53 protein-coding genes (2 of these 53 cut by a window edge) are annotated in these 57,671 nt (G+C 34.3%); 21 read left to right on the top strand and 32 right to left on the bottom strand.

Annotation, left to right across the window (positions count from 1 at the left end; all coding sequences use genetic code 11):
- Window positions 1-340 carry the 3' portion of a nicotinamide riboside transporter PnuC gene (pnuC, locus tag EG358_RS13390; RefSeq protein WP_076559909.1) on the top strand. 257 nt of this gene lie to the left of the window's left edge, so the window shows 340 of its 597 coding nt (coding positions 258-597); its start codon lies off the left edge, out of view; its stop codon occupies window positions 338-340.
- Between the two features lie 502 nt (window positions 341-842).
- On the top strand, window positions 843-1,853 hold the full coding sequence (locus tag EG358_RS13385) for an acyl-CoA dehydrogenase family protein (protein WP_076559911.1): 1,011 nt from the start codon (window positions 843-845) through the stop codon (window positions 1,851-1,853).
- A gap of 631 nt (window positions 1,854-2,484) precedes the next feature.
- Here EG358_RS13385 and EG358_RS13380 read toward each other — a convergent pair.
- Window positions 2,485-2,865, bottom strand: coding sequence for a hypothetical protein (locus tag EG358_RS13380; protein WP_076559913.1), 381 nt, complete (start codon window positions 2,863-2,865; stop codon window positions 2,485-2,487).
- A gap of 253 nt (window positions 2,866-3,118) precedes the next feature.
- Here EG358_RS13380 and EG358_RS13375 point away from each other — a divergent pair, with 253 nt between their 5' ends.
- The 6 genes from EG358_RS13375 to EG358_RS13345 all read left to right on the top strand — a co-directional run bounded on the left by EG358_RS13375 (window position 3,119) and on the right by EG358_RS13345 (window position 7,062).
- Window positions 3,119-3,334 (top strand): hypothetical protein, encoded by a 216-nt coding sequence (locus EG358_RS13375; RefSeq protein WP_076559915.1) that lies wholly within the window; start codon window positions 3,119-3,121, stop codon window positions 3,332-3,334.
- Window positions 3,335-4,099: 765 nt separating this feature from the next.
- Window positions 4,100-4,432 carry a single-stranded DNA-binding protein gene (locus tag EG358_RS13365; protein ID WP_076559919.1) on the top strand — a complete coding sequence of 111 codons (333 nt, stop codon included), beginning with the start codon at window positions 4,100-4,102 and terminating at the stop codon, window positions 4,430-4,432.
- Window positions 4,433-4,606: 174 nt separating this feature from the next.
- Window positions 4,607-5,068, top strand: a complete 462-nt coding sequence (locus EG358_RS13360; RefSeq protein ID WP_228421325.1) for an HRDC domain-containing protein — start codon at window positions 4,607-4,609, stop codon at window positions 5,066-5,068.
- 144 nt (window positions 5,069-5,212) lie between these two features.
- The gene (gene hisS / locus EG358_RS13355; protein WP_076559923.1) at window positions 5,213-6,583 is read left to right on the top strand and encodes a histidine--tRNA ligase; all 1,371 of its coding nucleotides are present in this window, start codon (window positions 5,213-5,215) and stop codon (window positions 6,581-6,583) included.
- Between the two features lie 12 nt (window positions 6,584-6,595).
- Window positions 6,596-6,874, top strand: coding sequence for a DUF1835 domain-containing protein (locus EG358_RS13350; RefSeq protein WP_076559925.1), 279 nt, complete (start codon window positions 6,596-6,598; stop codon window positions 6,872-6,874).
- Complete coding sequence (locus EG358_RS13345; protein WP_164462482.1) at window positions 6,871-7,062, top strand: hypothetical protein; 192 nt, start codon at window positions 6,871-6,873, stop codon at window positions 7,060-7,062. Before EG358_RS13350 ends, EG358_RS13345 begins: the two co-directional genes overlap by 4 nt.
- 86 nt (window positions 7,063-7,148) lie before the next feature.
- Here EG358_RS13345 and EG358_RS13340 read toward each other — a convergent pair whose 3' ends face one another.
- The 4 genes from EG358_RS13340 to EG358_RS13325 form a co-directional block, all read right to left on the bottom strand.
- On the bottom strand, window positions 7,149-7,649 hold the full coding sequence (locus EG358_RS13340) for a thermonuclease family protein (RefSeq protein ID WP_076559928.1): 501 nt from the start codon (window positions 7,647-7,649) through the stop codon (window positions 7,149-7,151).
- A 142-nt stretch (window positions 7,650-7,791) separates the two neighbouring features.
- On the bottom strand, window positions 7,792-9,390 hold the full coding sequence (locus tag EG358_RS13335) for a hypothetical protein (protein ID WP_076559930.1): 1,599 nt from the start codon (window positions 9,388-9,390) through the stop codon (window positions 7,792-7,794).
- Window positions 9,391-10,365, bottom strand: a complete 975-nt coding sequence (locus EG358_RS13330) for a hypothetical protein (RefSeq protein ID WP_123890111.1) — start codon at window positions 10,363-10,365, stop codon at window positions 9,391-9,393.
- Between the two features lie 6 nt (window positions 10,366-10,371).
- Entirely contained in the window at window positions 10,372-11,394 is a 1,023-nt protein-coding gene (locus tag EG358_RS13325; protein WP_076559934.1) for a hypothetical protein, read from the bottom strand.
- 160 nt (window positions 11,395-11,554) lie between these two features.
- On the opposite strand from EG358_RS13325, the gene EG358_RS13320 reads away from it, so the two are divergent.
- Window positions 11,555-12,352, top strand: a complete 798-nt coding sequence (locus EG358_RS13320) for a class I SAM-dependent methyltransferase (RefSeq protein ID WP_076560012.1) — start codon at window positions 11,555-11,557, stop codon at window positions 12,350-12,352.
- Between the two features lie 53 nt (window positions 12,353-12,405).
- On the opposite strand, the gene EG358_RS13315 is transcribed toward EG358_RS13320, so the two are convergent.
- From EG358_RS13315 to EG358_RS13305, 3 genes are all read right to left on the bottom strand, one after another.
- Window positions 12,406-12,648 carry a YtxH domain-containing protein gene (locus EG358_RS13315; RefSeq protein ID WP_076559936.1) on the bottom strand — a complete coding sequence of 81 codons (243 nt, stop codon included), beginning with the start codon at window positions 12,646-12,648 and terminating at the stop codon, window positions 12,406-12,408.
- 98 nt (window positions 12,649-12,746) lie between these two features.
- Complete coding sequence (locus EG358_RS13310) at window positions 12,747-13,589, bottom strand: isoaspartyl peptidase/L-asparaginase (protein ID WP_076559937.1); 843 nt, start codon at window positions 13,587-13,589, stop codon at window positions 12,747-12,749.
- A gap of 106 nt (window positions 13,590-13,695) precedes the next feature.
- Complete coding sequence (locus EG358_RS13305) at window positions 13,696-14,580, bottom strand: cyanophycinase (protein WP_076559940.1); 885 nt, start codon at window positions 14,578-14,580, stop codon at window positions 13,696-13,698.
- Between the two features lie 198 nt (window positions 14,581-14,778).
- On the opposite strand from EG358_RS13305, the gene cphA reads away from it, so the two are divergent.
- Window positions 14,779-17,406: a cyanophycin synthetase gene (gene cphA, locus EG358_RS13300; RefSeq protein WP_076559942.1), complete on the top strand. Its 2,628-nt coding sequence runs from the start codon at window positions 14,779-14,781 to the stop codon at window positions 17,404-17,406.
- A gap of 55 nt (window positions 17,407-17,461) precedes the next feature.
- Here cphA and EG358_RS13295 read toward each other — a convergent pair whose 3' ends face one another.
- The 9 genes from EG358_RS13295 to EG358_RS13255 all read right to left on the bottom strand — a co-directional run bounded on the left by EG358_RS13295 (window position 17,462) and on the right by EG358_RS13255 (window position 27,165).
- Window positions 17,462-18,223: a hypothetical protein gene (locus tag EG358_RS13295; protein ID WP_076559944.1), complete on the bottom strand. Its 762-nt coding sequence runs from the start codon at window positions 18,221-18,223 to the stop codon at window positions 17,462-17,464.
- 18 nt (window positions 18,224-18,241) lie between these two features.
- Window positions 18,242-19,426 (bottom strand): hypothetical protein, encoded by a 1,185-nt coding sequence (locus EG358_RS13290; protein ID WP_076559946.1) that lies wholly within the window; start codon window positions 19,424-19,426, stop codon window positions 18,242-18,244.
- 73 nt (window positions 19,427-19,499) lie between these two features.
- Window positions 19,500-20,333, bottom strand: a complete 834-nt coding sequence (locus tag EG358_RS13285) for a type 1 glutamine amidotransferase (RefSeq protein ID WP_076559948.1) — start codon at window positions 20,331-20,333, stop codon at window positions 19,500-19,502.
- Between the two features lie 29 nt (window positions 20,334-20,362).
- Window positions 20,363-21,484, bottom strand: a complete 1,122-nt coding sequence (locus tag EG358_RS13280; protein WP_076559950.1) for a carboxylate-amine ligase — start codon at window positions 21,482-21,484, stop codon at window positions 20,363-20,365.
- A gap of 26 nt (window positions 21,485-21,510) precedes the next feature.
- Window positions 21,511-22,464, bottom strand: coding sequence for an ATP-grasp domain-containing protein (locus EG358_RS13275; RefSeq protein WP_076559952.1), 954 nt, complete (start codon window positions 22,462-22,464; stop codon window positions 21,511-21,513).
- 42 nt (window positions 22,465-22,506) lie between these two features.
- Window positions 22,507-23,217, bottom strand: coding sequence for an alpha/beta hydrolase-fold protein (locus EG358_RS13270; protein ID WP_076559954.1), 711 nt, complete (start codon window positions 23,215-23,217; stop codon window positions 22,507-22,509).
- Window positions 23,218-23,272: 55 nt separating this feature from the next.
- Window positions 23,273-24,484: an ATP-grasp domain-containing protein gene (locus EG358_RS13265; protein WP_076559956.1), complete on the bottom strand. Its 1,212-nt coding sequence runs from the start codon at window positions 24,482-24,484 to the stop codon at window positions 23,273-23,275.
- A 140-nt stretch (window positions 24,485-24,624) separates the two neighbouring features.
- The gene (locus tag EG358_RS13260) at window positions 24,625-26,040 is read right to left on the bottom strand and encodes a M17 family metallopeptidase (RefSeq protein WP_076559958.1); all 1,416 of its coding nucleotides are present in this window, start codon (window positions 26,038-26,040) and stop codon (window positions 24,625-24,627) included.
- A 3-nt stretch (window positions 26,041-26,043) separates the two neighbouring features.
- The gene (locus tag EG358_RS13255; RefSeq protein WP_076559960.1) at window positions 26,044-27,165 is read right to left on the bottom strand and encodes an alpha/beta hydrolase; all 1,122 of its coding nucleotides are present in this window, start codon (window positions 27,163-27,165) and stop codon (window positions 26,044-26,046) included.
- A gap of 169 nt (window positions 27,166-27,334) precedes the next feature.
- On the opposite strand from EG358_RS13255, the gene glgB reads away from it, so the two are divergent.
- The 7 genes from glgB to apaG all read left to right on the top strand — a co-directional run bounded on the left by glgB (window position 27,335) and on the right by apaG (window position 37,979).
- The gene (gene glgB / locus EG358_RS13250) at window positions 27,335-29,284 is read left to right on the top strand and encodes a 1,4-alpha-glucan branching protein GlgB (RefSeq protein WP_174565091.1); all 1,950 of its coding nucleotides are present in this window, start codon (window positions 27,335-27,337) and stop codon (window positions 29,282-29,284) included.
- Window positions 29,281-30,687, top strand: coding sequence for a glycogen synthase (locus EG358_RS13245; protein ID WP_076559964.1), 1,407 nt, complete (start codon window positions 29,281-29,283; stop codon window positions 30,685-30,687). Before glgB ends, EG358_RS13245 begins: the two co-directional genes overlap by 4 nt.
- A 17-nt stretch (window positions 30,688-30,704) precedes the next feature.
- A complete protein-coding gene (locus EG358_RS13240) occupies window positions 30,705-31,973 on the top strand; it encodes a glucose-1-phosphate adenylyltransferase (RefSeq protein WP_076559966.1) in 1,269 nt (422 codons plus the stop codon).
- Between the two features lie 189 nt (window positions 31,974-32,162).
- Complete coding sequence (locus EG358_RS13235; RefSeq protein ID WP_076559968.1) at window positions 32,163-33,203, top strand: SRPBCC domain-containing protein; 1,041 nt, start codon at window positions 32,163-32,165, stop codon at window positions 33,201-33,203.
- A 123-nt stretch (window positions 33,204-33,326) separates the two neighbouring features.
- Entirely contained in the window at window positions 33,327-36,140 is a 2,814-nt protein-coding gene (locus EG358_RS13230; RefSeq protein ID WP_076559970.1) for a 2-oxoglutarate dehydrogenase E1 component, read from the top strand.
- Window positions 36,141-36,261: 121 nt separating this feature from the next.
- The gene (odhB, locus tag EG358_RS13225) at window positions 36,262-37,509 is read left to right on the top strand and encodes a 2-oxoglutarate dehydrogenase complex dihydrolipoyllysine-residue succinyltransferase (protein ID WP_076559972.1); all 1,248 of its coding nucleotides are present in this window, start codon (window positions 36,262-36,264) and stop codon (window positions 37,507-37,509) included.
- Window positions 37,510-37,592: 83 nt separating this feature from the next.
- The gene (gene apaG, locus EG358_RS13220; RefSeq protein ID WP_076559974.1) at window positions 37,593-37,979 is read left to right on the top strand and encodes a Co2+/Mg2+ efflux protein ApaG; all 387 of its coding nucleotides are present in this window, start codon (window positions 37,593-37,595) and stop codon (window positions 37,977-37,979) included.
- 63 nt (window positions 37,980-38,042) lie between these two features.
- Here apaG and EG358_RS13215 read toward each other — a convergent pair whose 3' ends face one another.
- Genes EG358_RS13215 through EG358_RS13205 form a run of 3 tightly spaced genes read right to left on the bottom strand, consistent with a single transcriptional unit; the run spans window position 38,043 to window position 40,490 of the window.
- Window positions 38,043-38,597, bottom strand: a complete 555-nt coding sequence (locus EG358_RS13215) for a 3'-5' exonuclease (protein WP_076559976.1) — start codon at window positions 38,595-38,597, stop codon at window positions 38,043-38,045.
- A gap of 30 nt (window positions 38,598-38,627) precedes the next feature.
- Window positions 38,628-39,611, bottom strand: coding sequence for a glycosyltransferase family 2 protein (locus EG358_RS13210; RefSeq protein WP_076559978.1), 984 nt, complete (start codon window positions 39,609-39,611; stop codon window positions 38,628-38,630).
- Window positions 39,612-40,490 (bottom strand): lysophospholipid acyltransferase family protein, encoded by an 879-nt coding sequence (locus tag EG358_RS13205; protein ID WP_076559980.1) that lies wholly within the window; start codon window positions 40,488-40,490, stop codon window positions 39,612-39,614. It lies immediately after the preceding gene.
- Window positions 40,491-40,567: 77 nt separating this feature from the next.
- Here EG358_RS13205 and EG358_RS13200 point away from each other — a divergent pair, with 77 nt between their 5' ends.
- Window positions 40,568-41,143, top strand: coding sequence for a thioredoxin family protein (locus tag EG358_RS13200; protein WP_076559982.1), 576 nt, complete (start codon window positions 40,568-40,570; stop codon window positions 41,141-41,143).
- A gap of 36 nt (window positions 41,144-41,179) precedes the next feature.
- Here the strand turns inward: EG358_RS13200 and EG358_RS13195 are convergent, their stop codons facing one another.
- From EG358_RS13195 to EG358_RS13180, 4 genes are all read right to left on the bottom strand, one after another.
- On the bottom strand, window positions 41,180-42,541 hold the full coding sequence (locus EG358_RS13195; protein WP_076559984.1) for an aldehyde dehydrogenase: 1,362 nt from the start codon (window positions 42,539-42,541) through the stop codon (window positions 41,180-41,182).
- Between the two features lie 43 nt (window positions 42,542-42,584).
- A complete protein-coding gene (locus EG358_RS13190; protein ID WP_076559986.1) occupies window positions 42,585-44,147 on the bottom strand; it encodes an MFS transporter in 1,563 nt (520 codons plus the stop codon).
- Window positions 44,148-44,349: 202 nt separating this feature from the next.
- A complete protein-coding gene (locus EG358_RS13185) occupies window positions 44,350-45,396 on the bottom strand; it encodes an HlyD family secretion protein (RefSeq protein WP_076559988.1) in 1,047 nt (348 codons plus the stop codon).
- Between the two features lie 5 nt (window positions 45,397-45,401).
- The gene (locus EG358_RS13180) at window positions 45,402-46,739 is read right to left on the bottom strand and encodes a TolC family protein (protein WP_228421327.1); all 1,338 of its coding nucleotides are present in this window, start codon (window positions 46,737-46,739) and stop codon (window positions 45,402-45,404) included.
- Window positions 46,740-46,875: 136 nt separating this feature from the next.
- On the opposite strand from EG358_RS13180, the gene EG358_RS13175 reads away from it, so the two are divergent.
- Entirely contained in the window at window positions 46,876-47,679 is an 804-nt protein-coding gene (locus EG358_RS13175) for a helix-turn-helix domain-containing protein (protein WP_076560014.1), read from the top strand.
- Between the two features lie 356 nt (window positions 47,680-48,035).
- Here EG358_RS13175 and EG358_RS13170 read toward each other — a convergent pair whose 3' ends face one another.
- The 8 genes from EG358_RS13170 to EG358_RS13135 form a co-directional block, all read right to left on the bottom strand.
- Window positions 48,036-49,025 carry an IS110 family RNA-guided transposase gene (locus tag EG358_RS13170; RefSeq protein WP_076563147.1) on the bottom strand — a complete coding sequence of 330 codons (990 nt, stop codon included), beginning with the start codon at window positions 49,023-49,025 and terminating at the stop codon, window positions 48,036-48,038.
- Between the two features lie 398 nt (window positions 49,026-49,423).
- Complete coding sequence (gene rplI / locus EG358_RS13165) at window positions 49,424-49,945, bottom strand: 50S ribosomal protein L9 (protein WP_076558799.1); 522 nt, start codon at window positions 49,943-49,945, stop codon at window positions 49,424-49,426.
- A 181-nt stretch (window positions 49,946-50,126) separates the two neighbouring features.
- A complete protein-coding gene (gene rpsR / locus EG358_RS13160) occupies window positions 50,127-50,429 on the bottom strand; it encodes a 30S ribosomal protein S18 (RefSeq protein ID WP_034757623.1) in 303 nt (100 codons plus the stop codon).
- A 35-nt stretch (window positions 50,430-50,464) separates the two neighbouring features.
- Window positions 50,465-50,806 carry a 30S ribosomal protein S6 gene (gene rpsF, locus EG358_RS13155; protein WP_076558797.1) on the bottom strand — a complete coding sequence of 114 codons (342 nt, stop codon included), beginning with the start codon at window positions 50,804-50,806 and terminating at the stop codon, window positions 50,465-50,467.
- 140 nt (window positions 50,807-50,946) lie between these two features.
- A complete protein-coding gene (locus EG358_RS13150) occupies window positions 50,947-52,278 on the bottom strand; it encodes a T9SS-dependent choice-of-anchor J family protein (protein ID WP_076558795.1) in 1,332 nt (443 codons plus the stop codon).
- 92 nt (window positions 52,279-52,370) lie between these two features.
- Complete coding sequence (locus EG358_RS13145) at window positions 52,371-53,720, bottom strand: chloride channel protein (protein WP_076558793.1); 1,350 nt, start codon at window positions 53,718-53,720, stop codon at window positions 52,371-52,373.
- 223 nt (window positions 53,721-53,943) lie between these two features.
- Window positions 53,944-55,263: a dihydrolipoamide acetyltransferase family protein gene (locus EG358_RS13140; RefSeq protein ID WP_076558791.1), complete on the bottom strand. Its 1,320-nt coding sequence runs from the start codon at window positions 55,261-55,263 to the stop codon at window positions 53,944-53,946.
- Window positions 55,264-55,326: 63 nt separating this feature from the next.
- Complete coding sequence (locus EG358_RS13135; RefSeq protein ID WP_076558789.1) at window positions 55,327-56,154, bottom strand: SAM hydrolase/SAM-dependent halogenase family protein; 828 nt, start codon at window positions 56,152-56,154, stop codon at window positions 55,327-55,329.
- A gap of 125 nt (window positions 56,155-56,279) precedes the next feature.
- Between EG358_RS13135 and EG358_RS13130 the strand changes: the two genes are divergently transcribed.
- Both EG358_RS13130 and EG358_RS13125 read left to right on the top strand, forming a co-directional pair.
- On the top strand, window positions 56,280-57,236 hold the full coding sequence (locus tag EG358_RS13130; protein WP_076558787.1) for a PhoH family protein: 957 nt from the start codon (window positions 56,280-56,282) through the stop codon (window positions 57,234-57,236).
- A gap of 102 nt (window positions 57,237-57,338) precedes the next feature.
- Window positions 57,339-57,671, top strand: partial view of a porin family protein gene (locus EG358_RS13125; RefSeq protein WP_076558785.1) — the start only. The gene runs 342 nt beyond the window's last position; 333 of the gene's 675 nt are visible here — the first part of the coding sequence; the start codon lies at window positions 57,339-57,341; the stop codon falls past the right edge of the window.

The raw sequence follows: 57,671 nt of genomic DNA, 5'->3' as shown, positions 1-57,671 counted from the left end.
TTCCGAAACCACCAAAAATGAAAAATTAATTACTGCAGGAATCGTACTTGGAACATTTGCTGTTTTCTGTTTTTTCCTGACGAATTTTACAGATTCTGATGTTCCAATTTTGGATTCTTTAGTCAGTGCTTTTGCATGGGCAGGAATGTGGTTGATGGCTCGGAGAAAAATTGAAAACTGGGTTTTACTTAATATCAGTAACATCATTGCAATTCCGTTGTTGATTCATAAAGGTCTTTATTTGTATGCAGTTTTGACGGCTTTCTTGTTTATTGTTGCAATTTCCGGTTATTTGGAATGGCGAAAAATCATTAAAACTAAATCGGTTGCAGCGACTTAATCTGATGTTGTGGATTAAAACGCAAAGATTTTAATTTTTGAGATTAATATTTTAAGGAGCAAAGATGGCGACAAGTCGCTGATGAAGCTTGAAAACATATGCTTTGAATCAATTTTATTGATTATTCTTTGCCTCTTAAATAATAAACGGACAGAAGTAAAGCTTTGCGTTGAAAAAGTAAGAATTATAAGATTCCACTTTAATGAAGTTAATTGTAGCTAAAAGGTATGTTACAGTAAATCGGTTGCAGCGACTTAATCTGATGTTGTGGATTAAAACGCAAAGATTTTAATTTTTGAGATTAATATTTTAAGGAGCAAAGATGGCGACAAGTCGCTGATGAAGCTTGAAAACATATGCTTTGAATCAATTTTATTGATTATTCTTTGTCCCTTAAATTATAACAACAGAAATAAAACTTTGCGTTGAAATAATAAGGATTATAAAGTGCCATTTTGATTTAAAAATAATCTTTTTAATTATTCAGAAATAGATAAAAGGTATGTTTACACCTAAAGAAATAAGAATGAAAATGCATGGAGCTTTTGAAGTTCCGCAATTAATTATTGATCAGATTCATGAGGAAAGATTGCTTCAGATCTGGGTTCCGAAAGTGTATGGCGGATTGGGATTACGCTTAAATCAAGGTTTGAAACTCCTTTTTGATTGGTCAAAAATAGATGGAAGTTTAGGCTGGATGTTGACATTATGTTCGGGCGCCAACTTTTTCTCAAGAAATTTAAAACCCAATATTGCGAAAGAACTTTTTTCTAATCCCAAAACCTGTTTTGGAGGAAGTGGAATGATTGGTGGAACTGCAGAAAAGCAAACTGATGGAACTTTTCTGATTAACGGACTTTGGCATTTTGCAACTGGAGCGCCACATTTAAGTCATTTTACTTTAAATGCGAGATTGACGGAAAATGGAAATCCTTTGCTTGATGAATCAGGAAATGAATTGATCAGATCTTTTGTTATTTCTAAAAATCAGGCTGAGATAATTCCAAACTGGAAATCGATGGGAATGAAAGCAACCGGAACGTATTCTTTTAAAGTTGAAAATATAAAAGTCACGGAAGATTACAGTTTTATTTACGATGAATTTTTTACTGGTGATGCGATTGATAAAATCCCATTCAGAATTTTTGCAGATTTAACTTTATTGGTCAATTATCTTGGGATGGCTTCTCATTTTTCTGAAGAAGCAATTAAAATACGACCATATTTAGACTTAAAATTTTTCAATGAAAAAATAAACAAAGCGATGGTAAAAGTGATTGAGTTTGCTGACGAAGTTGAAGGTTTACTGAATGAGTCTAAAGCAATAACTCCGGAAAAACAATCAGAAATTCATGATTATTCTTCAGATTTGGTAGACAATTTATCGCATCAGATTTTGCAGATTTATATTCAGTTAGGAATTAAAGCAAGTCATATTGATTCTGCGGTTTATCAGGTTTTCTGTGATTATTTTACGGCAACGCAGCATTCTAATTTTAGGAGGGAGTTTTAATGATTACAATGGAAGAATATTAGTTCACAATGCTCCCATATTCATTTGCATTTCAAAAATATAACTTTACAAGGCGAGAATGTAGTTTAGCAATACAAGAATATAACTTTACATCGTGCCAATATTGTTTAACATTACAAGAATATAATTTTACATCGTGGCAATATTGTTTCAGAATGGAAGAATGTAAAAACATTTAACTTGAATATTCAATTACTATCTGAGAATATTGAATAACCTCAGTTCGGGATAAGAGATTTTGATAATATTTTTTAAATTATTAAACGCAAAGATTTTATAATTAAACTTTCTATTTTAGAAAGCAAAGGCAAATAAATTTGCTTCGCAAAGCTTGAGCAAATGTATTAAAAATCAACTTGTTAATTCTTCTTTGCTTACTTTATAAATGGATAAAATTCACCTTTTGAATTAAATATATAATGGACTCAAAGTTAATAATTTACTATTGTTGCTTAACCCGAAGTCAGGTTAAATAAGGATTGTGTTATTTTAAAAGCCTGTTTAAAGTTGTGTAAAAACTCTTTTTAATTTTGCTATATCAGAACAATCTTCAGATTCTTTTAAGTATCAGCTTTTATTGCGACAAAGTTTATCTTTACCAAGATTTTAATTAATGAAGAAAGTTTAATTTTTCGTTAAATAACTTAAATTTTAAAATTTCAGATTGCCCAGGAATTTCTACAATAACCCAATAATAATTGCTTTCTTTATTTATTATTTCATAAAAATATTTATCTCCTTTTTTACTAAAGTTCTTTCTTGTGTTGTTATTACTTTCAATAAATTCTAATTCGAATTTGTTTTTACCTAGCCATGTATAAAGTAATTTTGAGCTCGTTCCATCTTCAAAAATTTCTGTCCAATATTTTTTGTCTGTATTTACCAACGTTTTTTCTCCAGAATATTCAAAATAGTAAAAATTTGAATTGTTTTTAAATTGATTAATTTCTTTATCAGATACTTTAATTTCAGGTCTTGCATTTAGCTTCATCCAATTTTTCACCTTGTGGAGGACTTATTATTTGCAAATAATCTCTGAAATATTCACAACGTTTCTGAAATCTGAAGTAGAGATTTTCCATTTTATTTTCATATTCTGAATCAGAAAATTGACTTAAATAAGGAGGAATGAATTTTTGGGTTAAAGATTCTATTCTTAAAGAATTATAATCGCCAAAACAAAATGTCCATAAATTTAAAACAAAATGTCAAAAATAATTTATATTAGCAAAAAATAATATTGTATGAATTTTGAATTTAAAAAGGATGATTGGGTCGCAATTGAAGGAGGTTTTGAAATTAGGTTTCAAAAGGAAGAACAGGGACACTTAATCACGCAAGTTTATGAGATCGAAGAGAATGGGGAAAAGAATGTAGTATTAGTACCAACACGTGATCTACCTAATGAAATCGTTATTGAGACAAATATTCCATTTAACGGTACAGTCGTAGCACGATAAGTATTTTTTAAACACAATTTAAAGCACTCTATGAGTGCTTTTTTATTTATTTTTAAATACTATTTAAACAGCATTTAAAATGAAAGTAAGAAGTACAATTGTTGACGATACGATGTAAAAGCGAAGAGAAAAACCACATATTGAGGCCTGCTTTCTCCTGTGCCAAATGACATCATCTTTCTAAAAATCATATTCCAGCTACTTTAAAGCCATTATTAGCCATAAAACAACAAAACACTCCATTAAGAGTGTTTATATTGTATTTAATAAATGTTTAAACGGTAGTAAAAAGTATATTTTTGACGGTCTGTTTATATTTTCACCAACCCTGTATTTTGTGTTTTTCCTTTTACTATCAGGTATTTAGCCACTTTATTTGACCTTTTGTTTTATGCCCTATAGAATCATTTAAGTTTTCAGTACTTTTAAAGTTTAAGCACATTTCATCAATTATTTTATCAGTCTTGTCTAATTCATTTTGTGCATTTATAAATATAGAAAATAGCAGCAAGGGAAATAATATTTTACTTTTCATTACAAGTGGGTTTTATTTTCGCAAATTTCCAAATATACGAAGATGAGCTAATCAAATCTTTATAAAATAAATATTGATTTTCTTTATATATCCATTTTCAAACGACTACAAACGAATTTAAATAGTTTATCACCGACTAATTTTTTCAATCTGATGAATCTTTGCAACAGAGATTTGAGAAACAAGTGAACGTCTCTTATCTAAATCGCTAATCTAAAAAATATAAAGTTATGTCACTAAGAAACAAAGTAACCTTAATCGGTTTTACAGGTAAAGAAGTTGAAACAGTAAACTTCGAAAACGGCGGAATGAAAGCTTCGGTATCACTCGCTACAAACGATCATTACACCAACGCAAAAGGTGAGAAAGTAGAAGAAACACAATGGCACAGTTTGGTAGCTTTTGGGAAAACGGCTGAGATTTTTCAGAAATATGTTCCAAAAGGAAAAGAGATTGCCATTGAAGGGAAATTAACGTACAGATCGTACGACGATAAAGATGGGGTGAAAAAATATATTACCGAAATCAGAGTAGATGAACTTCTGCTTTTGGGTGGTAAATAATATCCGTTTATCAACCTACACTTTTTTTATGATAAACTTTCAGTTCTTTGCTAAGTTTACGCCTTTGCGAACTTAATACGGCGAGTTGTCAAGAAAAGCTTTGCGCACTTCGCATTAAAATAATTGTAGGATTAAAACGGATAATCAAATAATTGATAAACTTTAAAAGCACAAATGATGAAAATAAAAGTTTTAAAAATCAGAATTGCAGATGAATTTCTGCGTGAAGACCAAAGAGAAATCGATCATTTTCTTGAACATCATGAAATTATTAAAACTGAAACTGCATTTGTTCACGACGAACAGTTTTGGTCGGTGGTATTGTATTTTAATGACATAGAATCTGCCGTTAATAAAACAATCGTGAAAGATTCTAAAGCAGTTAAATATTCTGCGGATGATGAAATGTTAAACGAAGACGAAGGTAAAATTCTGGATGCTCTGAAGCTTTGGCGCTCCGAAAAAGCAAGAGAACAAAATCTTCCGACGTATTTTATAGCAACCAATAAAGAGCTCGTGTCTGTTGCGAAATATAAGCCTGCTAAAAAAGAAGAGTTGCTCGACATCAAAGGTTTCGGAAAACATAAGATTGAAAACTACGGCGAAGAGATTTTAGAAATCCTGGAAAGCGTGTAAGATAAAAACGACTAAAAACACAAATGATGAAATGAAAGGCCGGAGAAATAAATTCTACGGCTTTTTTATTGATTTAAAAGTCCTTTCAATTCCTTATTTTTGCAGTGAATATAATTTATCAACCATCAATTATCATTTATAAAAATGAAGCCAAGCTTAGCAAAAGGAACGAGAGATTTTACCTCACTGGAAGTTTCGAGAAGAAAATACATCATCAATATATTACAGAAGAATTTCGAATTATTTGGGTTTCAGCCTTTAGAAACACCAAGTTTTGAAAACCTTTCTACTTTGACCGGAAAATATGGTGAAGAAGGAGATCGTTTGATTTTTAAAATTTTAAATTCAAGCATCAACGAAGCTAAAGAAGATAAGAAAACTCAAATGTTGAACGATTTTCAGAAAGCTTTAGATAAACCGTTTAGTGCCGAAAGTCTTACGGATAAAGCACTTCGTTATGACTTAACGGTTCCTTTCGCAAGATTTGTTGCGATGAATCACGGGAAACTAACGTTTCCATACAAACGTTACCAAATTCAACCGGTTTGGAGAGCAGATCGTCCACAGAAAGGAAGATTCAGAGAGTTTTATCAGTGTGATGCCGATGTTGTGGGAAGCGAAAGTTTGTGGCAGGAAGTTGATTTGGTTCAATTATATTTAAAATCATTTGCTGAGTTGAAAGTTTCGGTAACGATTCATATCAACAACAGAAAAATTCTTTCAGGTTTAGCAGAATATGCCGGAATTACAGATAAGCTGATCGATTTCACCGTTGCTCTTGATAAATTAGACAAAATAGGGAAGGATGGAGTAGTGAAAGAACTTTTAGAAAGAAATATTTCTCAGGAATCGATTGATAAATTAGATTTCCTTTTCAATCAGTCTAATGATGCTTTAGAAAATCTTCTTCAGCTGAAAGAAAAGTTTGCCGGAAATGAAATTGGTTTGAAAGGTGTTGAAGAACTTGAATTTGTGATTACACAATCTCTGAATTTGGGAGTTAATATTCAGAATCTTGTTTTTGATATTACTTTGGCGCGTGGTTTAGATTACTACACCGGAGCAATTTTTGAAGTGAAAGCAGATGAAGCGCAAATGGGTTCTATCGGCGGTGGCGGAAGGTATGACAATCTTACTGAAGTTTTTGGCGTGAAAAATATTCCCGGAATAGGAATTTCTTTTGGTCTAGACCGAATTTATCTGGTGATGGAAGAATTGAATCTTTTTCCTGAAGAAGCTACTTCGAATGTAGAATATCTATTTGCCAACTTTGGCGGAGAAGAAACCTCAGAAGCTTTAAAACTAATTATCCAATTAAGAGAAAAAGGAATTTCTGCAGAGCTGTATCCTGAAAGTGCAAAAATCAATAAGCAGTTTACTTACGCTGAAAAGAAAGGTATTAAAAACCTTGTTTTCTTAGGTGAAGAAGAGGTGAAAAATAATACGGTTACTTTTAAAAACTTGGAAGCTGGTGAACAGAAAACAGTTTCTTTGGAAGAATTTCTTAATTTATAGTTTCATTTGCTAATGAGTACTTTTCACATTCTGAATGGCGATTGCTTGGCCGAAAAATTTCCGAAAAATATGGAAGGTGAAATCATTATCTGGCGTGAAGCATTAATTGATGGACCTGTTTCAGACAATAATTTCTTTGAAAATCGTAAGAAATTTATCACAGAAAATCACGATTCAGAAAGCGATTATGAAGAATTGGTTGTAAAAGAATTTCAAAGGATACAAAATATTCCAGAGGATTCTTCTGTGTTTTTCTGGTTTGAAGACGACTTGTTTTGTCAGGAATTGTGAGAAACCTTAAAGAACTGGTCGTTGCAAACGAAAATAGGTTTAACGGAATCTTGGAAAATCAGATAAAAGATATTCAAAAGAACACAGAGGATTTTGGTGAAGTTTTCAGAATTTTTAATCAAAAATATACGGTTTATGGTTTTGGAGATCTGCAATTAAAGAGATTTATTGATCAGTTTTCTGAATGATTTTCAGAAAATATTAGAGTATTAATTAGATAATTTTTACAGATAAATTAAAAATTCCGGCTGTAAGACAGCCGGAATTTTTTCTGTTATTTATTGGAAGTAGACACTGAGCGGTGTGAGGTTTTTTTTCGTGATTTCCTCCATTCCCAAGGCGCCACCGGATTTTTGTCCTTCCATAATCCTAATTCTAATTTTTTTGCCTGTTTTTCCAAATCATCATAACTGTTGTCTTTCGAGTATCTTTTGAAATGCCAGGCCAAACCATTTTTTACAAGCTCTTTATTAAGATTTTTGCCGTTTGATAATATAATCTCGGCCAGCAATCTTTTATTGCGATCTTTTTTCCAGCCTGTAGAAAGTTTAACTTTTCTTCCAAAACACACATCTGATACAAACTGTTTTGCATTGTTTCCAAACGGCTGTTTTTTTTCCGGACAATCAATGTGTGAAAGCCTTACGACCTGTGGTTTCCCGTCCATTAATATTTCTACAGTATCACCGTCTTTTACCCCGATTACTTTATAAGATTTACTCTGCGAAAAGATAATAATTGGGAAGAGAAAGATGAGAAAAGTTTTATAAATCATTTTAATATAATTACATTGTCATTGTTATCCATCTTCAGTAATATCAAAATTTACAGATAAGATTTTACGACAAAAATATCAAAAGAAATGATTAAATACTCAGGATTTTTGCAAACTTAAAGATTAGCTAATAAATTTTCTTTCAATGATCTGCACTTTGATAAATGTCTGTTTCAGCTACACTTTTGTGAGAAGATTCCGAGTAGAATGGTATTTTTAGTATTGAATCTTTTCTTATTAAAACTCTTTTTGAATCGAACGCATCAGGATTTTCTTTAATTAAATCATCTGCATAATCGCTCTTTTGAAATTGATATACATCTTTGATGATCTTATTTTTTTCAAAAATAAATTGTACGATCTCATCGACATGTGTTTTGCCTTCCGTAAGCTTACTCAATTCTAAGTTTTTGTTATTTGCATTTAAAGCAATTTCATTTGGCACAGGATTAATTTTGCTTTTCCATAAGCTGTCATTTTCTGAAGTTTCATTTTTAACTGTTTCTTGGGATACGGGAGAAACGTCCGGAATTACTTGCTGTTTCTTTTCCTTTTCGTAAAACATTGTGAGAAATACCAATGCACCGATCAATAAAATATTCAACACAAAAGAAATAATCAGAAAGACTGTATTTTTGCTTTGCTTTTCTTCTGTATGATGGGGAAATTCTGATAAAGACGGCCTTTGTAAAGGAAAAGAACTCTGATTTCGATGATTACTGAAAGAAGAAATTTGAGCCGGATGATCTAATTTTCTTTTTTCAGCATAAAATTCTTTCTCAATTTGTTTGATAGAATTATTGACTTCTTCCAGTTTTTTTCCGGATTCCAAAGCAGAAATAAACTCATTGAATTTTCTTAAAAAATTCGAGTGTAAGCTATTTAAAGCTGTCAGATTTTTATCTGCTTTCTCTATTTTATTACCATTCTCAACATGTATTTTCTTGTCTTGCTCTATTTGCTTCTTTAAATTTTCATATTCGTTTCTTCCATCGTCTTCAATTTTTTTACTTTGTTTTTTGAATTTTGAAATCGTATTGAGAACCTGTTGTTTAATTTCAGTTTGAAAATTTTGTATTTCTTCTTCTAAAATATTGACATCAATTAATCTGAAAAGTCTTTTTTGAGAAACAAATTCAGCAATTTCTTTACTGTCGATAAAAAACAGCGTATCATATTTTGGTAAAATCTCCAAAGCTTTTTTAAACAGATTCTGAATGGAATTACTGTCTAATTTATTGGTGAAAATAACCAGATTTTTATCTGAACTTTCCCAGTCTAAAAAGCTTACTTTTCTACTGTTGTATTCAATTTTTTCGAAATCCTGATCAAAAACATTCGTGAGATTAAACTCTTTTGAATGATTGATATTTAAAACATTATTGCTTACATTATTATTTTTTAAGTTCTGGTGAATCTGATGCAACGAGTTTAAGATTAAATTTTCATCAGCTACTTCATCAGAAAAAATCAAACTTGTACCGATAAAAGTGCCTGTTCTGTTAGAATTTTTTTCCTTTGCGTACGTATAAACAGAATAAGAGATCAAAAAATTATCCGCAATACCTTCTTTTCTAATCGAGTAAATACGGTCATTGGGAGATAATAATTGTATGGCATCTGTTTTTAGGTCGAAGGTTTTTAGAGCTTTCTCTAAATTTTTATTTCCATAAATACAGGATTGTGTAAAACCGTTTGGAGTTCCAAATGTTGCAAAGCCGAAGACATTTATTTTTTTCATCTATTTTGAAAAGCTAAATTTTATTTTTTCCCAGAAAGTACCTTCATAATCCAAATCGTAGCCAACGATATTATTATACAGCCACTTTGCAATGACTTCTGCCGATTCCAGATTCAGGAGTGTTATTTTTTCAATTCCAGCCTGATTCTGCACATTTCCTATGGTAAAAAAGGTTTTGCTGAGGTTGTACGTATCAATTCTGTTATTGGTCATGCTCAATCTTTCGCTGATGAAGTTTTCAAGATGTTGCTCATTATCTACGCCTGTGTTTCCGGATTTATCCCATTTGGAAATCACAAGAAGTACATTTACATTTTTCAGATTCTTTCCTTTTTTTTCCAGATAATCTAAAAACTCCACGATTTTAGAATCTTCATGATGCGCTTTGTCATAGCTTGTTACAATCAAAAAGTTCAGCGGAATATCTGAGTTTAAGTAGGCTTCAATATCTGCGTGATATCTTCCGCCTCTTGATATTTCGTTATGATTTTCTCCAGCAGTTTCTAAAAATGAAATATTAATGGAAGGAACTTTTTTCGATTGATTATTCGGGTCAAACACAAAATCTAATCTTGTGACCTGATCTCTCGTACTTCGGTTGGGAAGGATACCTTTTTTTATATTTTCAAAAAAATCAGCCAATAAAATTTGGGCTTCTCTGGAATTTGGGCTTCCTAATTTCGGTCGCAAAACTCCGGCATAAGAATTCAGATAATACAAAATCGCTGATAGAATAACTGATTTTCCCGAAGCAGAGGTTCCGTAAAAGAAGACGAAATTACTGTCTTTATTTTTCACGGTGGTTGTACTGCCGTTTGAGGTGGGAACAAAACCGTCATCTTCTATTTCAGGAAGCGTGTAAATATTTTCATTCGTTACAATCTCGTTTTGATGCTCTGTAAAGTCATCGAATTTTTTAAAATCGTTGTCATAATCATAGTTATCGAAAGAAAAAGGTTTGTCATTATTCATCATGGTAATTTATTTATTAGGGATTAACGTTCTGCCTTTTTTTCTGTTTCCTAAAACGCTGTTATTGGTTCTGTTATCGGGACTTGTCACCAGTAAAATGATAATCACAATCACGAAGTCTAATAAAATACATCCCGCCAAAACAACAAACTGATACATTCCGAAGTTTTTAATTGCGTGCTCAAAAGCATAACCGATTTTTCCAACGTTTTGTGTCTGAGAAAGTAAAGGTTCGAATTTAAATTTATCTTCTCCTAAAACATTACTGCCTCGGTTTCCAAGTTTATTATAATCTGTCAAGGCATTGTCTATAAGCGATTGCGCCAAATCATCCTTCTCTTTTTTAGGTAACAGTAAAAACTCCTGTACTCTTTTGTTCCATTTCAGAACAGAATTATTGACGTCTGATTTTAGATTTTTTTCATCCGGTGACAAATCCATCACCATATTATCGATTTGACTTCCCATTCTTTGTGCTAAATCTTCATAATCATTTCCTATTGGCGTTAAAAGATCTACCTTCTGACCCGTCATTTTTTCAATGTCTCTAATCAATGATTGCGCTCTTGTCCCGATTCCCTGGTTTGCGGGATCAACAATTTGAGCCATTAATTGTTTTTTCTTAATCTCAATATTTCGTGTGGTTTCTTTCGGGTATTTATAATTTAATTTTGCTTCAATATTGTTTTCCAGCGTATTAAAATCTTCATTAATTGTTTTTAATTCATTGGTATAGATGTCGGTACGCATAAATCTTGTGTACAAAGCGTTGAAATTGGCAATAAAACAAAATGATGCAATGAATATGTAAATTCCGACCAAGCTTCCGGTAGATTTACCCTCAAGTTTTGCCGCACGAAGCATCCAGCAGAGAAATAATAAAAGCAAAGAAAGCACGAGTGCGATCACAAATGATGCATTGCCAAAAATTTGCTCAAGCCCGACCCAGGTTTGATAAAAGCTCACGCTGATTAATAATATTGCGAGCACGCCTAAAAATAGATCTGATGCTCCTAAAGAATTTTTACTCATGGTTGATAGATATTTATAATATTGTTTTTTTCTTTTTTGTAAAACAAGAATCAGTATTCTAATTTTCTCCAAAACTACATTTGCATTCTTGTTTTTTTTTACGGGAAACCATAAAGCATATAGGTTTTCGGAAAAAAATTATATTTACAGAAAAAAAACGATGGAAAATTATTTAGAAATTAACAGGAAATCCTGGAACGCTAAAGTGGAGCCGCATTTGAAATCTGATTTCTATTTTGTTGATGAATTTTTGAAAGGAAGAACTTCATTAAATTCAATAGAATTAGGACTTTTAGGAGATGTAAAAGGTAAAACAATCCTTCATTTGCAGTGTCATTTTGGGCAGGATTCTATTTCCCTGTCGAGAATGGGAGCACAGGTTACCGGAATTGATCTTTCAGATAAAGCAATTGAAGCGGGAAGAGATTTGGCGAAGCAATGTAATACAGATACAGAATTTATTTGCTCTGATGTATACGATTTGCCTACTATTTTAGACGAAAAATTTGATATAGTTTTCACGAGTTACGGCACAATTGGCTGGCTTCCCGATCTTGAAAAGTGGGCGGGTGTAATTGATCATTTTTTAAAGCCTGGCGGGCAGTTTATCATGGCAGAATTTCATCCTGTTGTTTGGATGTTTGATGATGATTTTAAAGATATTGCATATAATTATTTTAATGAAAAACCCATTGCTGAAACGTACGCAGGAACGTATGCAGATTTTTCTGCCGAAATAGTTCAGGATTATGTGATGTGGAACCACGCCTTATCTGAAGTAATGCAAAATTTAGTGGATAAAAATATGGTTATAGAAAAGTTTCAGGAGTTTGACTGGTCTCCGTACCCTTGTTTTAAACACATTGAAGAGTTCGAAAGAGGAAAATGGCGAGCAGAAAAATTTGGAAATAAAATTCCTATGGTTTATGCCCTTTCTGCACAAAAAAAGTCATCGTAATGATGACTTTTTTGTATATGAATGTTAAATTTTTAAGTTTATAAATTCAGATCTTATATATTAGATGCAGAATCTTCTACTTTTGTTTTCGCTTCGTCAAATTTACTTTGCGCCTGGGAAGCCACTTCATTTGCCTTATCTTTCAAATCATTTCCCCATTTGTTCAAATTATCCTTCGCAGAGTTGATTTTGTCTTTTACAGCTTGCTGCTGCTCCGGAGTAGATTTTTTGTATTTCCAATATGCTAATGCACCTATTCCTAATAAAGCTAATAAACCGTTTGTCTTATTTCCCATGATTTCTGATTTTAAAAGTTATAATATTAAATTTGTTATTAATAACTATGTAAAATGTGTGCCAAAAATTTTTCGGGACTAATAAAAATATGTTAAAATTATTTGAAAATATCAAATTGATTTCCATCAAAACTTGCAAAAACCATGGTAGGATAAGAATCCTGATGATAAATATTTCCGTTTTTATCAATGGCGATAGCTCCGGCAAAACCATCGATGGTTTTTAACTCTGCAAAAGTTTTGTCAAAAGCTTCTTGTAAGCTCATTCCGTCTGTCACTCTGGTTACAATTTTCGCTGATGTAGCATTGCTTACAATATCTTCACCAACTCCGGTGCAGCTTACGGCACAAAATTCATTGGCGTAATTTCCGGCTACCGTTGCAGAATCCGAAATTCTTCCCGGAATCTCAAAACCTTTACCTCCTGTAGAAGTGGCAACGGCTAATTTTCCGTTCTTATCGATGGCAACACAACCAACAGTTCCTTTTCCGCCATTATTTAGTTTGGCTTCGTATTCTTTTCTTCTTTGAGGAATCTCTGTCGAGAAGTTTTCAAAACCGTTATTGTTAGCATAAATTTTAGCTCCGTTTCCGCCTAAAACTCTGTCATCTTCTTTCATCAGTTCCTTTGCTACAAAAATCGGATTTTTCACATCCTGAATATTGATAACACCGCTCATTTTCTGAGTTTCACCATCCATCAATGCTGCACTCATTCTGATAACGCCGTCACTTTGAATTTGCGAACCGATTCCAGCATTATACAATTCATCATTTTCCAAAAGAGAAACAGCGTAAGCCACAGTATCGATCGCAGAATGGGTTTCTAGATATTGATATGCTTTTTCAGCAATGCTTTTTAAAGAATCTTGTTTGGCAATTTTCACTTCATTGCTTTGGTCACTTTCAGAGAAAAAACCTCCGTGGATAATGATTTTCATAAAAAGGATAGTTGATTATTGATAGATGATAATTGATCTAAATCTTCGATTCTAAATGATTTTAATTACAAATCAAAATCATTTATTATTTATATTATCAATTATTTTATGTCTGAGGTATCGGATTAAATTGAGAGTTTTCTATCGTCAGTTTTCTTGTCGTCAAATCGTAATGATCATTCATCGACATGACATGAACGGTAAGATTATCTATTGAGATAGGCTCACCTAAATTGATGTTGGTAAGATTGGTGTCTTTAATAAATCTTCCATCAACGATAATTACCAATCCAGATCCGACAGCGGTCATGGTATCATTATGAATGAAAAGTCCGGTATCTTCACCCAGCCCGATACCTAAAGTTCTCGGATTGTTTACCACAGCCTGGAAAAGTCTTCCGATTCTTCCTCTTTGCACAAAATGCGTATCTACAATCACATTATCGATTAAGCCTAAACCTTGTGTGGTTTTAATTTCACCTTTCAACAAAGCCTCAGAACTGCTTCCTTGGTAAATCATATTTTCAGAAGCTGCAGCAGCTCCTGCTGAAGTCCCGGAATAGATAAAATCCTGCTCCTGATATTTAAGTAAAATAGCATCGTGAAATCTTGTACCTCCCAAAATAGAAGTCAGTCTTAGTTGATCGCCGCCTGTAAACATGACAACATCGGCTGCATTTGCTCTTGCAACAATAGCATCCGAATTGGCTTCTTCACGGTTGTGAATATCAAGGATATTAACATTTTTGGCTCCCAAAAATTCAAAAGCTTTTTTATATTCAGAACCTACTATTTGCGGGATCTGCGAAGCCGTAGTAATGACTTCGATAACTGAGTTTTCTTTATTCTTAGATTCAGTAATGATTTTTCTTAAGATTCCTCTTTCAAAAAAGTTAAGATTTTTTTCAACATTCTGATCGTAATCGGTTTCAGAAAAACTGCCTTTATTAACAGCTCCACCGATAATAATTAATTTTCCAACAGGTTTCATAGCTTGCAAATTTAAAAAATAATAAATTGTTAATGAAATGTAAACCGCTTTTTAACGTATTTACTTTGATTTATAATTAATTACAGAAAGTGTATTTTTTTAATAAATCTTTAATAGCGCTATGGTTTTGTTTGAGGTTTTGCATTATCTTTGATTTAGAAAGATGTTTTTATTAATAAAATAAGGTATAGCTAAACTATGAAAATTGAGAAGATACAGGCGTTGCGTGGTCCAAATATTTGGAGTATACGAAGAAAGAAGCTGATACAGATGCGTTTGGATCTGGAGGAAATGGAAAATTTCCCTACAAATAAAATTGAAGGTTTTCGTGAAAGGATAGAACAGCTTATGCCGTCACTCATTAGTCACCGTTGTTCTGAAGGTATAAGAGGAGGTTTTTTTCATAGAATAGAAACCGGTACCTGGATGGGGCATGTGATCGAGCATATCGCTTTAGAAATTCAGACTTTGGCGGGTATGGAAACCGGCTTTGGGCGTACCCGTGAGACAAAAACTCCCGGAGTTTATAATGTAGTGTTTGATTATATCGAAGAAAATGCCGGAATTTATGCTGCTGAACAAGCGGTAGAAATTGCTTTAGCTTTAATTGAAAATAAAGAATACGATATCAATGCTTGTATTCAGAAGCTGAAAGAGATCAGAGAACGTGTAAGATTGGGACCTTCTACAGGAAGTATCGTTGAAGAGGCGGTTTCAAGAAAAATCCCTTGGATAAGATTGGGAAGCAACTCTTTGGTGCAGCTAGGTTACGGTGTTAATCAGCAAAGGTTTCAGGCGACAATTACAGGAAATACAAGCTCGATTGCTGTAGATATCGCATGTAATAAAGAACTGACAAAAAGAATGCTTCATGATGCTGCGATTCCTGTTCCGATGGGAGATTTAATTGTAGATGAGGAAGAACTTAAAAATGTTATTAAAAAAATAGGCTATCCAATTGTGATCAAACCTTTAGACGGAAATCACGGAAAAGGTTCATCAATTAATGTTAATGATTGGGTTTCATCGGTAACGGGGTTAGAGCACGCTCAGAAATACTCGAAAAAAGTAATTGTTGAAAAATACATTACCGGATACGACTTCAGAGTTTTGGTAATCAATAATAAAATGGTTGCTGCAGCGAGAAGAGTTCCTGCTCATGTTGTGGGTGATGGTGAGTCTAATCTTGAGAAACTAATTGAAAAAGAAAATCAAGATACGAGAAGAGGATATGGCCACGAAAATGTCTTGACCGAAATTACGGTTGATAAAGATACTTTAGAATTACTTGAAAAACTTCAATATACTTTAGAAACGGTTCCTCAAAGAGGAGAAGTGGTTTATCTGAAATCTACCGCTAATCTTTCTACAGGCGGTACTTCTATTGATGTAACCGATATGGTACATCCTGAAAATATTACAATGGCAGAAAGAATTTCAAAGATCATTGGTTTAGATGTCTGCGGAATTGATATTATGGCAGAAAATCTTACCCAGCCTTTGAAAGAAAGTGGTGGAGCGATCATTGAAGTAAATGCAGCACCTGGTTTCAGAATGCATTTGGCGCCGAGCGAAGGTCTTCCGAGAAATGTTGCTGCTCCGGTTGTCGATATGCTGTATCCGCAAGGTAAACCGTTTACCATTCCGATTATTGCAGTTACGGGAACCAATGGTAAAACGACAACCACAAGATTAATTTCCCATATCGTTAAAAATAACGGCTACAGAGTAGGTTTTACAACATCCGACGGAATTTATATTCAGAATACGATGTTGACGAAAGGAGATACTACCGGACCTGTTTCAGCTGAATTTATCCTAAAAGATCCAACTGTAGAATTTGCTGTTCTGGAAACTGCCCGTGGTGGAATTCTCCGCTCAGGATTAGGGTTTTCTCAATGTGATATCGGCGTTTTAACCAATATTAAAGAAGATCATTTGGGAATGAATGATATTCACAATCTGAAAGATCTTACCAAAGTAAAAAGAGTTGTATTAGATAGCGTAAAGAAAAACGGATGGAGTGTTTTGAATGCTGAAGATGAGTATTCAATGAGAATCATCAATGACTTACCGAGTAATGTCGCGATTTTTAGTTTGGACGAAAATAACGAATACATCAAAAAGTTCGCTAAAGAAGGCCGCATAACCTGTGTTTATGAAGAAGGTTTTGTAACCATTAAAAAAGGTGACTGGAAAATCAGAATCGGCAAAGTAAAAGATTTCCCGATTACAATGGAAGGGAAAGCAAAATTCATGATCGATAATGTTTTGGCAGCGAGTTTGGCTTGTTATCTTTATGGTTTTGGGATTGAAGATATTTCCAATTCACTACGTACATTTATTCCAAGTGCACAGCTTACTCCGGGAAGACTGAATGTATTTAAATTCAAAAACTTTAAAGTTTTAATTGATTTTGCACACAATCCTGCAGGCTACGAAGCGATTGAAGATTATCTTAAAAATGTAGAATCTACCAAGAAAATAGGAATAATTTCCGGTGTGGGAGACAGAAGAGATGAAGATATCAGATTATGCGGAAAAATTGCCGGAAGAATGTTTGATCATATTATTATCAGAAATGAAAAACACCTTCGTGGAAGAACAGAAGAAGAAATCAATGGTTTGATTATAGACGGAATGCAATCTTCGGGAAGAGATGTAAGCTACGAGACAATTCCTAAAGAAATTGATGCGTTGAAACACGCAATGGGAATGGCAGAAGAGGGAACTTTTATCACTGCCTTAAGTGATGTAATTTCTAATGCGATCGACCTTGTTCAGGATTATCAGGCGAGAGAATTACTTGAGGATGACAGGATCTAGAATTTTATCAAAATAAATAAAAAAAGCGGTGAAAATTTAAATCTTCACCGCTTTTTTATTGAGATAAATATTGCGTAATGACTTCTTGTATAAGTTCTTTCTTTTGACCATAAATTGCATATTTTTTAGAAAGATTACCTTTTTGATCTATTTCGTTTTCAAAATATAAAACTACGTCGGACATATATTGCTTGGGAGCTGAATAAATATCTATTTTTGATTCAGTATAAATGGAAAATCCATTTTTATCAAGTTCTCTTTTTGTGACGGTTTTATATTTTGGAAAAGTAAATTTTTCTGTCTCACTTATTTCATATTTATCTAATTTGTAATTAATTGTTCGTTCATGTAAAATAAGATCATCATTAGAAAGTGTAATGCTTTCTACCACTTCATCTTTATCGTTGTAGAAAAAAAATGTTTTTAGATAAACTTTATTATTATAATCATAATATGAAAGTTGTTTTGAGGACTTCGTGTATCTATATTTTATAATTTGTGTGAATTTTTCATTTAACTGATTGTCTTTGAAATGGTTTTTTTCTTCTGAAATCCTGTTTTCATTATCTAAAATATAATCTAAACCTATTAAAGAACTACCATTATTCATATCTTGATCTAAAGTTACTTTTATCGTATTTGAATATTTATCAAAAGAATATTTTTCGTTTAGTTTCAGCTGCCCGTTTTGTTGGGTGTAAATTTCTTTTGAAATACCACCATCATTAATAAATTTGGTTATATTAAAATGAGGAACATGATATTGTCCAAAAAACAAATTGCTGATCAATATAGATAGCGGTAATAAGATTTTCATAGATCAAATCAGATGTTTTTATTCTTCCCCAAAAAAGGCATGAGAACTGCCAATCCAAATTGCATCTTTTTTATTAAAATCTACATTTACCATTGCAGCTTTAGTCATTCTTGAAAGGTTTTGAAGTAAAATAGGTCGCTCTTCATTTTCTTTCCAGATATAAAGTAAACGGATTTCTGCTCTTGAAAAATCTCCGTTGATATCTTCAAAAATAGGTTCGTAATTTACTTTTCGCTGCAAGATATAATTTTCTTTATCTAAAATAGCATCAGTAATTTCTTTTGTTGGATTTAAATTCACGCCGCTTCCTGCAAAAGAAAACAGAGGCTTCAAAACAAAATTTTCAAGGCTTTCATTTTCGGGGAATTCGTGTAGAAAATAGCTTTTCGGAACAAATTCGTGCTTAAGTAAAGGCAGAATATATTTAGAAATCTTGAAAAACCAATTCGGATGAGTAACCCATTCTACATCGGCTTCTTCACGGAAATTAAATTCAGTTTTTAGATCAGGAATTTTATCAAGTTCATCAAAAATAACACGGTTATAAATTCTTTTAATTCTGATCAGTTTTCCATTATGTTCATAAAATAATTGGTTTCCCTGCTTTTTTACTTTTGTAAGACAAACTGTTTTTATGCCCAAAAGTTTTTCGGTTAAAGCAAAATCAATTGCAGTTTTCTGTTTTTCAGGATAAATTTCAAGTAAAATAACGTTTTCGGGATTTTCTTTACCAACGATCAGTTCATATAAATGCTTTTGATAATCTTCATCCGAAATATTGTTTCTCAATTGATTTAAGAAAGGATAAACTTCACAAAAAGTATCTTCATAAACATTCTGAAACGCATACAACGAAGGAAAAGCCTGTAATTCTATAAGCTGAGGTTCTATTTTTCCGTTTTCATTTCTGCAGATTCCAAAATCTATGGTAAAAAAATGAGGCTGTTTGGTATCATTGGGAACTTTACAGTTTTCCGGAATTGAATTTTCTAAAGTTCCTTCAGGAAAATTTTTAATCTGATCAATAATACTTTCACTTGCGGAAACTAATTTTTCTTTGAATTGTTGAGTTAAAAAAATAGGACTTTCAGACAATCTGAATGTTGGCAATAGGCCGCTTTTTTCTTTTAATATTGATTGAAGCTGATCGTACTTTTCGCTGCTGAATTCTTCGTTAAACTGTTTTCTGTATTTCGGGATCATATTTTTTTCTTTTTGTGATTTAAAAAATCGAGCATTAATGCTCGATTTTAATTGTTTTTATTTGAATTTTTTATTAGGCTGTTGCCTTCTTTTGTTTCAAAATATTTTTTTTAGCATCGCTCAAAAAGCGAGGTAAAATTTGAGATTGTGTAAGAACTATTTTATCCTCGTCATTAATTCGGTCTACGGTTTCCAGATATTTTTCCATACCGTAATTTTCAATCATCGCTTCTTTATTTTTTTCGTCTTTCAGATTTTCAATCATTCCGTCAGGATTGGCTTCAGGATGAAACTGTGTTCCGAAAATTTCATTAGAAAAACGAACTGCCATAATTGCCCGTTCCAGATCAATATGAGGACGAGATTTTTCAATCGCCACCATTTTCATTTCCAATTCTTCAAAACGCTCCACATTAGGTTCAATAAACTGGTATGCTCTGGAATCTACCGCATAAAAAGGATCTGGTAAGTTTCTGAATAAAAATTCCTCTTTGCCTTCTTCTGTTTTATGAATTGGCTGCACTCCAAAAGAGTAAGATTTTCTTTTACAGATATTTCCTAAATTCCAATGAATACTCGCCAATTGAAAAGAATGACAAATCAGAAAAAGATATTTTTTTGTCTCATTATGATTGTTATATTCATAAACAGCATCCAAAAAATCTGCAAATTTTTGTTCCCATTCAAAACCTTCACGGTGCGGATTTCCCGGTCCGCCGGAAGAAATGAATATGTCAAAATCTTCAATGTTTGGAATTTCGTTTTTATATCTTACATCAAAACCTGTAATGCTTATATTTTCGTCTGATTGCTTCTTAAAATTCTCAGAAATTTCTTTAATATTTTTAAAACCTTGATTCGCCTGATTGTTATTCATATCCAGCAAAGCAATTCTTACATCTTTCATAACTTCATAATTTCTGCAAAGTTATGAATTTATAATGAAGCAAATTCACCGTGCGTAATGCCATATTCTGTTTCAGATATCATATAATCAACGACTTTCTTCAAATCTCCGGTTTCTTTATAGACTGCCAATTGTCGATCTGCACCCGTTCCGTTTTCCAGAATTTTCCAGGCATATTCTACTTCTTTTCTGCATCCCAAATCATCAACCACATCATCAATAAACTCTAAAAGTTCCTTTAAAAGATCAGGATAAGGCACCGATTCTTCTTTACCAAAATCAATCAGTTTAGAATGAACCCCATCTCTGGAAGCACGCCATTTATTTTCGTTAAGTAAGAGTCTTCTGTAGCTTCTGAAACTTAAATTTTGCTGATGCAGTTTATAGATTTTAGCTACTAAGCTTTGCATAATCGCCGCAAGACAAACTGTTTCTTCAATTCTTAAAGGCATATCACAAATTCTGAATTCAATAGTAGGATAAAACGGATGAACACGCAGATCCCACCATATTTTTTTGGCATTATCAATAGTTCCAGTTTTTACCAAAAGATCAACATAACTGTCAAACTCTGCTAAAGAATTAAAATAACTAGGAATTCCGGTTCTTGGGAATTTTACGAAAATTTCCTGTCTGTAAGATTTAAAACCTGTACTTCTGCCGATCCAAAAAGGTGAATTTACGGAAAGCGCATAAACATGTGGCAGAAAATAACGCATGACATTCTGTATTCTCACGCCTTCTTCACGATTGGGAATTCCGATATGAACATGCAATCCAAAAATAAGATTTCCACGGGCAACATCGCCCATATCGTCTACAATTTTGTTATAACGTTCGCCGTTTGTAATGGTATTGTGTTCCCAGTTTGAAAAAGGATGAGTTCCACCACCGGAAACACGAAGCCCCTGTTCATGGGCTGTATTGATAAGATGTCTTCTTAGATTGGTGAGTTCAGCCTGAGCTTCCTGAATGTTTTGACAGATTCCTGTTTCCATTTCAATCATTGATTCGTGCATTTCGTGTTTTAAATTTTCACTTAAAACAGCCTTTCCGCCTTCAATGATTTTTGAAACATGAGAGATTAAATCGCGGCTTTCAACATCGATGATCTGATATTCTTCTTCTATTCCTATTGTAAATTGATGCATTTTTTTTTCAGTGTTTTTTTAATGTTTTATTTTACAGAATCTTTTACAAAGGTTCCCCACGAAATATTAGGTTTTCCGGGAACGTATTCTTTAGCTTTTTCAATGGCTAATTTTGCAGAATGTTCTACAATCCATGCGAAATTTTCTTCTCCAACAGAGTTCTTGTCTGCATCAGGAGCTGGATTACAAAAATCAATCGCATACGGAATTCCGTCTTTTACCGCAAATTCAACGGTGTTGAAATCATATCCTAAAGCCTGGTTCATTTTAATCGTGTAATCATGAATTGTTTTCAGTAGTTTTTTTAAATCTTCACCTTCCGTCTGATGCGTTGTTTCATATCTCAGATGAGGTGCATTTCTTGGCTCGTAAGGCATGATGTGAACGTATTTTTGCCCTAAACAATACACTCTGTAATAATCCTGAAATACAATTTCTTCCTGAACCATCATGACCAATTGCTCTGTTTCGCTTAGTTTATCCCAAAGATCCTGCGGATTTTCTACTCTGTAAACGCTTTTCCAGCCACCGCCGTCGTGAGGTTTCATGTATGCCGGAAATCCTACATAATCAAAGATGTATTCCCAATCGTGTGGAAATTTTAAATTTCTGAATGAAGTTTCTGAAGTGTCGGTAGGTCTTTCATGTGAAGGAAGCAAAACTGTTTTAGGCAAAGGAATTCCGAGTTTCGTCATTAGAGCATTGTTGAAGAATTTTTCATCAGCGCTCCACCAAAAAGGATTATTAATGACATAGGTTCCATTTAAAGCTGCGTTTTTCAGATAAGCTCTGTAAAAAGGGACATCCTGGGAAATTCGGTCGATAATTACAGCATATCCGTAGTCTGCACCTTGTTCCAGTTTATCTATATTCACTGCTTCAGCGATAATTTCTCCCTTTCCGAGCTCGTTTACTTTATCAATAAATGCCCACGGAAAAGTGTCTTCCATCCCGAATAAAATTCCTACTTTTTTTGCCATAATTTTGTTTTTTTATTAGTATTAATATTTTGAATTATTTGATTAGAAAAATGTGCCTATATATGTTGGGAAAGTCATTCTCCAGAGAGGCCAGTCGTGATTGATCCATCTTTTTTCATCGTACCAGAAATCAATTCCTTTGGAGGCTAAAATAGCTGCCATTTCCACATTTTTATCTTTACAGATGTCTTCATCTGAGGTGCTCAAAACAATATGCATGTGTTTGTATTTCCATGCCTCATCATTTTTCACAAACTCTCTCGGACAGTTAAAATAAACGAGGTCATCATCATATCCATCCATAAAATTTCTGATGCTGAATGCGCCCGAAAGACAGAATAAATGCGAAATCACATCAGGAAATCTGAATGCAAAATTCGCTGCATGATAACCCCCGAAACTCGCTCCTGCAATAGCAACACGATGTACTTGATGAATCTTTTGAATATAAGGAACAAACTCCTGAATCAGAAACTGCACGTATTTTTCATAATTTCTGATTCTTTGCTGAGGCGAAATTTTTTCGTCATAAAAACTCCAAGAATCAATCGTCTGTATATTGTATAGTTTCACTTTTCCCTGCTCAATAAAATAATTGATACTGCTGTTCAGGTGAAAATCATGGTTTTGAGTATATAAACCCTGAGAAGTCGGAAACATAATAATCGGATAGCCATAATGTCCTGTAATTTCTACTTTTAGGCTTGTTCCTAATATGTGTGAGTAATAATCAGTATGTTCTATGTGTGGCATATTTTTTATAATTGATAAGTAATGAGTAATAGATAATAATTTTGCATCTAGCATCTTAGCTTGATGGTTTGTCTTTCGGAGGAAGTACATTCAGCATTTCAGCGTGAATCTTTTCTGCTGCAAAATCTAATCTTTCCTGAACAATAGCAGAATCGCTTGATTTGTAAACAATTCCTACATGATAATCAATTGGAAGAAATTTTACGACCTCCTCACACTCAAAATCCTTATAATTGGGAGCTAAATCTTTAATCAATGCGACAATTAATCCTGAATAATATCCTGTAGGTTTTGAAACTTCATAATGATTGCCTCTTAAAAGCGCATCTTCAATTTTTGCCCATTCTCGCCAAATATTAATATTGCTCGAAGCCTCGACTAAATCAGGAATATGAGCGCCTCCCACTCTTGAAGAGGTTTCAAGGAAATACCATTTTCCATCTTCTTTACCACGAATAAACTCTGTGTGAGTAGCCCCGTTTTGTAAACCGAAATTCGATAAAACTTTCGCATTGGCTTCTTCTAAAGCTTTGAATTCTTCAGAATATCTACCTAAAGTTTTGGTGCGGAAAACGCCACCTTCGTGAGAGACCTGCATCGGAGGAGCAAGATATTTTGAAGCCGAGGTAAAGACAATTTCTTTATTAAATGTTAAGCTGTCAACGTGATAAACGTCACCGGGTTTAAAGCTTTCAAGAAGAAATAGATGTCTCTCTTCGCCAAGCTTTTCAAGTGCTTCCCAAAGTTCTTCCTGATTTTTTAACTTTTTGATTCCTGAGGCCGAAGCTTCTGATCGTGGTTTTAAAACCCAGGGCGGAGAAACTTTATCAAAGAAATCTTTTACTTCCTGATCATTAAACACGGCGATGAATTCAGGAACATTGATTGCGGAATCTTTTGCTTTCTGCCGCATGGCCAGTTTGTCTCTGAAATAACGATGCGTTGTCTGTCCCATTCCGGGGATACGGAATGTCTCACGAATCAGAGCTGCTTTTTCAACATCATAATCATCTAAGGCGATAACCGCATCTACTTTTCGACTTTTCATCAAATGAGAGAAGCCCTGAATAAGGTGGTCGAGATTCCAAACCGAAGGTTTAAGTTCGGGCATGTAGAAAACTTCATCAACAGCGTGCCATGGCCAGTTTTTGTCTTTTAAATTCTCCGACGTAATGAGGATAATTTTATTTCCGAGTTTTTTCATCTCATCCATAAAATCGTAACCTTTATAGTAGCACGAAATGCACACGATGGTTTTCTCCTTCATATAATGATTTTTAATTTTTATTAAATTATAAAAAATAAAAGCTTATGATTATTGATTATTTAATACTAAAAACTGGTAATCGATATGCTTTTGAAAATTACTAATCAAGTATAAGAAGAAAATTTTTAAAAAACTAATTTTTAATGATAATTTTCAATTAAATCGGCCAATAGTTGTACTCCAAAGCCGGTTGCTGCTTTATCTTTAGCATATCCTACGTTTCCAAACGCCACTCCTGCAATGTCGAGATGTGCCCAGTTTGGATGACCTTCGATGAACTGCTCCAAAAATTTCGCAGCAATAATACAGTCACCGAGAGGCTTCATTGATATATTTTTAAAATCGGCAACATCAGATTTGAAATCATCCAACCAAACATCCCATAAAGGTAGATTCCAAAGGCGTTGATTGGTTTTATCACCTGTTTTAAGCAACATGTTTTTCAAGTCTTCATTGTTCGAAAACATTGCCCCGCAAGTATCTCCAAACATCCTTACAGAACTTCCTGTAAGGGTTGCAAGATCGATCAAAATATCAGTTTTGTAATTTTTTGAAAGATAAGATAAACCATCTGCAAGAGTCATTCTGCCTTCTGCATCGGTGTTTAAAACTTCAATTGTTTTTCCGTTGTAAGCAGTAATTACATCGCTGGGTAAATAGGCATTTTCTGAAACTGCGTTGTCAGTAATCGGTAAAATCGCGGTAATGTTAACGGGAAGTTTCATTTGTGATGCATAAATGAGCGCACCAATCACGGCTGTTGCGCCTCCCATATCAGATTTCATGTAGTGCATATTGTCTGACGCCTTAATGGATATTCCTCCTGTATCAAATAAAACGCATTTTCCTACAAGCCCGAAAGTTTTGGCATTTTTCTCCGTTGTTTTATATTCTAAAATTGTAAAAGCCGCATCGTAAGCACTTCCCTGATTTACCGAAAGGAAAGCTCCCAGACCCAATTCTTCGCATTTTTTTCTATTAAAAACGGTATATTTCAACTGGTTTTTCTTGGCTAGATTTTTAAGATAAGTATTGAAAATTTCAGGCTTTTTTAAATTAGCTGGTTTATTAAGCCAATCCTGACAAGCTGCTTGTCCTTCGCAAATGGCATCTATTCTTAAAGAAATAGTTTCGAGTTTTTTCTGACTTAAATTTCCGAAGTGAAGCTCAAAAGACTCGTTCCAAAAAGGATGATTTTTATCAAATGGATAGGCGTAAGTTCCCAAGAGCATTCCTTTTGCGAAATCTTCAAACTGTTTTTCATTAATAAATTCAGAGATCAATAGGGTAGGAACGGTTTGTATATTTTTTTTCTGAGTCTGAGAAAATTTCATTCCAATCTGTTGAAATTCAAAATTCTGTAAAGTTTCTTTTCCTAGACCTATATAATAAATAATAGTTTCTTCACTTGTTTCAATGAAAATTTCGTGTTTTTTACCTGCGAAAAGCAGTGTTATATTTTTGTTGAAATTTTTAGAATGTAAATCCCAGGTTTCTTCTGTAAATAATTGAAAGATCTGTGTGTACTGTTTATTTTTTTTGTTGAATAATTTCATAATCTAATTTTTAATAGTGTCTTGATGAGGTTTTACTTCTACAGGGTTTTCGGTATTATTATAAAACAACCATTCGATTGCCCTCGGAAATTCCTGAGACCAGTGAAATTCGCTGTGAGAACCTTCGGGATTTATATTAGTTTTAAATTCAAAATCAAAAAGATTTTTCTTTTCCCATCTTTCCAGATAATTTTCGAATAGCTGGATTCTTTTTACCATTTTAGAACCTTCCTTTTCGCCTCCGTACAAATAAATTTTCATTTTATAGGGAATTTTAAAACTCATCATCGGAAATCTGTTGTTGGGTTCCACCCAAAGTGAAGGCGAAAAAATCAACAGTTTTGAATAAACTTCTGGATATAAAAATCCGCTATAGATACTGATTAAAGCGCCTAAAGAACTTCCGCCGATTCCTGTGTTTTCACGGTCTTTTTTGGTGCGGTAATGATCGTCAACGAAAGGTTTTAATGTATCTGCAATAAAACGGATGTATTTTTTTCCTTCGGAACCTTTTGTGATATTGTCGTTATCAAAAATATATTCCTTAATTCGGTCTTCACTGCCGTGTTCTACCGCAATTACGATAACGTCTCCACGACCGTATTCAGCAAGTATAGATAGTTTTTTGTCGATTTCCCAATTTCCGTACTTACTTCCTTCGTTAAATAAATTCTGCGCATCCTGAAGATAAAGCACGGGATATTTTTTATCTGAAATATAATAATCGTAGGGAAGAAGTGCCCAGACTTTGCGGTAACGCTCCAGCTGTGGAATGTAAAACTCTTCAGATATAATTTCAACAATAGGGAAAAACTCGTCTTTGAAAGGTCCCCAGTTGAGTCTCCATTTTTCTACAAAATCAATAGCTTTTGCCGAATGTTTCTGGATTTTCCGGTTTGGCGTAATATTTCCGTATTGGTCTAATTCTACATTTTCCCAGCCTCCTTTTGTGAATTTGTATTCGATCTCATCCGGAAGCAACTGATCATCAATCTCAATGCTGTATGTACTTTCATCCGAAATATCGAGTTGAAAATTGTAATCTTTCGGGTTCCATTTATTAAAATTTCCGGTGATAAAAATAGGTCTGCTGTCTTTTTCTGCCGTATTGAGTGTAAATTTCATTAAGTGTTTTTAACGGTTTAAAACTTTTAAATTTATAAAAAATATTTTTATGAATTCTTTTTAATATTGATTAAAAATAGCTTCTGCCAAGGGAAAATTTCATATATTTGATAGTCATCGTTATTCAGTAAAGATAGATGTAGATGATTTAGACCAAAAACCGATTATGATGAATTTTGTAAAAACCTACACCCTTTTTACGGATCACGATGTATATCTTTTCAAAGAAGGTAAACATTACAAGCTCTATGAAAAGTTTGGTGCGCATTCTGTTGAAAAAGACGGAGTAAAGGGGGTTTATTTTTCGGTTTGGGCTCCGAATGCGAAAAAAGTGTCTGTTATAGGGAACTTTAACAACTGGAATCACCGTGAACATATTCTTTTTCCCAGATGGGATCAATCCGGTATCTGGGAGGGTTTTATTCCTGCGCTTTCGTGGGGTACACTTTATAAATATGCGATAGAAACAGCTCAGGGACAGATTTTAGAAAAAAGCGATCCTTATGCATTAAGCTGGGAACAAAACCTTCAGGCAGCTTCCATGGTTTCTACCAACTGGTACGAATGGGAAGATAAGGAATGGCTCGAAAAACGCTGGAAGAAAAACAGTCTAGATGCGCCTATTTCTGTTTATGAAATACATTTAGCTTCATGGATGCGAAATGAAGATCATCCTGAATTATTTTTAAATTATAGAGATATAGCCGCAAAGCTGGTTACGTATATTACCGAAATGGGTTTTACGCATGTAGAATTTATGCCTGTAATGGAGTATCCGTATGATCCGAGTTGGGGATATCAGATAACCGGTTTTTTTGCCGCAACCTCTCGCTTCGGCTCTCCGCAGGATTTAATGTTTCTGATTAATGAACTTCACAAAAATAATATTGGCGTTATTTTAGATTGGGTTCCTTCGCATTTTCCGGGTGATGCCAATGGTTTGCATCGTTTTGACGGTTCTTATTTATATGAACATGAAGATCCGAGAAAAGGGTTTCATCCGGATTGGAAATCATATATTTTTAATTATGGGCGAAATGAAGTGAAGTCTTTCCTGATCTCAAATGCAGTGTTCTGGCTAGATCGTTATCATGCAGATGGGCTTCGGGTAGATGCAGTAACGTCTATGCTTCATCTGGATTACTCAAGAAATGAAGGTGAATGGGAACCTAATATTTTTGGTGAAAACGTAAATCTTGAAGCGAAAACTTTCCTACAGGAATTTAATACTGCCGTTTATAAAGAATTCGGAGATAATATAATAACCATTGCAGAAGAAAGTTCAGATTTTCCAATGCTGACAAAACCTGTGCACGACGGTGGCGTAGGATTTGGAATGAAATGGATGATGGGCTGGATGCATGATACTTTATTTTACTTTAAAGAAGATCCTGCAGACCGAAAAAACCATCACCACAAGCTCACTTTTTCGTCGATGTACATGTATAATGAAAATTATATGATTCCGCTTTCACATGATGAAGTGGTGCATGGAAAAGCCAGTTTGATCTACAAGATGAAAGGTGACGAATGGCAGAAATTTGCCAATCTCAGAGCCTTGTATGTTTATATGTTTACCCATCCCGGAGCAAAATTGCTTTTTATGGGAGATGAATTCGGGCAAACCAACGAATGGAATTTTAAGAAAAGCTTAGATTGGCATTTATTGCAATATACGGTACATAAAGGTTTGCAAACTTTAGTGAAAGATTTGAATCATCTTTATAAAAGCGAAACAGCACTTTTTGAAAATCAGTTTAACCAAAATGGTTTTGAATGGGTTGAAGCCAACGATCAGGATAATTCCGTTTATATTTATTTAAGAAAAGGGAAGAAAAGAGATGATGTTTTTATGGTGATCTTAAATCTTACGCCTAATGTTTTAGATTATAAAGTTGGCGTAAATTCAGGCACACAATGGGAAGTGGTTCTTAATTCTGATGATGAAAAATATAGTGGAAGCGGAGTAGTTGCCAATATTTTCAGAGAAGATCGTGATGAATGGATGAATCGTCCAAAATCAATCAGTCTCAATCTTCCGCCACTTTCAGGAATAGTTTTAAGACAGAGAAAAGATAAAAATTATAAATTAAATAGGATTAAACAACATAAAAAATGACAATATTTCACCTCAGTACAGAATGTTATCCCGTAGCAAAAGTTGGCGGACTTGCAGATGTGGTCGGTGCTTTACCAAAATATCAGAATAAAATAAAAGACGTCAATGCAAAAGTGGTAATGCCTTGGTACAACAAGCATTTTGTGTATGATTATGATTTTGAAATAGTTTTTGACGGTTTTATTCATCAGGGATCCAATATGCTTCAGGTACAGGTGTTGAAAGAGACTACTGATGTATTGGGATTTGAATTGTTTATGGTGAAAATACCGGGATTACTTGACCGCGAAAATCCTTACGGATATGCAGATGAAAATTTTCAGTTTTTAGCTTTCCAACATGGCGTTCTGCATTGGTTGTCTGCCATGAAAATACGTCCTGATGTTTTGCATTGTCATGATTATCACACAGGTTTGGTTCCTTTTATGATAGAAAACTGTTACGAATTTGAATTTCTGAAAGGCGTTAAAACTGTCGGAACCATTCACAACGGCGAATATCAGGGAATGATGAGTTGGGATATGGTAAGCTATATGCCTGCTTTTGATCATTATAAATGGGGACTTCTGGATTGGAATGGTCTTATCAATCCTTTGGCTAGTATGATTAAATGCTGCGGTGCTTTTACGACAGTTTCGGAGGGTTACCTTGAAGAGTTGTTTGTGAGCTTCAGAGGTCTTGAAAGTTTAGTAAGAGAAGAGTTCTCTAAAGCATACGGGATTATCAACGGTATCGATACCGATGTCTGGAATCCTCAGACCGATCCGATGATCGATTTTAATTTTAACACTAAAAACGTTTTAAAAACGAAGAAAAAAAATAAAATTAAACTTTGTAAGGAATATGGCTTAAATCCTGATCTTCCTTTATTTGCATTTATCGGAAGATTTGCCACAGAAAAAGGTGCCGATTTGCTGCCGGATCTAATCTGGAGAAGCATAAAGCAAAGTTTTGGAGGGTTAAATATTATGGTGCTTGGCTCAGGTAATGCTTATATAGAACAACAGTTGAGAGAGCTTAATTCTGTATACTCGAATTTTGCCACAGATATAGGATATAAAGAACATCTTTCTCACAAAATTTACGCTTCGGCAGATTTTTTGTTGATGCCTTCTAGAGTTGAACCTTGTGGTCTCAATCAGATGTATGCGATGCGTTACGGAACTGTTCCTGTCGTAAGCTACACCGGCGGATTGAGAGATACTGTAAAAGATATTACAACCGGAGGTTCCGGCTTGAATTTTACTTACCCAGGGGTAGATGATATCATTCACGCAATGAGCCGTGCTTTGAATATTTATAAAGACAAAGCGAAAATGGATGAATTGATTTTGTCTAATATGAAATTTGACTTTGCATGGGAAAAATCAGCAGAAAAGTATTTAACACTATATAAAAATTAAACAAAACGCAGATATTTATGAAACACAACGTCATTTCCATTGTGTTGGGAGGAGGTAGAGGAACAAGGCTTTTTCCGTTAACGTATACAAGATCAAAACCTGCTGTTCCTATTGCCGGAAAATACAGATTGGTAGATATTCCGATTTCAAATTGTCTTAATTCAGGGCTTAATAAGATATTGGTTTTAACCCAGTTTAATTCGGCTTCCCTCAATTCGCACATCAAAAATTCTTACCACTTTGATATTTTTAGTCAGGGTTTTGTAGATATTTTGGCGGCTGAGCAGAATGTTGACAGCGACAGTTGGTTTCAGGGTACTGCAGATGCGGTTCGCCAATCGATGAAGCATCTTGAGAAGTACGATTATGAGTATATTCTTATTCTTTCCGGAGATCAGTTGTATCAGATGGATTTTAATGAAATGCTCGATTTTCATATTGATAATGGTGGTGATGTTACAATTGCAACCATTCCCGTTAATGCAAAAGATGCAACGGGTTTCGGAATTTTAAAATCTGATGATGAAGGGAATATTACTTCATTTGTTGAGAAGCCGGGCTTTGATGAGCTTGACGGTCTGCAATCTGAAGTTTCAGATGAAAACAAAGTGAAAGGAAAAGAATTCTTAGCATCGATGGGAATTTATATTTTCTCTAAAAGTATCCTTAAAAAAATGTTTGAAGATGGTGCGGGAGACGATTTCGGAAAAGATATTATCCCAAATTCTATCGGAAAATATACAACACTTAGTTACCAATACGAAGGATATTGGACAGATATAGGAACAATTGAATCTTTCTACGAAGCCAACTTAGACCTTTGCCACGATTTCCCGCAGTTTAATCTGTTTTCTTCAGCACCTATTTTTACGCGTGCTAGAATGCTTCCACCTTCGAAAGTTAATGGCTCTTATGTAAGTAAGGCGGTATTCGGAGACGGATGTATCATTATGGCAGATAAAATAGAAAATTCTGTGATTGGAAACCGTACAAGAGTTGATAAAGGAAGCACGATTGTAAATTCTTATATTATGGGAGCCGATTTTTATCAAAATACTTTAGAGATTGTAGATAACGACCGAAAAGGTTTACCCAACATGGGAATCGGAAAATATTGCTATATCGAAAAAGCGATTTTAGATAAAAACTGCTACATCGGCGACAATGTAAGAATTATTGGAGGAAAACATCTTCAGGATGGTGATTACGGAACACATTCGGTACAGGACGGAATTGTTGTGGTGAAAAAAGGTGCAATGCTTCCTCCGGGAACTCATATCGGATAAGGGGTTAGAAGTTTGATGCTGGAAGATGGATGTTTTTGAGAGTTAATAACTTTCAAGTTTAGGTTTTGATTTAAAATTTTACAGCCGAATATTAAACATCAAGCATCAAACCTCCATCACCCATCAAAAATAAAAAACAAGAGTGATCAAGATATTGGTCACTTTTTTTATTTGTATTACTTTTGTGCGATGCGTTTTTTCAAAATCATAGCGGTTATTATAATTTTGTTGGTGGGTGCTTATGCGGCTTCCATGTACTATTTTGTAGATGAAAGTAAAGAGTTTACCATAGAAAAAGAGGTTGATTATCCTGTGGAAAAGGTTTTTAACCAGTTTAATAATTTGCAGAATTTCACCCGTTGGAATAATTTCTTTTCAAGTTCAAAAAGTATTGCCATTGATTACTATTCTCCTTACGAAGGAAAAGGAAGCGCTATCAGCTACAATGATCCTAAAAGTGAAGATGGAGGCGAGATGTTTATCCGTTATGAAAATCCCAACAAAACGCTGAGGTATCAGCTTTTTGAAGATGAAGATGAAAATCCTACTTTGATTGATGTGAAATTTACAGCAGTTTCAGCCGAAAAAACAAAAATTACCTGGTATGTTCATACGCCAAAATTATCGGTTTTATCAAGAGCCCAGAATTTTTGGACGGAAGATAAATTTGCAGAAAATATTGATAAAAGCATGCTTAATCTTAAAAATGTTTTAAGCAATAAAGTGGAAAAAGATAATCAGCTGGCTGCGATAAAATATGACAGTCTCATGGTTGAAAAAGAGGAAGAAAAAATGATTTTGGGAGTGAATGTAAGTACTTCCAATAAAAAAGATGCTTTGTACAGAAACATCGTTATGAATTACAACAAAATAAATAATTTCGTAACGATGGATTTAGGCAAAAAAAATGATGAAGTAGGATACCCTGTTCTTATCACTGATGCCGACAATTTTAAAGATAACGAGGTGTCTTATTTTTTCGGAATTCCATTGTCAAAAAAAATAGGAATTGCAGATAATAATTTCAGTTTCAGATCTGTGAGCCCCACAGAAAATTATGTGATGTATTACAAAGGATCTTATTCGGCGAGAATAAAAGCAATTCAGCAGCTTATACAAAAAGCAAAGAAAGATGAGATGCGCTATGGTGATGTTTATCAGACTTTTATAGAGCCGCCTGTAGATGGTCAGAATGTTAATATGAAACTTTCTCTCTCTGTTTACAGATGATTTTTTCCCAATTATCTTTTTTATATTTTTTTTAAGGTTTTGAGGCTATCCCAACTCGGTTTTTTTTATTAAATTTGAAGATTAATACGTTAAACAAAATTTAATAATAGATAAACTGTAATAATGGACAGATTTTCATTCCTAAACGCAGCTCATTCTCAGTTAATTGAGGATTTATACCAACAATACTTAAAATTCCCTGACTCCTTAGAACCATCATGGAAAGCCTTTTTTCAAGGCTTTGATTTTGCGATTGAGAACTACAGTGATGACGAAAGCATCCAGTATGTACAAAATTCGGTGAAATCTTCACCTGCAGTACAGCAGATTTCTCAGGCGGCTTCAAATGGTGAAGTTCCGGAGCACATCAAGAAGGAATTTAAGGTGGTAAACCTTATTGAAGCTTACAGAACGAGAGGTCACTTGTTTACCAAAACCAATCCGGTGCGTGAAAGAAGGCATTATACGCCGACTTTGGATATTGAAAATTTTGGTCTTGACAAGTCAGATTTAAATACAAAATTCAACTGCGCAGTTGAAACAGGAATGAAAGGTCCTGCAACTTTACAGGATTTGATCACGCATTTGCAAAGCATCTACTGCGATTCTATCGGTGTGGAATATATGCACATCAACAATGTTCAGGAGAAAGATTTTATTAAGCAGTGGCTTCAGGTAAACGAAAACCACCCAGTTCTTTCTGCAAACGAAAAAACTGAAATTTTGTTGAAGTTAAATCAGGCGGTAGCGTTTGAAAATTATCTTCACACAAAATTTGTTGGCCAGAAAAGATTCTCACTTGAAGGTGGTGAAACTTTAATTCCAGCTTTGGATCAGTTGATCTCAAGATCTTCTCAACTTGGCGTTGATGAGGTTGTTCTTGGGATGGCTCACAGAGGAAGATTAAATGTTCTTACAAATATTTTCGGGAAATCTTACAAGCAGATTTTCTCAGAATTTGAAGGAAAAGAATTTGAAGAAGATGTATTCTCAGGTGACGTAAAATATCACTTAGGTTCATCCAAAAAAATAAAAACAGCTTCCGGTGAAGAAGTTGCCATTAATTTGACGCCGAACCCGTCTCACTTAGAAACTGTTGCTGCTTTGGTAGTAGGTATTTGCCGTGCAAAAGTAGATGATAAGTATAAAGATTATTCTAAGGTTTTACCAATCATTATCCACGGAGATGGTGCATTGGCAGGTCAGGGTATTGCTTACGAAGTGGCCCAGATGATGACTTTGGAAGGGTATAAAACCGGAGGTACAGTTCATATTGTTGTAAATAACCAGGTGTCATTTACAACCAATTATATGGATGCAAGATCGTCTACATATTGTACAGATATTGCAAAAGTGACAGAATCGCCTGTAATGCACGTGAATGCAGATGATGCTGAAGCGGTAGTTCATGCGATGCATTTTGCAGCTGATTTCAGAGCTAAATTTGGTAAAGACGTTTATATCGATTTATTAGGATACAGAAAATATGGTCATAACGAAGGGGATGAGCCAAGATTTACTCAGCCTAATTTGTATAAACTGATCTCAAAACATCCTAACCCAAGAGAGATTTATAAAGAAAAACTGTTGAAAGACAGCGTGACTTCAAATGATGTTATCGCCAAAATGGAAACAGAATTCAAAGCGCTTTTAGATAAAGACTTTGATGCTTCTAAAGAAATCGAAAAGAATGTGATGGATATTTTCATGGCAGATGACTGGACGAATTTCCCGATTGCAAAAAGAGGAGCTGTTCAGGATGCCGTTGATACAAAATATGATTTAGCGAAGTTGAAAGAATTGGCAATTAAAATGTCAACGCTTCCTGCAGATAAAAAATTCATCAACAAAATTACAAGGCTGTTTGATAACAGAATCAAGGCAATTGAAGCAAACTCTTTAGATTGGGCTTTAGGAGAATGGCTGGCTTATGCTACCCTTCTTGTAGAAGGTAACAATGTAAGAATTTCTGGTGAAGATGTAGAAAGAGGAACGTTCTCTCACAGACACGCTGTTGTAAAAACTGAAGATACAGAAGAAGAATATGTTCCCTTAAAAGAAGTTTCAGAAAGCAGATTTGATGTATTCAATTCTCACCTTTCAGAATATGGAGTTTTAGGATTCGATTATGGGTATGCAATGGCATCTCCGAATACTTTAACGATTTGGGAAGCACAGTTCGGAGATTTCGTAAACGGAGCTCAGATTATTGTTGACCAATATCTGGCTGCAGCAGAAGAAAAATGGAAAATTCAGGATGGTTTGGTAATGTTGTTGCCTCACGGTTCGGAAGGCCAGGGAGCAGAACACTCTTCAGCAAGACTGGAAAGATTTCTTACCCTTTGTGCTAACGAAAATATGGTGGTAGCGAATATTACTTCACCAGCAAACTATTTCCACTTGTTAAGAAGACAGTTGAAATGGTCGTTCAGAAAACCATTAATTGTAATGAGTCCAAAATCATTATTAAGACATCCAAAAGTGGTTTCTCCGCTTGAAGATTTCGCAAATAAAGGATTCCAGCCGATTTTAGATGATCCTACTGCAGATCCTGCGAAAGTGGAAAAATTAGTATTGTGTTCTGGTAAATTATACTTCGAATTATTAGCTAAAAAAGAAGAACTGAATTGTGAAAATGTTGCATTAGTAAGATTTGAACAATTGTATCCGCTTCAAAATGACGCTATCGAAGCTGTATTTGCTAAATATGCAAACAAAAAATCAATCGTTTGGGCTCAGGAAGAACCAGAAAACATGGGAGCTTGGTCTTATATCTTAAGAAATTTCAGAGATACAGGAATTCAGGTTGTTTCGCCTGTACCAAGTGGTGCTCCGGCTCCGGGAAGTCACAAAATGTTTGAGAAAAACCAAAATGCTGTAATCAACAGAGTATTCGACAGAGACGATGCTCCGGCTAAAAGACCGGTAACAGCTTAATAAAAAATTAGAAGTTAGAAATTAGAGGTTAGAAATTAGGTTTTAAAAGTCTTTTATCTATTGTCTTCATTCTTCTAGTCTAAAAAAACTTAATATCAATTAAAAAAATAAAAAATACGATATGTCAATTTTAGAAATGAAAGTTCCTTCACCGGGAGAATCAATTACAGAAGTTGAAATTGCAACTTGGCTTGTAAAAGATGGTGATTATGTACAAAAAGATCAACCAATCGCTGAAGTAGATTCAGACAAGGCAACTTTAGAATTACCTGCAGAGGAGAGTGGTATTATCACTTTAAAAGCAGAAGAAGGTGATGTGGTACAAGTAGGTCAGGTTGTTTGTTTAATTGATATGGATGCTGCAAAACCGGAAGGTGCAGCGCCTTCTGCTGAAGTTCCAAAACAGGAAGAAGCGCCTAAAGCTGCTGAACCTGCGAAAGTTGAAGCTCCAAAACCAGCTCCGGCTGCTCCTCAATCTTATGCTACAGGTACTCCTTCTCCGGCTGCCAAGAAAATTCTTGACGAAAAAGGAATTGATGCTGCTCAGGTTTCAGGTTCTGGAAGAGACGGAAGAATCTCTAAATCTGATGCTGAATTAGCTGCTGTTCCGGCAATGGGAGGAAGCTCTTTAACAGCTACAGGTGCTAGATCTACAACAACAACTAAACTTTCAGTTCTTAGAAGAAAAATCGCTCAAAGATTAGTTTCAGTAAAGAACGAAACTGCAATGTTGACGACTTTCAACGAGGTTGATATGTCTGAGATTTTCAGATTAAGAAAACAATATAAAGAAGAATTTGCTCAGAAACACGGAGTAGGACTTGGTTTCATGTCTTTCTTTACAAAAGCGGTTACAAGAGCATTACAAATGTATCCTGATGTGAATGCATCAATTGATGGAGATTTCAAAATAAACTATGATTTCTGCGATATTTCAATTGCCGTTTCAGGTCCTAAAGGATTGATGGTTCCGGTATTGAGAAATGCAGAGAATATGTCTTTCAGCAGTGTTGAAGCCAATATCAAAGATTTAGCTATCAAAGTAAGAGACGGTAAAATTACGGTTGACGAGATGACTGGTGGTACGTTTACTATTACAAACGGTGGTACTTTCGGGTCTATGTTGTCTACGCCAATTATCAACCCGCCACAATCTGCTATCTTAGGAATGCACAACATTATTCAGAGACCGGTTGCGGTTGACGGACAGGTTGTTATTCGTCCAATGATGTATGTTGCAATGTCTTATGACCACAGAATTATCGACGGTAAAGAATCTGTAGGATTCCTTGTTGCGGTAAAAGAAGGGATCGACAATCCGGTAGAAATTCTATTGGGTGGAGACGAAAGAAAAGGCTTAGGATTATAATATTTTTTTAAATAGATATATTTCTACAATCTCGCCTTCAAAAAAGGCGAGATTTTTGTATTTAATGTTTTAAATTGAATGAAATGTTTTCTAAAATTACTTCTAATATCAAGGTTTCGGTAGATCCTGAATATGATAGCAAGAATTCTTATCCTTCAGAAAACCGTTATGTTTTTAAATATAATATCGTCATAGAAAACGATGGTGACTTCCCGATTAAGGTTCTCAAAAGAAAATGGCTTATTTTCGATGTAGGATTTGGGTTTACAGAAGTTGTCGGTGACGGTGTAATAGGTCTGACTCCAGATGTGGAAATCGGGGATAATTTTGCATATTTTTCTAACGTGATGCTGCGTTCAGGCGTTGGAAATATGAGTGGAAAATATCTAGTTGAAAACTCAGATACCAAAGAGCAATTTGAAATTGATATTCCCAAATTTAATCTTTTATCTCAGGTTTTAAGCAATTAATTTGAATAAGATGTTCTCAAATATCCGTTGAAAACAATGATTCTGTATCTGGAAATTTCATGACTAAAGCATTTTGATTTTCTGCTTCATAAAATCTGAAACTTCATCGTTACTTGTAATAAAAAGCTTCTCAAAAGCTAAAAGCGAAATTCTGGCACAAGCTTCTGCATCATCGCCGGCTCTGTGATGTTTAAATTGAATATTATGGTATTCTGCAAGATGTTTTAAACCATATTTTGGAAGATAATTCCATGATTTTTTAGCTAACTGAATACTGCAGAGATAATTTAATTTTGGGGTAAACATCCCATAATAATCAAGGCATCCTTTCAAAACTCCTGCATCAAAACTCGCATTGTGCGCAATCATCAATGTACCATACATCATTTCCTGTACTTCGTACCAGATGTCATCAAATCTCGGTGCATTTTTCACATCGCTTGGTAAAATTCCATGCACATCAATATTTCTCTGATGAAAATACGGGAAGCTTGGCGGTTTTATAAGCCACGTTTTAGTTTCCACAATTTTAGAATCCTGAACAATACATATTCCCAATTCACAAGCAGAATGTCTCTCGTGAGTGGCGGTTTCAAAATCTAATGCGCAGAAATCCATTGTAATAATTTATAAATTATAAGTTACGAATTATTTACTTAAAAAATGCTTGAAAATAAGCCATTTCGTTTGGTAAAACTTTGATTTTTGGTGTTTTTGACGAAGTTTAAGTGTTCCGGGAAGCTGGCTGTAAAACCCAAAATGTCCTCTTCCAACAGCCCAAAGATGAGAGAACCCGTATTTATAGGCAAAATGTAAAGAAGCAACTCCATCTAAGAGCATTCTTATAAATATCACCCAAATCAATTGAGGAAAAGGGAGATTTTTCACCATCATCGAAAGGTTATTTCTAATGTTAAGAAAAGTTTTTTGAGCGCTCTGTTTATTTAAAGTTCCGCCTCCCACATGATAAACCTGTGATTTTCCGGTATAAAATATTTTCTTGCCGGAGTTAATCAATCTCCAGCAAAGATCGATCTCTTCCTGATGTGCAAAAAATCTTTCATCAAAACCATTCTGCTCCCAGAAATCTTTTGATCTTATGAAGAAGCAACATCCTGAAGCCCAGAAAATTTCTGTTTCGTCATTGTATTGCCCTTTATCTTCTTCCAAATCATCAAAAACTCTTCCTCTGCAATACGGATACCCCAAATTATCGATCAAACCACCTGCAGCTCCGGCAAATTCAAAATAATTTTTATTGTTAAAAGACAAAATTTTAGGCTGAATTGCAGCAATTGATTTATCTTTTTTAAATAAATCTAAAACAGGCTTAATCCAGTTTTCTGTAACTTCCACATCAGAATTCAGAAGACAATAATATTCTGCATTTATTTTTTTTAAACCTTCATTATAACCTCCGGCAAAACCATAATTTTTATCATTAATTACAATTTTTACAGTAGGAAAGTTTTGTTTTAAAAAATCAATAGAATCATCTGTCGAATGATTATCGATAACGTAAATTTCAGCTTCTTCAGAAAAGCGGATAACATTTGGAAGAAATTTTTGAAGCCAGTTTTTACCGTTCCAGTTTAAAATAACTACGGCTATATTTTTAGAATTTTCTGTCATTTATTCGCCATCATAAGTTTTAATAGAATCCTGATATTTCCACTTTCTGTGTGACCAAAGATAATTGTCGGGATTTTTTCTGATCGTATTTTCAAGTAGCTGATGAAATTTTCTTACGACTTCATTTTTTACGAACTTTTCTCCATCAGGATAAATTCTGTGATAATTAACCTGATAAAAACCTCTTTTTACCTTCTTCATTTCACAATAAATAAAAATCAGATCCATTCTTGTTGCTAGTTTATCATAACCGATAAAAGCAGGAGTTCGCTGGTTTAAAAATTTTAAACCATAATTGACGTGAGCAACATGCGGAGTCTGATCTGCTACAAACATATAAATAGATTCACCATCATTTTGGTTCCTAAAAATATTTAAAATAACTTCATTAGCCTCTAAAGCTTCGTTTCCGAACTTGTTTCGGACTTTTTTCATCTGATCTTCCCAAAAGCTGCTGTTTACCTTTCTATAAACTGGATGTGAGTTTTTTTGTGGAGTCAGTGTTGCCAAAGCATTCATCCATTCCCAGTTAAAAACGTGTCCCGCCATGAGAATGATATTTTTGCCTTCAGCTTTAGCCTCGTGGAATAAATGCTGATTGATATGCTGCATTCTGACACGCGTTTCAGTTTCAGAAATACTGAATGACTTTACAGTCTCAGCCAAATAATCTGAGAAATTTAAGTAGAATTTCTTTCGTATTTCTTTAATTTCCTGATCTGTTTTTTCAGGAAAAGAATTTTTTAAATTTTGAGTAATAATCTTCTTTCTGTAGCCGACAAAATAGAAATTTAAAAAGAAGATGATATCCGAAAAAATATATAATATTTTAAGCGGCATCTTAGAAATCAGGAAAAGTATTTTAATCAGAAAATTCATAAAGTATGCAAATTTAGTGATAAAAAAAATATGGTTTCATTTTTGCTGGTAATAACTATTATTTTTATTTTTAAAGTATGAAAAAAATGTCGTTAGTAGCTCTTCTGGCTTTAAGCACTTTGGCTTGGGCTCAGAAGATTGAGAAACCAACAAAAGTTAAAAATTCAAGCGATAAAGCTTTGTTGGTAAAGAGTGATGCAGCAGAACTGGAAGCGAAGAAAAAAGCTGCGGCAGAAGAAAAAGCAAAGTTGCCTAAGCCTTACGATCCTAAAGCGGATGCACAAGCAGATATTAATAAACTGGTAACTCAGGCTAAGAAAGAAGGTAAAAACATTATGATTCAGGCGGGTGGAAACTGGTGTATCTGGTGTTTGAGATTCAATCAATATGCACAGACAACTCCGGAATTGAAGAAAATGGTTGATAAAAATTATCTTTATTATCATTTAAATTATTCTCCTGACAATAAAAATGAAAAAGTTTTTAGTCAGTATGGAAATCCGGGAGAGAAGTTCGGTTATCCTGTTTTTATTGTTTTAGATAAAAATGGTAAAATGATTCACATCCAGCAAAGTGATGTTTTGGAAGATGGAAAAGGATACAGTTTAGAAAAAACAAAAGAATTTTTCAATCAGTGGGCTCCAAAGTCATAAAAGTAAAACCGGGAAAATTATCCCGGTTTTTTTATTTTACATAAATTTTTTAATCCAGCCTAGTTTTTTCTCGGAATAAGGCGGATATTTTATGTCTGGTTCACCCCAGGTTGCTCGTTGTAAAACAGCTTTTTGATGTGAAAAGGTTTCAAAACCAAATTTTCCGTGATAATTTCCGATTCCGGAATTCCCAACACCCCCAAAAGGAAGATTTTCATTTCCTAAATGCATCATTACATCATTAATACAGCCGCCTCCAAAAGAAAGTTTATTCGTGAAACTTTCTTTTTCTTCAGCATTATTGGTGAATAGATATGCAGCTAAAGGCTTTTCCAATTCTATAATTTCATTTAAAATTAAATTGAAATTAGTAAAAGAAATTACAGGTAAAATCGGTCCAAAAATTTCTTCCTGCATCACGTCATCTTTCCAATTAATATTTGTGAGAATCGTTGGTTCTATGTATAATTTTTCTTCATCATATTCTCCTCCAACATAAATCTTTTCATGATTAACTAATTTAATTAACCGTTCAAAATTCTTTTTGTTGATGATTTTTGTATAATGTTCAGATTCAGGTTCATATTTAAATTGCTGAATATTTTTTCTAAGCATTTCTAAAAACTGCTCCTGTACAGATTCTTCGACCAATAAGTAGTCCGGAGCGACACAGGTTTGTCCAGCATTTAAAAATTTGCCCCAAATAATTCTTTTGGCTGCCACTTCAAGATTGGCATCTTTTGTAATAATTGCCGGAGATTTCCCTCCTAATTCCAAAACAACCGGGGTTAAATTTTCTGCAGCCGCTTTGTAAACGATATTCCCGACTTTCGTACTTCCTGTGAAAAATATTTTATCAAATTTGAGCTTTAGAAGTTCTGTTGTTTCATCAATTCCGCCTTCGTAAGCGAATAAATATTCTGGTGGAAAATTTTCATTGATGATTTTTACCATTGCTTTCATGGTATTTTCAGCAATTTCGCTTGGCTTTAAAATACAGGAGTTTCCGGCTGCTAAAGCTACAACGATTGGAGATAACGAAAGTTGATAAGGATAATTCCATGCGCCGATCACTAAAATATTTCCTAAAGGTTCGGAATGAATTCTACTTTTTCCAATCTGATTAACAAGATTTGTGCGTACTTTTTTAGGTTTTGAAAGCGACTTTAAATTCTTTAGATAATACTTAATATCATTTAAAATAAAGGAAATTTCTGTGGTAAAAGTGTCAAATTTTGACTTTCCAAAATCTTTGTAAATAGCTTCGTATAAAAGATTTTCATTTTGTAAAATCACATCCCGAAGTTTTTCAAGATACATTTTTCTGAATCTTATATTTTTCGTTTGCTGTGTTTTAAAAAATGCTTTCTGTTTTGATACGACTTCCTGAATTTCCATAAATCAATTTCATGAATGATAGCAAATTTTCTGCCTAAAAACTTTACATAATATTTCTGACGGCAATCCTTATCGGATGATACAGTAAAACCACAAATGCTGTTATTAAAGCTAACCAAAATAATCCGGTAAAAATCTCCATATTAGACAACAACATTGCCTGTGCATTTATTTTAGCTTTAAAAGCTCCTGCGGTTAGGGATAAAGATTCATTTATGGGAAGTTGCGTACTATTTGATCCAAAAAGTTGGTTCCATTGCGAGGAAAAAATCGGATTTGTATCAGTAAACTCAGAACTTAAGGTATCAGAATGTTTTAACGTTAAAAAAAGCATTAAATTCTGCATTAAAGCGTAACCGATCGCAGTTGTCCAGAAACGGGTTGTAGTTCCTAAAGCAGTGGCATTGGCAACATAATCTTCCGGCGTTCCTGAAATTAAAAAGAAAACCAAAGGCGTAAATAATAAACCCTGCGCAATTCCCTGCAAAAATAAAGGCGGACAAATCGTTGAAAGGGTAGTGTCCGGATAAAAAGTGTAGGTAAACCAGGCGCAATCAACCGCCAATAAAATAAATCCGGTAAAAAAAACAATTCTTGAGGAAACACCTTTCGTTAAACAAATTCCGGATAAAAATACACCGATAAGTGTTCCGGCAACATTCCAATATTGTATATCGACGATATAATCCCAAGGCCATTTCCAAACAGTTGCCATGATGGCGTAGACATTATTTAAACCTGAACGAATCAAATAAAAAATAAAAAACAATAAGATTCCGACGATCACATTTTTAGAACTAAAAACTTCAAAATGAAAAAGTGGACGCTTAGAATTTCTCTGTTTTAGCATAAATAAACCTCCCGAAATCAGAAAGATGAAAAAACTTACAATAATGATGTCAGATTCAAACCACATCAGTCTTTTCCCGTAGATAATAGCATAACCTCCTGATTGTAAACATGTCCAAAGTAAAAACCAACTTGTAATATCTAACTGATACAAAGGCTTTTTTGGGAAAAACCTGTTTCTATTAAAAATGGCAATTCCGACAACTAAAATAAAAACATGAAAATAAACCATCATTAAAATCATATGCTGAAAATCATAATCTTCAATACTCGATTTTAATAAAGAAGTCGTAATCGTTCCGCCCGTCAACATGATGGAATACATGAAAAGATAGGCGATGATTTTGGCGTGTCTGGTTTTTAATTCGGCGATAATTAGCGGTAAAAAAATAGCACCTTCCAATACTCCGAAAATTCCTTCCAAAAATCTGATTACCAAAATAGCATAATAATTATTGGTAACCGATAATAAGTAGAGTATGATGACCGAAATGGAAGACATTAAAAGTACATAATATTTCACACTGAAATACGCCATAAACCGCTGTATTACTAAAAGTGTAACCACAAATGTTCCGTACATTAAAATCATTAAATATTGAATATCGTCTGAATCTACATCCATAAAAGAAGATGTGAAGGCGCTATTAGAATGTAATATCGACAACAACATCAGGTGAGGAAACAGCGCTAAAACCAAAAGAGGAATCTTCAGCCATTGCGGCACCCATCTATGATAAATTGTATTGTGTTGCATGATTTTTTTGAAACAAAATGCGAAAAGACAAAAGGGCAAGGGTGTAAAAGTAAAGGTAAGATGGCAAACTTGCGATTCTGTCTTTTCGCTAAAATATTTTAATTTGAAAATTTGATAATGAGATAATTTAAAATTCGAGCCGAATATTTTTACTCTAAAACTCTAAAACTCTAAAACTCTAAAACACTCCCACCCTCAAACTCTAAATCTTTTTAGCACTCACCAGAACATTCATTCCGGAAAGTAGTTTTTCGTTGTTTTGATGATTATTAAGAATAATTTTCACCGGAAATCTTTGTTCTATTTTCACGAAATTTCCTGTTGCATTATCGGGCTTTACTAATGAGAATTGCGAACCTGAAGCTGGAGAAACCGAAACTATTTTTCCTTTAAATTCTACGTCAGGATAAGCATCTGCTGTGATGATAACTTCTTTATTCTGGTTGATCTGCCCCAACTGAGTTTCTTTATAATTGGCAATGATCCATTTTTCTTTGCTTACAATTTGAACCAAAGCCTGACCTTCTTTAATCAACTGACCTTCCTGAATGGTTTTCTTACCAACCCAACCGTCGTAAGGAGCTGTCACTACTGTATAAGAAAGGAAAAGCTTAGCATTGTTCAAACTTGCTGAGCTTTGCTGAATCTGACTTTTTACCGGAGCAACTTTTGTTTCCTGTTCATTTACACTTGCTCTCACTGCATTTTTCTGCTGCTCTAAAGCTAAAAGGTTTGCTTTTGCCTGCTCATAAGAAGCTTTGGCATTTTCAAACTGTTGTTCGGTTGCGGCATCTTCTGAAACCAGGTTTTTGTACCTTTTAAAATCCTGTTCGGTTCTCCAGATGTCGATTTTTGCGGAAGTAATTTTAGCATCGATGATTTTATTATCGCTTGCTTTGGTATTTACGCCACTTTCGATGGTGTTAATATTCTCAGAATTGGCATTAAGGCTGGCTTCAGCCATTTTTACCTGATTGACAAATTCACGATTATCAATTATAATTAAAGTGTCTCCTTTGTGAACGAATTGATTTTCATTAAACTTAATCGTTTGAATGAATCCTGAAACTTTGCTTGAAACCGGCGTTATATATTGTTCGATCTGTGCATCGTTGGTCGTCACGTTTTTTCTTGAAAAAAAATAGAAGCTCAGCATTCCGGTAATTCCTGTTATAATGAGAATCCAGGCCAATAAAGTAATCGTTTTGTTGATTCTTTTTTCCTTTCTTGTTAATTGCTTTTGTGCCATAGTTTTTATAGGTTTCCAATCGCATATTGGAGTTGGTAATATTTTAGCTGACGATTTATTTTTACTGAAATTAGATTAGATTGAGCTTCTAAATAAGCATTGTCAGCATCAATTAATTCGGTAATCAAGCTTAATTTATTGCTGTATTTTGTTCTTACAATTCTGTAGTTTTCTTTAGCCTGGTTGATCGCTTCTTCTGCAATTTTTACCTTCTGATCGGTTTCTTCAAATTTCTTGTAAGTTTCGTAAACATTGTGTCTGATGTTCTCTTCATTTTCTTCGATCTGTAATTTTGCAAGAGTAATATTTTCCTTTGCTTCCTGCATTTTGTATTTATTTTTATAGAGACTTTCGATAGGATAAGTAAGATTGACTCCAATCATTCCTAAACGATAGGCATATGGTTCGGGCGGAAAAAACATCATATTCGGATATTTTAAAAAATATTCTCCACCAGCAGTTATTTTCGGTAAATAATTCGCTTTTGTAATTTTTTGATCTATTTCTTTAAGCGAAAGATTTTTGTTGGCCATTTCTACGGATTCGTTTTTATGCAAAGCTGTTTCTGTTAATTCATCCACGTAAGGAATTTCTGCATTCTCCGAAATCAAATCTTCCGTGTCAACATGCATTTCCTGATTTTCGGAAAGTGAAAGAATAGTTTTTAATTTATGTTCGGCAATCTGTACATCGTTATCCAATTCTGTCCAACTCATTTTATGATTAGAAAGCTGTAAAGAAGTTCTCAGGACTTCATTTACTGTCACGACGCCATTTGCTTTTAAGGCTTTGACTTGTTTGATATTGACAGAATCTTCGTGCATTTTATCATTAATCAAACCTTGCTGCTCTTTTAAATGATGAATCTGAAGAAAAGCGGTGATGATTTCCATCTTCAATTGTCTTTCGTTCAAATGTGTTTTTAATGAAGAAATTTCAGTGTCAATAGCTGCTTTTTTCTCTGTATTTTTAATTTTTCCACCGATGTAAACCGGAATGGAAGCCGAAAGCGTAAAATCATACATTCCATTGATGATGTCATACTTTGTCGCTTTTCCAAATACGCCATTTTCATGTTGAAAAAGATTTGAAACCTGATTATAACTTGTATGAAACTCAATTTCCGGGAGTTTTTCCATTTTGAGATCTTTTTCTTTGGTTTCCGACATTTCGTTTTTCAAATGACTGATCTGAATTTTTTTATTGTTCTTTAATCCAATCTCAACTGCTTGCTGTAAGCTGAGATGTTGATAATCGATCATCTGTGAGTGTAAAAGATTGCTTATTAGTAATAAGCACAACGCCATACAGTGATATCTGTGTGCGTTAAATATCATTTTCATAAATTTATTAAAGGTTTTTTGCTAAATTGATTTTGATCCTGCAAATTTACGCAGTGATAACGAAGACATGATTTGTGAAAACAGAAAAAAATTTGTCCATTTACGCCAAATTGATTTTTTTTCATACCTTTATTTTATGAATGACAGTCATTTTGGAGCCGTTGAAGAATTAGATGCAGAGTTTTATATATATCATGTTCTTGCAGGCAATGTGAAAACAGAGATTCATCATCATAGTTCTGCGCAATTAGTGTATGCAGAAGGCGGTATTGTACATGTTTTTACTGATTTGAAACACTGGTATTTACCGGCACGATGCTTCATATGGATTCCCGCTGGAACACCGCATTATATTTTTTCTACAAGTCCGAAAGTAGATTTATATAATTTTTATTTTAAAAAAGAAGAAAATGAAGATGGCTTTTTTGATGAAATTAATATTTATTCCGTCAGTCATTTATTGAGAGAGATGATTTTATATACAAAAGATTGGGATGGGAAAATCACAAAGAATGATGGTGCTAATTATTATTTCCTTAAAGCTTTAAAAGGTATTTTACCTGAAAAACGAGATAAAAAACTGGCATTTCCGGTTCAGCATCCTTTTCCCAATGATGAAACTTTATTGAAGGTTGCCCAATACATTCATGCTAACCTTGAAAAGCCTTTAACCATTGAATCTACCGCAAAAGAATTCGGAATGAGTACAAGAACGCTTTCGAGAAAGTTTAAAGAGATTTTGGGTATGAATTACGTTCGTTTTCTGCGTGCATTGAGGATTACACGTTCCTTAGAATTAATGATTGAAGAAAAGTACAATATGTATGAAATCGCCATGATGGTGGGATACAACAGTCTGTCGTCTTTCAGTAATATTTTCAAAAAAGTAATTGGAATTCCGCCGACTGAATATCTGCATAAATTGAAAGGGAATACTTGAGTGGGAGAGTTTTTGGGTGGGAGTGTTTTAGAGTATTGGAAGTGAAGTGTTTTAGAATTTTTAGTTCGAAGTTTTGTGTCATTGCCAGAAATGACGTGACGAAGCAATCTCTTTAAAAAAAATAATAAAGATTGTCACAAAGTTTGTCATCCTGAAAGGATCTAGGCGATAGTTTTCATAACTAAGTCTCCATAAAGAGAGTTTAGATTCCTACGGAATGCTAAAGTGGAATTAGTTTTTAATTTGCTTATCGTTTTATTTTGAGATTGCTTCGTCGCTACGCTCCTCGCAATAACAGAAATGGAATGAAAGATAGATTTCCTAGCCCCGATGTTCTATGTTACTATGCAAATTATTCAGGTTAAAATTTTAAAGTTTTTTTGATAATCTGGTTGATAATTGATTTTATTTTTTACCACTCCAAAACATATTCTCAGTAGCTTGTTACATACTGCAATTAAAGCTAATTTTTTAGGTTTCCCCTGAGAAAGAAGTCTTTCATAAAACTCTTTACATTGTTTGTTATGCTTAATTGCCGTCCACGAACAAACATATAACAAGCCCCTGATATGATTCTTTGAGGTTCTGCATTTTCCCGGGGAATATGATTTCTTTCCCGATTGATAAATACGGGGTGCCAAGCCAAAATATTTAGATAATGATTTTGCTGAATTAAAGTTTTTAAATCCTGAAGTAGCCGTCATCAGTTGAAGAGATGTCTTTTCACCAATGCCAGATACACTTTGTAGTAATGCTTTTGTTTCCTTAAACTCTTCATCCTGGAGCCCAGGGAGACGGCTTATAACTTCTTTAATCTCTTTTTCTAATTGTTGTAATCTTCTTTCATAATGTTTTTCTGTGTTTGGATTAATCTGAGCATTATAGCGAAGAGATTTTAACTTCACTCCATATCTCCTTTTTTCTTCCTCCAAATCATTGAGAAGCTTTAGTTCCTGATCAAGATGTTCAATATCAACACTTTTAGAAGTATAAATATCAGGTTTAAACATCTCTCCGTAAAGCCTGATCAGCTTGGCATCTTCAGCATCTGTCTTGCTGATGATGTTTTTCATCCTTGCAAAATGCTTAACAGACATACAGTTTATCAGACTTGATTCAAAGCCCTGAACTAAGGATAAATGTAAAATACGACTGCTGTAATTTCCTGTGGCCTCAATGACAAAACAATAATCTTCTATCCGCAGTTTCTTTAGAAATGACAAAATAGAGCGCTGGGTATTTTCTATATTAAAAACCTGATCTCTGTTTTCAAAATCATTAAAGCTTACTGTTAAAAACTTCGCTCCGACATCTACTCCAATTACTTTTTTTGATATTTTTGACATACAAAATTCTTTTTTAAAGAAGTTTTCTTCTGATCCACCATGGTAAAAGTTATGGCTAAACAACGTTCTATCCGGATTTGGAAGAAAACAGCAGCAGGGGAATAAAATCGGGGACGATATCTAAGTATCAGTGAAGCGTCTGCCTTTATCCTGCTGCTTTTATCTTTAGGTTAATTTTTTAACTAATTTATTAAAGTACATTTACTAATGCAAACTTACCATAGAAACGGTTACCCCGCAACAGGGAGTGGGGAAGTTTGAGAGTTTTGGTGTGGGAGAGTGGGTGGCGTGAGGAGTATGAGTGAATAGCGGGAAATAACTTCTAAAAAATATAATAAAAACAAAAAAACCACTTCAAACGAAGTGGTTTATATTTTAGAGAAAAATCTCTTGAATTCTTATGCTTCTTCAGAAGGAGTTTCTTCTACTTTAGCTACTGGCTTCGGAGCAGCTGGTTTTGGAGCTTCTACCGGTGCGTCAGATACGATGTCGAATTCAAAGTTGTACTCAACATTTCTGTGTAATCTGATGTTTGCAGTTACTTTACCAGTTCTCTTGATCGTGTTTCCAGGAATTTTGATATACTTCTTATCAACAGTAACTCCAGCTTTAGCAAGAGCAGCAGAAAGATCTGCATTGTTGATAGATCCGAATAATTTATCACCAGAACCTACTTTTGCAGGGATAGTAATAGAAGTTTTCTTCAATTGATCTACTACACCGTTTGCTGTAGCGATTAATTTAGCTTCTTCTTCTTTTCTAGCTTCCAAAGTAGCTTCAAGAGCTGCAATGTTTTTAGGAGTAGCTAAAAGAGCAAAACCTTGAGGTAATAAGAAGTTTCTTGCATAACCTGGCTTTACATTTACTGTGTCGAATTCAAGACCTAAGTTTTCTACGTCTTTTTTAAGAATAATGTTCATTGTTGTTGTCCGTTTTTTAGTTTTAGAGAAAAGAACAAAGAAAAAAGAAGAAAGACCAATGTCTTAAAAATTATTTCTTTTCTTCAATCTAAAAATCGTTAGAATTAAATTATTTATTCAGCAACTTAAAAAAAGAGAAAAAGATCAAAATCTTTTCTCTTTTCTCTTGTTTCTTTTTAGCTTATTTCAATAAGTCAGCTACGTAAGGCATCATAGCAAGGTGTCTTGCTCTTTTGATAGCCGAAGAAACTTTTCTTTGGTATTTCAAAGAAGTTCCAGTGTATCTTCTAGGTAAAATTTTACCTTGCTCGTTTACGAATTGTAATAAGAAATCAGCGTCTTTGTAATCAACGTGCTTGATTCCGAATTTTTTGAATCTACAGTACTTTTTATCAGTTTTAGTATTGATATCAAGTGGTGTAAGGAATTTTACTTCAGATTCTCCTCCAGCTGAGGCTTGTTTAGCCATATCATCTATTGCCATGTCTTGTCTTTTTTAAATTTTGGGTTAATAAATAATTAAGCTCTTGAAGCTTTAAGTTTAGTTCTTCTAGTTACAGCGTACTCGATAGCGTGCTTGTCTAGTTTTGTAGTAAGGTAACGAATTACTCTTTCGTCACGTTTGAATGCCAATTCTAAGTCAGCAACTACAGTTCCTTCACCTTTAAACTCGATTAAAGTGTAGAATCCATTCTTTTTAAGTTGAATAGGATAAGCTAATTTTTTTAATCCCCAATTTTCTCTAGTGACAATCTCACAGTTCTTTTCTTTCAAAAGATCTACATACTTGTTCACTGCTTCCTCCACCTGAGCTTCAGATAGAACGGGAGTTAAAATGAAAACAGTTTCGTAATTGTTCATAATGTTAAATGAATTTGTTAATTATTTCGAGGTGCAAAAATATGAAATCTATTTGTAATATGCAATATGCAGCGGATTATTTATAAAACTAAAAAGACCCGTAAAAACAGGTCTTTTTAATTCATCTTAGAATAAAGTAATTATTTCTTGATTATTTTTGCAGACTGCAAACCGGTTTCTGATTCTGCAGTTATTACATATGTTCCGGGGATTAAGCTGGAAACATTAAGCATTGGTTTGTTTGTATTTACTACTTCAGTTAACACATTTTTGCCACTCAGATCATATATTTTTACTGATTTTATTTTTGATGCTGAGTCAATATTCAAAATATCAGAAACAGGATTAGGATATATTTTTAGATTTGAATCTTTTTTAGCAACATCATTTACAGATAGAGATGAAGTAACGTTTACAGTGTAATCTTCTGCCTGTCCGTAATCTGAGCCTTCACAAGGATCGGTAAGATCTGTAGTTCCATAGATTTTCTTAACTCTCATTCTTGTATTGCCCGATAGAGCTGTTGTAGGCACCGTAATAGTGTGTACAGCCTGAAGAGCATCTGTACCAGTAGAGTTGGTAATAGTTTGTGTTACGGCATAAACTTCTCCAGGATCATTGAGATTTCCGTTTTGATTCCAATCAATAAAAACTGCAAAGTTACTCGCATAGTTTCCGCCGGTATTCCCTTTTAAAGTAATGTCATACGACTGGCCGGATGTAACATTAGCTGTTTGGGAAAGAAAAAATTCATGACTGTTTCCTGTATAGGCAGTGGCAGCAGTTGTGTTATTAATTCCTGCAAAATTTACCAGTGTTATTGGCTCATCGCCATCTTCACCAAATAAACTGTCTTGAAAAGAAAGAGGGCCACAATAAGAAAGCGGTGGTGCCACATAGGTAAAATCTACTTTAATGTTGTCGACCATCAGCATAAATTTATCTGTGCTATTATTTACAAAAGCAAATCTAACGTTTTGGCCTATGTAAGGAGTTAAGCTTGCTGCCCGGCTTGTCCAGTTACTGTTTTCACCGGTGGTACTGTAAAGTTCGACTGTGAAATCTGCAACTGTGTTGCCTGCATTTGGAGCAAGCATTACTTTGTAGCCGTCGGGATAATCTGCATCCTGCGCTTTTGCATCCCAGTATAAAGTAGGTGAAGCTCCGGAAACAGGAATTGTTGGTGAGATTAGCCAGTCATTTGAAGTTCCGGCTGGTGTATACCATGAGGTACTCATTGCTGCGTAATTTCCGGCAGGGCCTCCAAAACTTCCGTTAGCTCCATCTCTGTCGATGCGGTTCCATCCATTAGTTATAAAATTTACAGAGGTTGCAGGTGTTAATCCATCTACATTTAGTACAGTCCAGGCTGCTATTCCCTGACCATTTCCATCAAAGTTTTCCAGAAATATCTGGCTGAAACCAAATACGGGAAACCCTAACAGCATTACATTGAGTAATTGTCTTTTCATAATAATTAGTTTTTGTATTCTTTCCCAAGTTAATAAAAAATTGAATACAATTCTAATATAAGTGATATTTGTGGTATATTTTTAAGAAAATTTTAATCTTTCCTAATTTCTGCTAAGAAGTTCATCTTCAAGACATCATATAAAGAATGTCTGCTTACTAATATTGAAAATAATGAAGAAACCATTCCAGCCAACATTAAATGGAAGATCAAAGAATGCCTGTCGGTCATTTCTAAAACAATAATGGCAGAGGTAAAGGGAGCTCTCGTTATTCCGGTAAGAAACGCAACCATTCCGGCCAGAATTACAACGTTGGTTTCATTAGGAGTTAAATGGATTATACCCGAAATTACAGAGCCAATACTTGCACCCGCCGTTAAAGCCGGGGCAAAGATTCCGCCTGCGCCTCCGGAAGTAAAAGATAGGGCAGGGCCAAGCATTCTTAACAAAGGAACGTACCAATCTTCATGTTTGTCGCTGGTGAACAGAACACGTTCCATAATTTCTTTTCCTGAACCTAAAACTTCTCGGCTTATAAAAAATGAAATGAAAGCAATGACTAAAGCACATCCTACAAGAAATAATACATTGGCTCTGTCGTTTTTCAGTTTTCTTTTTTTCCAATCATTTATCTTAAGCATAGTTACTGAAAGCTGGCTCGCCAAAATTCCTGCAACGCCTGCAACCAAAATAATAGGAAACATCACCATCAGTGAAACATCATTAGTTTTAGGATAGCCTAAATATAAATAAGAACCTGCTAAAGTCTGCGCGGTTAAACCTGCGATGATAACTGCCGTAAAAAGCGCTGTTTTAAAGTAATTGATGTGTGTTTTTGATAATTCTTCAACTGCAAACACGATTCCACCAAGAGGCGTGTTGAATGCAGCTGCCAATCCGGCTGCAGCACCGGTCATAATCATGTTTTTTTTAGATATTTTTGGCCACCATTCCGGAAGATATTCATTCACTTTTCTGAAAATAGAGCCAGCAATCTGAATCGTAGGTCCTTCACGACCAACAGCTCCGCCTCCAATTACCAAAACAACGGAAGAAATGATTTTAAATACAATGATTTTTATACTTAAAAGACTTCTGATTTTTGTGTGTTCTTTAGGATTTGCCAACTCTACAGCGGCCATTACCTGTGGAATTCCGCTTCCTTTGGCATTGGGCGCAAATTCTTTCACCAGCCACCAGGATAAGACAAATCCGATGGGAGCGATAATAAAAATCATCCAGTCGTGCCATTCTAAAATGAAATGAAGCAGATTTTCTCCCCAAGCAAATATTTTAGCATACATGACCGCAAAAAAACCAGTAATCACCGAGCCTATCCAAAAAGGAATTGCCTGAAGCAAATTATGTTTCAGCTGTTCGTTTCGGATGTTATCGAAAGATTTTTTAAGACCTTTTCGGATGTAGACCAATATTCTACGCATGTCTCAAATCTAAACTAATTTTTACGAATATGAAAATTTTATAACCAATTCTGATTGCTAAATTTTGAAATTCATAATAAGTAGATTTCTGAAGTTTTTGAATTTAATTTAAAAGCTTCAGATAGATATAATAATTAATGAAAAGACACAAAAAAACCTCCGAAAAAAATCGAAGGTTTATACTTTGATTGGTGAAAATTACTTATTACCAATTATTTATTACTTATATCTCAGTGTTCAAATCCCAGTTTTGAAGGTAATCATGAACATGTTTCAACATCATTCCGCCTAGAGAACCGTCTACCACTCTGTGATCGTAAGAATGAGACATGAACATCAACTGACGAATAGCGATTACATCACCATCTTTAGTTTCAAGAACAGCCGGTTTTTTAACGATAGCTCCGATTGCCATGATAGCAACCTGAGGCTGAGGAATAATAGGAGTTCCCATTAAGTTTCCGAAGCTTCCTACGTTAGAAATAGTATATGTTGCGCCCTGAGTATCTTCAGGTCTTAATTTTTTGTTTCTTGCTCTGTACGCCAAATCGTTGATCGCTTTTGCCAACCCTGAAAGTGATAACTGATCGGCATTTTTAATTACAGGAACGATAAGATTTCCGTCTGGTAAAGCAGTTGCCATACCGATGTTGATATTTTTCTTCTTGATGATGTTATCACCATTGATAGAAACATTGATCATAGGGAAATCCTGAATTGCTTTTACAATTGCTTTTACGAAAATAGGCATGAAAGTCAATTTTTCACCTTCACGTTTTTCGAACATATCTTTGTTTTTAGCTCTCCATTTTACAACGTTGGTAACGTCTGTTTCGATGAAAGATGTAACATGTGGAGCAATATGTTTTGCCTTCACCATGTTTTCAGCAATGATTTTTCTCATTCTGTCCATAGGAATGATTTCGTCACCTGCAGCTGTACTTATTGTAGTTGCCGGCGCTGAAGTTACTGCTGGTGGAGTAGCTGTCGTCTGAGCAGGAGCAGCTTGTTGCGGAACTGCCTGTTGAGGCTGGTTTCCTCTGTTGGCAACGTGCGCTAAAATATCTTCTTTGGTAATTCTACCTTCTAAACCGCTTCCTTTGATGGTTTTTAGTTCAGATTCAGAAATGTTTTCTTGTTGTGCAATAGATTTTACAAGTGGAGATAAATAAAGATCTCCCGAAAATTCTACGTGAGAAGTCGCCGTTGCGCTTAAAGGCTCTTCAATTGCTTGAATGGTTGCTGCGTCGGGAGTTGTAGTTTCAGTTTTTACTTCTTCAGAAGCTGTGTTTCCGCCTTCTCCTTCAATTTCTAAAATAGCGATGGCTTCACCTACTTTTGCAACTTCGTCTTTTTGTTTTAGGATTTTTACAATTTTCCCCGAAACTGGTGTCGGAACGTCTGAATCTACCTTATCTGTTGCAATTTCTACTACCGAATCATCTTCCTTTACCTGGTCGCCTTCATTGAATAACCAAGTGATAACTGTAGCTTCCATCACGCCTTCACCCATGGAAGGAAGCAATAATTTGTATTCTGCCATTTTTAAATTTTAGATTTTGACAAATATATAAAAAAAATCGGTTTTTTTATGAAATAGATAATTTTAGAAAAATTCTATGTAAATATTTTCTCCCACATTAAGCCCGAAAAGCGTTTTTGCACCATTTTTTTTGCTGCCTTTGTAGATGGTTAATTCAAGTTGATCACTGTCGTTAAAGATGGCTGCAGATTGCCCATGATACTCGGTTTCTCTTTCCCAGTCTACTACCAATTCGGTATGGCTGGAATATATTTTTGAAAGACTTAAGTTCCTGAATTTGATGGTAAAACTTTCAAAACCTTTAGCTAAAGTTTCAAAAAAATCTTTATTAATATTTGATATTATATTTCCGAAATTATCAATATACATCACCTCGCCAATGATCATTTTTTCAGGCTCATTGTAAACCGGTTTTGGGAACAAAAGCTGTTTTGCAGATTCTATCTTTCTGCCGATTACCTCCGGAAGCCCGCCATTGGCCAAATGTACGGCCACAGGAACAAAAACGTCGGTAGAAGTAAAGTTTACCACATCATCAAATCTGTTGTTGAGCGTGATTTCGTAAATCGCTTCAGGTTTGATGTCAAAAAAAACCAGACTTAGAAGCCCGTTATCTGCTGCCAGAAAATAATGCCCGTCTGCTTTATATAAAATATTTTTTCTTGATTTATGAAAAAAACTGTCTACAGAAACAATATGAATGGTTCCGCTTGGGAAATATTTGTAAGCATTTCTTACAATATAAGACGTCTGAATAAGGTTGTAAGCCTGAATATCATGGGTAATATCTACGCTGTTTACCTCAGGATTTAAAGACAGAATTTTTCCTTTCATAGCCGAAACTCTGTAATCTAAACGTCCGAAATCTGAAGTGAGGGTAATAATTGACATGAATAAAAGAGATGAACTGCAAATTTATCTAAAATAAAAAGAAAGAAACAGCTATTGTGGATAAGAATTTAATTTAAAATTAAAAAAAAACTTCTAAATTTAAATTCTAATATAAAAATATTTGCATGTTTGAATTAACGTATGATTTAGAAGGTATTGATTCAAAAAACTTTTATGGAGTAAACAACCAATATTTCAATTTAATAAAATCAAGCTTTCCGACAATTAAAATTACAGGTCGTGATCATTTTATCTTTGCGATGGGAAATCAGGAAGCTTTAGATATATTTAAGCAAAAGCTTGACGATATTGTCGCTTTTATTTCTAAAAACAATTCTATCGGGCTGAAAGACGTAGAAAATATTCTCAATATAAAAGATGAAAATGAAAAACAGCTTGTCTTTGATCAGGATATCATTGTAAAAGGGGTTAACGGAAAAATCATTAAAGCTAAAACGACCAATCTTAAAAAGCTTGTTAAAGAAACCGAGAAAAAAGATATGGTCTTTGCAATCGGACCTGCAGGAACCGGTAAAACGTATACCAGTGTTGCTTTGGCAGCGAAAGCTTTAAGAGATAAGGAGGTTAAAAGAATCGTGTTGACGAGACCTGCAGTAGAAGCGGGAGAAAGTCTTGGTTTTTTACCGGGAGATCTGAAAGAAAAACTTGATCCTTATTTGCAGCCTTTATATGATGCGCTCCGTGATATGATTCCTCACGAAAAGCTGGAAGGCTTTATGGAGAAAAAAGTAATTGAGGTAGCGCCTTTAGCTTTTATGCGAGGCCGTACATTGGATGATGCTTTTGTAATTTTGGATGAAGCACAGAATACAACTCATGCTCAAATGAAAATGTTTCTTACGAGAATGGGGATGAATGCAAAATTTATCATCACAGGAGATCCTACGCAGATCGATTTGCCACCAAAACAACATTCAGGTCTGAAAGAAGCGATGCGAATTTTGAAAGATGTGAAAGAGATTGGTTTTGTGTATCTAACAGAAGAAGATGTGGTACGTCATCCTGTGGTGAAAAAGATTATTCTGGCATATAACGAAGAAGATAAAAGAACCAGAGAATAATACATTTTGTCATAATTTTTCAAAAAAGTTTAAAAATATTTTGTGATTCCAGTAAAAGTGATATATTTGGGCTCTTAAAATTTGTTAAAAAAACTTTAAACTATGAAAAAATTATTACTTATTGCTTCTGTAGCAGTAATGGGAGTTGCTGTCAATGCGCAAGAATTTAAATTTGGTCCAAAGGCGGGGTATTCATTGTCAATGTTAAACGCAGAAGGAGATGGAGAATCTTATAAATTCGATTCAAAATCAACTTTTTATGTTGGTGCAATGGTTGAATATAAATTCAATGACAGGTTTGCTGTACAAGGTGAAGTTTTATATTCGCCAATCGGAGGTAAGCAAGAAGAATCAGTATCTTACACTGAAATGGGTGTAACGGTAACAGGAACTCAAAAATCAGATTGGAAATTTGGGACTGTACAAATTCCTGTA

The sequence above is a fragment of the Chryseobacterium indoltheticum genome (genome assembly GCF_003815915.1).
GTDB lineage: Bacteria > Bacteroidota > Bacteroidia > Flavobacteriales > Weeksellaceae > Chryseobacterium > Chryseobacterium indoltheticum.
This window is presented reverse-complemented; position numbering and strand designations above follow the sequence as displayed.

Excerpts from the sequence above, each read along its gene's own strand:
- EG358_RS13245 (WP_076559964.1), top strand. The coding sequence starts at position 29,281 with ATGACAATATTTCACCTCAGTACAGAATGTTATCCCGTAGCAAAAGTT.
- EG358_RS13175 (WP_076560014.1), top strand. The coding sequence starts at position 46,876 with ATGAATGACAGTCATTTTGGAGCCGTTGAAGAATTAGATGCAGAGTTT.
- EG358_RS13295 (WP_076559944.1), bottom strand. The coding sequence starts at position 18,223 with ATGAAAATCTTATTACCGCTATCTATATTGATCAGCAATTTGTTTTTT.
- EG358_RS13230 (WP_076559970.1), top strand. The coding sequence starts at position 33,327 with ATGGACAGATTTTCATTCCTAAACGCAGCTCATTCTCAGTTAATTGAG.
- EG358_RS13270 (WP_076559954.1), bottom strand. The coding sequence starts at position 23,217 with ATGCCACACATAGAACATACTGATTATTACTCACACATATTAGGAACA.
- EG358_RS13375 (WP_076559915.1), top strand. The coding sequence starts at position 3,119 with ATGAATTTTGAATTTAAAAAGGATGATTGGGTCGCAATTGAAGGAGGT.
- EG358_RS13360 (WP_228421325.1), top strand. The coding sequence starts at position 4,607 with ATGATGAAAATAAAAGTTTTAAAAATCAGAATTGCAGATGAATTTCTG.
- EG358_RS13255 (WP_076559960.1), bottom strand. The coding sequence starts at position 27,165 with ATGAAATTTACACTCAATACGGCAGAAAAAGACAGCAGACCTATTTTT.
- EG358_RS13200 (WP_076559982.1), top strand. The coding sequence starts at position 40,568 with ATGAAAAAAATGTCGTTAGTAGCTCTTCTGGCTTTAAGCACTTTGGCT.
- EG358_RS13190 (WP_076559986.1), bottom strand. The coding sequence starts at position 44,147 with ATGCAACACAATACAATTTATCATAGATGGGTGCCGCAATGGCTGAAG.
- EG358_RS13205 (WP_076559980.1), bottom strand. The coding sequence starts at position 40,490 with ATGAATTTTCTGATTAAAATACTTTTCCTGATTTCTAAGATGCCGCTT.
- odhB (WP_076559972.1), top strand. The coding sequence starts at position 36,262 with ATGTCAATTTTAGAAATGAAAGTTCCTTCACCGGGAGAATCAATTACA.
- EG358_RS13380 (WP_076559913.1), bottom strand. The coding sequence starts at position 2,865 with ATGAAGCTAAATGCAAGACCTGAAATTAAAGTATCTGATAAAGAAATT.
- EG358_RS13215 (WP_076559976.1), bottom strand. The coding sequence starts at position 38,597 with ATGGATTTCTGCGCATTAGATTTTGAAACCGCCACTCACGAGAGACAT.
- EG358_RS13235 (WP_076559968.1), top strand. The coding sequence starts at position 32,163 with ATGCGTTTTTTCAAAATCATAGCGGTTATTATAATTTTGTTGGTGGGT.
- EG358_RS13335 (WP_076559930.1), bottom strand. The coding sequence starts at position 9,390 with ATGAAAAAAATAAATGTCTTCGGCTTTGCAACATTTGGAACTCCAAAC.
- glgB (WP_174565091.1), top strand. The coding sequence starts at position 27,335 with ATGAATTTTGTAAAAACCTACACCCTTTTTACGGATCACGATGTATAT.
- EG358_RS13150 (WP_076558795.1), bottom strand. The coding sequence starts at position 52,278 with ATGAAAAGACAATTACTCAATGTAATGCTGTTAGGGTTTCCCGTATTT.
- rplI (WP_076558799.1), bottom strand. The coding sequence starts at position 49,945 with ATGAACATTATTCTTAAAAAAGACGTAGAAAACTTAGGTCTTGAATTC.
- cphA (WP_076559942.1), top strand. The coding sequence starts at position 14,779 with ATGAAAATTGAGAAGATACAGGCGTTGCGTGGTCCAAATATTTGGAGT.
- EG358_RS13310 (WP_076559937.1), bottom strand. The coding sequence starts at position 13,589 with ATGAAAATCATTATCCACGGAGGTTTTTTCTCTGAAAGTGACCAAAGC.
- EG358_RS13145 (WP_076558793.1), bottom strand. The coding sequence starts at position 53,720 with ATGCGTAGAATATTGGTCTACATCCGAAAAGGTCTTAAAAAATCTTTC.
- EG358_RS13135 (WP_076558789.1), bottom strand. The coding sequence starts at position 56,154 with ATGTCAATTATTACCCTCACTTCAGATTTCGGACGTTTAGATTACAGA.
- EG358_RS13350 (WP_076559925.1), top strand. The coding sequence starts at position 6,596 with ATGAGTACTTTTCACATTCTGAATGGCGATTGCTTGGCCGAAAAATTT.
- EG358_RS13195 (WP_076559984.1), bottom strand. The coding sequence starts at position 42,541 with ATGGAAATTCAGGAAGTCGTATCAAAACAGAAAGCATTTTTTAAAACA.
- EG358_RS13260 (WP_076559958.1), bottom strand. The coding sequence starts at position 26,040 with ATGAAATTATTCAACAAAAAAAATAAACAGTACACACAGATCTTTCAA.
- EG358_RS13140 (WP_076558791.1), bottom strand. The coding sequence starts at position 55,263 with ATGGCAGAATACAAATTATTGCTTCCTTCCATGGGTGAAGGCGTGATG.
- EG358_RS13330 (WP_123890111.1), bottom strand. The coding sequence starts at position 10,365 with ATGATGAATAATGACAAACCTTTTTCTTTCGATAACTATGATTATGAC.
- EG358_RS13305 (WP_076559940.1), bottom strand. The coding sequence starts at position 14,580 with ATGAAACCTGTTGGAAAATTAATTATTATCGGTGGAGCTGTTAATAAA.
- EG358_RS13185 (WP_076559988.1), bottom strand. The coding sequence starts at position 45,396 with ATGGCACAAAAGCAATTAACAAGAAAGGAAAAAAGAATCAACAAAACG.
- EG358_RS13340 (WP_076559928.1), bottom strand. The coding sequence starts at position 7,649 with ATGATTTATAAAACTTTTCTCATCTTTCTCTTCCCAATTATTATCTTT.
- EG358_RS13385 (WP_076559911.1), top strand. The coding sequence starts at position 843 with ATGTTTACACCTAAAGAAATAAGAATGAAAATGCATGGAGCTTTTGAA.
- EG358_RS13315 (WP_076559936.1), bottom strand. The coding sequence starts at position 12,648 with ATGGGAAATAAGACAAACGGTTTATTAGCTTTATTAGGAATAGGTGCA.
- hisS (WP_076559923.1), top strand. The coding sequence starts at position 5,213 with ATGAAGCCAAGCTTAGCAAAAGGAACGAGAGATTTTACCTCACTGGAA.
- apaG (WP_076559974.1), top strand. The coding sequence starts at position 37,593 with ATGTTTTCTAAAATTACTTCTAATATCAAGGTTTCGGTAGATCCTGAA.
- rpsR (WP_034757623.1), bottom strand. The coding sequence starts at position 50,429 with ATGGCAATAGATGATATGGCTAAACAAGCCTCAGCTGGAGGAGAATCT.
- EG358_RS13180 (WP_228421327.1), bottom strand. The coding sequence starts at position 46,739 with ATGAAAATGATATTTAACGCACACAGATATCACTGTATGGCGTTGTGC.
- EG358_RS13210 (WP_076559978.1), bottom strand. The coding sequence starts at position 39,611 with ATGACAGAAAATTCTAAAAATATAGCCGTAGTTATTTTAAACTGGAAC.
- EG358_RS13320 (WP_076560012.1), top strand. The coding sequence starts at position 11,555 with ATGGAAAATTATTTAGAAATTAACAGGAAATCCTGGAACGCTAAAGTG.
- EG358_RS13280 (WP_076559950.1), bottom strand. The coding sequence starts at position 21,484 with ATGCATCAATTTACAATAGGAATAGAAGAAGAATATCAGATCATCGAT.
- EG358_RS13275 (WP_076559952.1), bottom strand. The coding sequence starts at position 22,464 with ATGGCAAAAAAAGTAGGAATTTTATTCGGGATGGAAGACACTTTTCCG.
- rpsF (WP_076558797.1), bottom strand. The coding sequence starts at position 50,806 with ATGAACAATTACGAAACTGTTTTCATTTTAACTCCCGTTCTATCTGAA.
- EG358_RS13325 (WP_076559934.1), bottom strand. The coding sequence starts at position 11,394 with ATGAGTAAAAATTCTTTAGGAGCATCAGATCTATTTTTAGGCGTGCTC.
- EG358_RS13365 (WP_076559919.1), top strand. The coding sequence starts at position 4,100 with ATGTCACTAAGAAACAAAGTAACCTTAATCGGTTTTACAGGTAAAGAA.
- EG358_RS13240 (WP_076559966.1), top strand. The coding sequence starts at position 30,705 with ATGAAACACAACGTCATTTCCATTGTGTTGGGAGGAGGTAGAGGAACA.
- EG358_RS13170 (WP_076563147.1), bottom strand. The coding sequence starts at position 49,025 with ATGTCAAAAATATCAAAAAAAGTAATTGGAGTAGATGTCGGAGCGAAG.
- EG358_RS13290 (WP_076559946.1), bottom strand. The coding sequence starts at position 19,426 with ATGATCCCGAAATACAGAAAACAGTTTAACGAAGAATTCAGCAGCGAA.
- EG358_RS13265 (WP_076559956.1), bottom strand. The coding sequence starts at position 24,484 with ATGAAGGAGAAAACCATCGTGTGCATTTCGTGCTACTATAAAGGTTAC.
- EG358_RS13130 (WP_076558787.1), top strand. The coding sequence starts at position 56,280 with ATGTTTGAATTAACGTATGATTTAGAAGGTATTGATTCAAAAAACTTT.
- EG358_RS13285 (WP_076559948.1), bottom strand. The coding sequence starts at position 20,333 with ATGAAAGATGTAAGAATTGCTTTGCTGGATATGAATAACAATCAGGCG.